The organism is Novosphingobium resinovorum, assembly GCF_036352595.1.
GTDB lineage: Bacteria > Pseudomonadota > Alphaproteobacteria > Sphingomonadales > Sphingomonadaceae > Novosphingobium > Novosphingobium resinovorum_B.
This window is the reverse complement of record NZ_JAZFAX010000003.1, coordinates 230,687-276,185: the sequence shown is the minus strand read 5'-3', so window position 1 is coordinate 276,185 and position 45,499 is coordinate 230,687. Positions and strand designations below refer to the sequence as shown.

The following is a 45,499-nucleotide window of genomic DNA, read 5'->3' as shown; positions in this document are numbered from 1 at the left end:
TGAGCAAGCAGCAGCTCGTTCTTCTCGGCCTCGGTCAGAACATGAAGCGGCGGTGGCGGCATCCGTAGGGTGAATCAGCCAATCGACCTCCGCGCAACACTTTTCTGCCAACCCCGTGAGCAATTACGGCTGCTCTGCCTCATGCCGCATGTCACCCCATATCTTATCACTTCAGCCCAACGATGTTAGTTAAAATCTGTGGTTGCAACCCTATCTGAACCACAGTATATTAATATTAATCAATAATTTATTTATATGACTTGCACCATGTCTCCCCGACCAAAAATTCCGCCATTTCCAGTTCCCTCGGTGATTGCCGTTTACAGGCGGTTTACAGATGCCAGTTTGTTCTCAGACGCTGCGGCCGGCGTTGAGATGCTTGGCGATGGCCCCGGCGACGCGTGCCTGATCGACGGATCGGATACGAATCGATGCCACGTCCTTCGTGTTCCAACCCACAATGTCGGCGATCTCCTGATCGGTCAGACCGGCGATCATGCAGCGGGTCGCGAAGGTCCCAGTCAGGTCGTGCAGGTTCGACCTCGCTGGGCAAGCTGCACAAGGCAGGGCGGTTCGCCGATGCTGCCGGCCAGTTCGGGCGCTGAATCTACAATGGCGGCAAACCGATGACCGGGCTCAAGAACCGCCGGGCTGACGAGCGGCAGCTTTACGAGAACGGGGCTTTGGCCGTTGCCAAGCAGCCTGTACCGGCCGCGAAGTTGGGCTCGTTGGCGCGCGGCACCGCCGTCACCGTGATCGAGGATGCCGGCGGCTGGGTCCGCTTCAAGTGTCAGGGCAAAGATGCCTGGTTGAATGACCAGTTCCTGACCGCCGCATGAGCAGCATCCCTCATCTGCGCATCATCGTTGCCGCGTCCTTCGCCGCTATCCTCCCTACTGCCGTAACGAACAAACCGACATTAAACATTGTCTCACATTCCCTTCGATGGTGTCAGTCCTGACGGACAGTCACGAATTGTCTGTTGTTTCAACGCGCTGATACTGACCAGCTTCCACTTCAGCTGATTCTTGACCATCGACCGCGCCCTCTCGTTCCACCCGCAGGCCTTCATCACGGCACAGCGCATATGCATCTCGTGGCCCGGTTCGAGCACCTCAGCGCGCACCTCGGCCTCAGCGTTGATACAGCGATGAAGGCCCCACCTTCGGTCCGGTAGATCTCCATTCACATCTCATCGCCGCGCTGCATCGCGTACTCGGTCTTTGCGATCAGCGCGCCGGTGAACTTGATCGTCGGGCCGCGCCGCTGCCTGATGCTCTTCTGCTGCATTTCCACGTTGGAGGTCACTTCCTTCGTCTCGTGCCTAAGCGGCAGTGCAGTCCGGTGTGCGCAAGAACTTCTGACCGTGAGCGGCGGGGCCGGGCCACTGGTCCGCCCCCGACCTGGCAGGACGAAAAAATGCGGCTCCGGAGTCTCCCCCGGAGCCGTTCGTGTTTGGTCGGAAAAGTAGCGCGTCGAGGCTACTTCACCACGACGCGAACCCGGCCGAGGTTCATGATCCGCCCATACGGGCTTCCGGCTTCCACTTCCCGCTGGGCCGTCACGCGCAGCCCCACGAAATAGGTCCCCGGCACCGCGAAAGCGTGAGTGACGCTCACTGCGGCGCTCCCGTCCTTGCGAAACTCCAGAACCGCTGTATCGCTGAAACTGCCCTTCCCTTCGAAATCCCACTCGCCGCCGACGATGCGGCCAGTACCTTTTGGAAGGCGGGCATCGGCGGTCAGGGTGACCGGCTTTCCGGCGGCGACCTCGGCGCGCAGGCCGCCATTGGCCCGCAGCGCGACTACCGGCTGAATGCCCAGCCGCGCCGCCGCCGTCGGCGGCACGATGACCTGTCCGTCCTTGATGGAATAGGCAGTGCTCGGCGCCGGTGCGATGCCCTTTTCCACCCAGGCGCTGACGTCGAGCAGCGCCTGCTGGAGCACGCCGGTGAAAGTCACCAGTTCGGCGCTGCCCTGACCGCCATGTTCGGCATGCTCGGTGAACCAGACCCGGAAGGCGTCGCCGGCCTTCGCGCCGAGGTGCTCGCCTACCTTGGTACGATACCAGTCCGCACCCCACGGCCATGCCGCAGTGTCCGAGAGATTTTCGACGAGAATGACTTTCGCGCCGATCCTGCCGGTGGGCACGGAGCCTGCCGCCCCCATGGCGAACTGGGGACCGAGCAGCTTGGGCCGCTGAGGCCCCAACGGTTTGCCGTCCGGGCCGCGATACTGGTTCCAGGTGTAGAAGTCCGGGGTCGGGACCTGATGCCGGTGATAAGTCTGCGCGGCCAGCCAGTTCGAGTTGTCGATCTGCACTTGGTCCCCGGTGGCAAGCTTGGCAAGAACAGTCGGATCGTTGCTCTGCAGGACGACGATCTTCCCATCGACGCGCTGCAGCCGAAGCAGCGCTCCCGCCGCTGCGCCGCTGTTGACCTTCAGGTCGGCCGCGCTGCCGAAGTCACGTTGCGGAACGGCGTCGAGTTCGACGGCGACCGGCAGTTCGCTGCCTCCCGGACCAAGGAGCGCCTGCCATGCAAGCTCCGCCGTGCCCCGCGCCTGACCCATCTGCGGTTTGAGCGTGATCCCGAGCCGGTTCGCATCGGCAGCCATGATGAGCCGCACGACTTTCGCCTTTTGCTGGATACGGGCGTCGCGCAAGGACTTGGGCGGATCGAACCCTTCATAGCCGGGCTTGGTCCAGAAGTCGGTGAAGTACGTCGGGTCGGCCGCAAGCATGCCCGGATAAAGCACCGGAAAGGCGCCGACGTAGCCGCGTGCGAGAGCGCGCAACTCGGGCAAGGGATAACCAAACTGCAGAATCTCCCGAAGCGCCGAGCGCTGCTCGGCGTCCAGCCCCTTGTACGGGTCCCCCGTTCCGCCGACGTCGAAAGCGTCGATGATGCCGGGCAGTTTGTCTCCCAGGACCCGATAGGCGTAGAGCGGCGCGGTGAAATTGTACGGCGTCGCCATCGCCGAGCCCATCACGAAGGGAACCGCCCCGTCCCAGACACCGGCCGTGTTCTCGATGCTGCCTACGGTCCGATAGGCGCCGCCGCTGCCGCCCCAGATATAGCCGTAAGGGCGCTTGCCCCCGTACATCCTGGCGGCGACGACGCGGGAGAACTGCGCCGCAGCTGCGTTGGCCCGGTAGGCCCCGATGGTCGGGTCGGTCGCGTAAGCGGGGCCCGAGTTGGCGCTGGCTCCGCCGCCGTTGGTCTCGATGTAATAGCCGCCATGGTTGACCGCGAAACCGATGTTGCCTCCGCCATCGCGCGTGTCCTTCTGCGCGAGGTTCTCGCTGTCCGGCACCGGAGTGACGTATTCGAAGAAGCGTCCTTCGTACTTTTCCTTGGGCGGGAGGTAGAAGGAAAAACGCATGTCGGTGCTGGTGAAGCCGCCATGCACGTAACGGTGCCGCACCGGTGCATCGCGCCATTCGTCGATGTCGACATAGGGTTTGGTGAAAAGGGGATCGGCGGCGGCTCCCGGCGGAACGGCTTCAGGCCAGGCGATCGCCTCTGGCACCGGAGATGCAGCTTCGCCCGGAATGGCACCGGCAGTCAAAAGCAGTCCGGTGACGATGCACATCGCCGTACCCAGACCGCATCGCGAACGAACTCTGGCTGAACGTCCCATTTTCTCTCCCCTGCCGTGTTTTTGTTTCGACCCTCGGATAGTGTAGGCGCCAAGGCGGGGCGCAAAGCTGAACTGCATCGTCCACGCGAATAAGCGGGTGCCCCCGCCCCTTGCATTTCTACTTGGGGGCCGTTCAGGCGCGGACGGCGATCTGATACTGCTCGATGTAATCCCGAAAATGGCCGCGAACGCCTTCCTGGCTCAGGCCGTACTCGGCCAGATCATACTTGTGAGAACCGTGCTTGCCCTTCGGGTTACGGGCGAGGTACGCCTCCATGGCCATGCGCGCGGCCGGTGTCAGGGGCTCGTCGAAGCGGCGATAGATGGACTCGATCGACGCGAGGGGATCGCGCACGAGGTCGCGGTATTGCACATCGAAGACCGCGTCAGCGCCGTGCCGCTCTCGGTAGTCGTTCACCCGTGCGATCATGAGGTCGAATGTGTCCATCAGGTTCTCGCCGATGGCCCTGAGGTCGACCTGGTCGCTGTACATGCGCCGCACTTCCTTGAGCAGGCTGCATGCCGAGCCAACGACCTCCACAGGATCGCGATGGGTCATGACGAACTGCGCGTCAGGAAATTCCGCCGTGAGCGCATCGAGGAACAGGGGATGCCACGGGTTCTTGAGCGTCCAGCGCCCCGGAGATTCCGCCTGAAGAAGCTGCAACAGGCGCTTCTCGTAGCGGAACGCGGGGCCGTAGTCGGCCTCGTGGAGGAACCAGCGATGATAGCTGGGGATGTCGGCCTGGGAATCGAATATCTGGGCGCAGAACGAGGCGGCCATCGCGAACTGGCATTCGGTCGGACTATCGGCATCCTCGTAGTGGATCGCGGCGATCTGCGGGGCGAATTGAAGGCCCTGCTGGGTTTTCACGTGACAGGCATCGAAACGGGGTCCGGCGTGCAGTTCATCGGGGCGCGGCGGAGGCACCGAGTCGAATGCCTCCCACCGCAGGAACGAACGACGGGCGGGATCCGCTTCGAGAAGGTTGATCGCCAGAGTCGTGCCGGTTCGCGGCAGCCCGAATACGAAGAGAGGCTTTTCGACCGGACGATCCAGAAGTTCGGGGTGACGAGCCAGCCAGTCCTCGACCCGCATCCTGTTGGCCATGGCCGACACCAGCGCGTCCACGGACCGCTTCATGCCCGTTTCGGTGAACCTGGCTTCCTGCTCGTAGGCTTTCAGGAGCACCGTCAGGCCATCCAGAATCGCAGGATCTCCAAACTCGTTCAACCCGGTCAGCTTACCCGCTGCCGCGACGATATCCTCAGCCCGCATCTCTCACCATCTTCCTGGTATGGGTGCCCATAGCACCGGCATTCCCTGGAGCATGCGGCCATTGAGCGTACTTTAGAAGAAATGTTCGCATCATCGTGGCGATATCGTTCAGCCGCACTCCCGAAAAGTATCCTGTATTGTAGCCTTGTCGATGCGATGAGCCCAAATCCATCGGCGATGGCAACGAGGAATTAAGGGCATGAACCGGCTTGGAATCGATTCACAAACGGTGTTCGGAATGCCTCCCGGGGACCACATCGATCTGGCGGCGCGGCTTGGCTGCGGGCACATCTCCATTGGCCTCGCCCCGGTCCCGTGGCGGCTGCCGCAATTCGCACCATGGTCGCTGCGCGATGAGCGATCCGCGCGGCTCGAGGTGGTGCAACGGGCCAATGACAAAGGAATAAGCCTGTCACTCGGTGAGGGATTTGCGATCCGGCCCGGCTCCTCCGTCGCCAGGCTCGACAAGGATCTCGACTTCATGGCTGAAATGGGTGTGATCGCAGTCGGTACGGTGGCCATCGAAACGGACCCGGCACGCGCCATGGATGAATTGGCGATACTGGCATCGATGACACACGATCGCGGTCTCGGCCTTTATCTCGAATTTGCGCCTCCTCACGCCTTTCCCGGCCTTCAGCACGCTTTGGGCGCACTGGACGCGCTTGGATCGCCGCACGCCAAGCTGATCATCGACGCCATGCACCTGTTTCGCTGCGGCAATAGCGCGGAACAAGTCGCGCAGCTTGACCCGCAGCTTCTGGGACGCGTGCAGATGTCCGATGCGGCGATGGTAGGCCCCGGCAAGCCCTATATGGAGGAGGCGTGCTTCGAGCGATCCCTTCCCGGCGAAGGGGAGCTCCCCCTGAAGGCCCTCGCGGCTGCCCTTCCCCCGCATGTCCCGGTCTGTCTCGAAGCGCCAAACCGGATCGAGGCGCCGGATATCGCCAGCCTTGAAGACTACGCCGGGCGGGCGATGCGGCAGGTCCGTGCCCTGTTCTGAAACACGCGCACTGGACCGCCGCGCGCGTTCTGTGCTTGAGATGCATCCATGAGCATCGCCGCCAAAACCCGTACCCCCCTGGAAGTCGCCGCGGAACGCCTTCGCGAAATTTCGCTCGCCAGTCCTGAGGGCACGCTTCTCGGGAGCGAAGAGGCGCTCATCGTCCAGCTCGGTTGTGCGCGCGCCACGGTGCGTCAGGTCGCCCGCCTGCTGGAGCGAGAAGGCCTGCTGCGCGTGCGGCGCGGCATGAACGGCGGGTACTTCAGCGCACGCCCGGACGCCGACACGATCGAAGCCACTGTCAGCGCGTATCTCGAGACGCTCGACATGGAACCCAGCGACGTGACCGTGCTTGCCTCGGCGCTGTGGGTTGAGGCGGTACGCAAGGCCGCAAGCCGCGATCCTCAGGCGATCGAGCCGACATGCAGCCGCCTGAAGGAGAAGATCGCGACGCTCAAGGATGAGGCCACCTTCGATGCGGTCAGGGTGCTCGAACGCGAGACGCAGGATGCGATCTTCGCGCTGGCGCAGAGCGAATACATCAAGCTCATCTTCGATATCAATTCCGCCTTCTCCCGTCGGCGGTTCGCAGAGCCGATCGAGGACAACGACAGCGCCGAGCATCGCGTGTTCGTGCGCGAGTGGCGGAACGCGAAACTGCTCGAACTTACCGCGATTGGCCTCGGTGACGGCGAACTTGCGGTACTCGGCGCCCAGCTGAGCCGCAAGATTTGGCATTCGCGCCTGAAGCGCCGCTTCGTCGCGCTAGCCGCTGATACGTCAGCGTCTAGCCGGCAACGCGGATGAAGCGCGACGGCGGGATGCAAATTAAGAACCCTTTATTCCGCCGCCGATCGATGATGCATCCAATGGGCGTAGCGGCGAATAGTAGATGAAATCTCGCCGTTCAGCCGCGCATATCGCTTGAGCGTTGTACAGACCCACTAAAAGAGGGTACTTTTAGTGGACGGCCGCTGTCCTCGCCCCATACTGATCTCCCAAAGAAGAATCGCGCGCCGTGACAAGCCTGGGCGCAAGGGAGAGGTTGCATATGACTGGAGAGCTAGTTTCCGCATCGGCCGAGTGGCGTCGCTACTGGCCGGTCGTGCTCGCCTCTTCGATCGGCTTCTCGTTCATGTCGTTCATGACCCCCGCCGCCGGGGTGTTCATGGACCCGCTGGCGCGCGACTTCGGATGGGACCGCACGCAGCTTTCGAGCGGCCTTGCCGCAGCTGCCCTGATTTCCATCGTGCTCTCGCCGTTCATCGGGGCATTGATCGACCGCAGCGGAGTGCGCCGCATCGCCTTGCCGGGCCTTGTGCTCACGACCGCGTCCATCTGCGCCTTCGCGCTGGCGTCGGGTTCGTTCGTGCAGTGGATCGTCTTGTGGCTGGTGTGGGGGGTGTTCGTCCTGTTCGTCCAGTCGACGCTGTGGTCCACTGCCGTGGCGGCCACTTTCACCAAGGGCCGCGGGCTGGCCCTTGGCATAACCATGTCGGGCACCGCGCTGGCGCAGGTCATCGCGCCGCCCCTCAGCAACTGGCTGATCACGCATTTCGGCTGGCGGGAAGCATTCGTAATTCTGGGACTGGGCTGGGGCGGCGTTGCCTTCGTCCTGTCCGTGCTGTTCCTCAGGGGGAGAAGCGCGGCCGCCACGCCCGGTGACCGCCGAGCCCGGAAACCGGCACCGGCCTCGGACGTGCCCGGCCTGACGATCGCGCAGGCGTGGCGCAGTGTCGCGCTCTGGAAGGTCGCCATCGCCACCTTCCTTATCCTGACCGCGACCATCGCCGTCGTGGTGCATCAGTTCCCCATTCTGGTCGAGGCCGGGGTCTCGCGCGAAAGTGCCGCCTGGCTCGTGAGCTTGTCCGGGATCGCCGGGGTTGCGGGCAAACTGATCACCGGAACCCTGGTCGATCGCTTTCATGCCCGCTGGATCGGCGGCCTGACCCTGGCGTCGACCGCTATCGCCTGACCCCTGCTCATGGACGGGGTCGCCACTCCCGCGCTGGTTGTCGTGGGTATGATGATCAGCGGCTATGCGGCCGGCACGAAGATGCAGCTGTGCAGCTACCTGACCGCGCGCTATGCAGGCCTTCGCCATTACGGTGCGATCTTCGGCGTGATGACGAGCATGATCGCGCTGGCATCGGCCATCGGTCCGCTTTCGGCCGGCGTGGCGCACGACGCCTTCGGCAGTTATTCCCCCCTTCTCCTTACCGGTGTCAGCATTTCGATCGTCAGTGGCCTGATCGTGCTCAGCCTCGGCGCTTATCCGGACTGGACACCTGCCCTGCGCGGCAATGACGAAGGCGCCCCAGAATGAGCGGCGTTCCGGGCCGGATCCAGAGGCCCGACCTTCCGCTGGCGGTCGTCATCGGCGCCGGCGGGATGGGCTCGGCCGTAGCAAGGCGCATGGCGCAGACCCACCGCGTGCTGCTGGCCGACATCGATGGTGAGGCAGCCCGCGAACAGGCCGATGCACTCGCCCGTGACGGCGCGGATGTCCATCCGCTCGCATGCGATGTCACAGACACCGACGCGGTCGCGGCGCTATCCTGCATGGCGGAGGGCCTGGGCGGGTTTCGCTCCCTTGTGCACGTTGCGGGCCTGTCGATTGCGGCCGACGATTTTGCGAGAATACTGGCGGTGAACCTGCGTGGACCAGCGCTGGTTGCTGCAGCGTTGCGGCCGCTCGCCCGGCCGGGTGCAAGCGCCATCCTCATCGCGTCGCTGGCCGCCCACAGCGTCCGTCCGTCACCAGCCTTGATCGAGGTCCTCGGAATGCCCGCCGCACCGGACCTTGCCGACCGCGTCGCCGGGGTACTGGGTGCTGAGAATGCCACGCCTGCGGCCGCCTACGCGCTCTCGAAGGTCGGCCTGCTCCAGATGGCACGGCGCGAGGCGGCGAACTGGGGCCGGGTCGGCGCGCGTATCGTGTCGCTGTCACCCGGCCTCATCGCGACGCCCATGGGCGCGCTTGCCTATGAGAAGAGCGCAGGCAAGCGGGCAATGTTCGCACAGACCCCGTTGTCGCGCGAAGGCGCCATGTCGGAAATCGCCGACGCCGTCGAATTCCTGGCTTCCGACCGCGCATCGTTCATCAGTGGGACCGATCTGCTCGTGGACGGTGGGCTTGCCGCCGCGCTCGGATATCCGCAGGGATAGCCGCTCTAAGCCACTCGTTTGCCGCATTTTCCGAGTCATCAGGTGATTCCACCTGATTAGAAAATGCTCTAGGCGCGATGCACGGCCGCATCGAGAAAGTCCGCGGCGGCCTCGTCGAGGACGAGACCCGGTCCGTTCACGCCAAGGCTTGCCCTCAGGAGGGCGACATCCTTGCGCAGGAGCGCTGCGCCGTGCTCGAAGGCCTCGGGACGCGGAAGTCGCGCATAGACCTCGAAGCCGAAGCTGCGGCCGCTGCTGCCCTTGATCAGCTCTGCCGCCGCCTTGCGGTCTATGCCGAGCGCCTCGGCTGCCGCGAGGGCGGCATGAGCCAGTCCCATGTTGGCCGCCATCAGCGAATTGTTCACGATCTTCGCGCGTTGCCCGGCTCCGGCAGCCCCGAGGTGCACCAGCAGCCCGGCGAATGCCTCGAAAACCGGCTTCGCCTGTGCGAAGGCTTCCTCCGTGCCGCCGCACATCACCGTCAGGGAGCCTGCCGCTGCCGCCCTGCCGCCGCCGCTGACAGGGGCATCGACAAATGCGATCCCGGCCGCTTCGCAGCGGCGCGCCAGGCGCTCGCAGCTTTCGGGCAGGATCGTGGAGTGGATCGCCAGCAGGCTGCCCGGCCGCATCGCAGGCAGCAATTGCTCGCAAATAGCGGCAACGCCGGCATCGTCGACCACGCAGATACCCACGTGATCGGCCCAGGCCGCAAGTTCCGGCAAAGATGCCGCCGCCAGAGCGCCTTGCGCCACGAACGGGGCGAGCGCCTCCGGCCGCCGCGCCCACACCGTCAGCGGGAAGCCTGCGGCGAGCATACGCTCGGCCATAGGCGCGCCCTGGCTGCCCAGCCCGATGAAGGCGGTCCGGATGGGCTGCGTGTTCATCATGCGTCCCACGGCAGACCTTCCCGGTGGTTCCTGATCATCGCCAGCACCGCGCCCTGGATCACGGAAGCCTTCGGCCACCCTGCATGGACGGCGTACTGCAGGACGAACTCCTGCAACTCGTGCGCGGTACAGTTGCCGCTCGAAAGCGCCGCGTAGAAGTGCGTCTTGATCGGCGTCGCCGCGCAGCTTTCGGAGACACCGACCAGCGTGATCCATCGCCGCGAGCGTTGGTCCAGTGCGCCGCGCTTCCACATTTCCCCGAACACGAAATTGTCGATGCCCGCCTCGAAATACGGGGTCATCGGCGGCGGTCCCGGAAAGCCCATGACCGTGTTGAATTCGTCTATGCCGTCCCGCACGCGAAAATCCGGATCCCAGGGCTCGGCCCTGATCGCGTCGTATTCGCTGACCTGCTGCCCCAGCGCCATCGTCACGCGGGTGATCGCCCTATCCAGTTCCACGCCGCGCGACCACCCGGCATAGACGGCGAGGTGCAACGCCGCCTCTCGCAGCTCCGGCTGGGTCAGTTCACGGGTAACCAGAGCGCCGCGAATGTAATCCTCGACAAGATCGGCCGGACCGTTGCTGCTGGCCGCGCTGGCGATCGAGATCAGGTAACGGGCGCGCATCTCGAGGCCCGGTCGCGCCCAGATTTCCGCGAAGATGAAATCGCGCCAGCTCGCCTCGGTCGGCGTGGCCGGAACCTCGTGTTTGCGCGCGGTGACGCGCAGCGCGACCTGCGCACCGCGCGCCGAACGTTCGTGGGGATCGAGCAAGGTCATTCTCGTCCCTTCAGCCCCGGATCGAATCGATGACGGCCTGGGTGATGCCCGGCTTGCCGGGATCGCCCGCCATGAATTCGGCATGCTTCTTCTCGATGAAGGCATCGGGGTTCGCGGCCACCTCGGCCAGCGTCGCCCAGACCTCCTCGTGGGTGGGCACGACGATCTTCCCGCCCTCCATCGCATCGGACAGGATCCGTGCCGTCTCGGGCTGCGACTTGACGAACAGATGGCTTCCCGGCGCCCGCATCGTGTAGCCTTCGCTGAAATGCTTCATCGCATCGGGCGAGGTCGTCATGACCGGGCCGGGACACAGGCAGCTCACGCGAATTCCGAACTGCATGAGATAGAGCGCGAGGTTCTGCGACATCGACAGCACCGCCGCCTTTGACGCCGCATAGTGAATTCGGCTCGCGGCGAACGGATAGAGCCCGGCGAAGCTGGCCGTATTGACGATGTGCCCCTCGCCACGTCCCATCATGCGCGGAACCACGATGGCATTGGCGCGCACCATGCCGAAGAGATTGACGTCGAACATGCGCTGCCACTCGGCAAGCGGGATGTCCTCGGGATTGCCACCCGAGAGTATCCCGGCATTGTTCATGTGGATGTCGAGGGGGCCGAGCGCGGCTTCTGCGGCATCGATGGCTTCCAGCACCGACGCCTCGTCGAGCACGTTGCAATGCAGCCCGGTGCTCTCGGCGCCCAGCGCGCGCACAAGTTCGGCGGTCTCTTCGGCCCCGTCCCTCGATATGTCGGCAACCGCGACGCGGGCGCCGCGGCGGGCCCATTCGAGGGCGATCTGGCGACCGATGTTCTGCCCGGCGCCGATGATCAGCGCCGTCTTGCCTTCGAATGTGGACATCTTCCCGTTCCTCTCCCGTTATTGTTCGCGACCGGCGCTCAGATCCCGGCCGCGTAAAGCAGGTCCGAAGCCGCCTCGATGCCCGCCCGAAACTCGGCCTCTGCGGTATCTGCGGTGTAGTCCGCAAGCACGACCTCAAGGTCGAACACGCCCTCGTAACCGGCTTCCAGGACGTCGTTCATCATGCGGCCGAGCGGCAGGTCGCCCTGCCCGACATGCAAGCGCCCGTCCGGTCCGGAGATGGCGATGTCGCCGATCTGGACAAGCGCGATGTGCGGCATGGCGCGCTTCAGGGTCTGGACAAGGCCTCGCTCCATCCAGTTGTTGCTGAAGTCGGAGACGATCCCGAGCCCGGTTCGCTCGGCGATGTCCACTGCGTCGGCAAGGCGCGTGCAGAACGAAACACTGGTCCGCAAGCTGGGTTCGAAGGCAGCGATCACGCCGTTTGCGCGGGCATGCTCGACGGTCGGCGCGACGGCCTGCGCGAACAGCGCCACATCCTCGTCCCAGTCGCAGCGCACCGTCCGGCCGCTGGTGAAATAGATCGAATGGCCGCCATGCGCCGCGACCAGGTCGATCATCGCCTTGTGCGTTTCGCGCGTCGCATCCCACGTCTCGGGCGCGGCGAGCTGGAAACCTGCGGTGATGAGCGTGCTGATGCGGATACCGGCATCGTCGAGAGCACCAAGGTGGCGCTCCGGATCATCCGCGATCTTGTTCATCAGCAGGCCCGCGTGCGTGACGCCCACGTCCTTCCACAGTGCCAGTTCGCGCTCGAACGGCCACCGTAGTACCGCGACGTGAAGCCGCGCGAACCCGAAAGGCTGCGTGCCTCGTAATACCGCTTGTCGAAAGCGTTCGTCACGAAGACCTGGAGATCGACGGGGGCGTCGAACGGCTTCTCCCAGTTCACGTTGAAGTTGACCAGGTCATAGCTTGGCGCGACTTGCGTGTCGTAATTGGGATCCGAGGGGGCGAATACGCTGTAGACCCGGTTCGGCAAGGACGCATCGGCGCCGTAGAAAACCGAGCCAGTGTAGACATACGTAGCACCGAGGCTGACCTGGCCCACCGAGTCGGGCAACGGAAGCGTGTAGTTGGCCGTGACCGACAGCTTGTGGTTCGGCGTGAACTGCAGGCGCTTGCCCTCGATCGGAGTGCTTGCCACGAGGTTGTAGCCACCGACCGGCTGCGTCGAGAGATCCGGCGCAATGAACTCGAGCAGCTTCGTGTTGAGATAGGCGTAGCTGGCCTGAAGCGTGAGGCCCTCGAACGGAGAGATCGACGCTTCCGCTTCGAGCCCCCAGATCCGCGCCTTGCCGGCGTTGACCACGGCCGGGCCAGAGGGCAGGTTCGGCGCGATACCGTTGGTATCGACGAACGAGACCTGCAGCTGCATGTCCTGGAAGTCGTTGTAGAACCCGGAAAGATTGAAACTGCCCGGCATCGCCCCGTGCCAACTGGTCTTGATTCCGCCTTCATAGACATCGACGCGTTCGGGCTCGTAAGTCTTGAAACCTACTGCCGCCAGCGGGCTGACCGATCCCTGCCGGTATCCTCTGGCATACTTCGCGTAGACCATGATGTCCGGCATGATCTTGTAGTTCAGCCCGATCATCCATGTCGGCGCCTTCGAGTTCTGGCTATAGCGCTCGAGGCACGTCGCGGGTGAGCCGCCGTACGTGAGGGCGGGATTGGTGCACGTGAACGTCGGGGTGTTCCAGCCCGTCGCCGCGGCATAGGACGCCACCATGTTGGTGGAACTGCCCGTCGTCTTGTCCCATGTGTAGCGGATGCCGGCATCGAGCGTCAGCGCGGAGGTCAACTTGTAGCTGCCCTGCGCATAAGCGGCCATGTTGCGGAACGCCACGCGGCCGACATTGAAGTTTCTGCTGCCCGTGGCGGTCGCCGCGCCGGTGACGGCCGAGGCATCGGTGCAGGCAAATTCCGCCCACTCCGCTTCACTGTCGCACAAGGCCCCGTTCATGCTCTGGGAGCCTGCCCAGCCGAGCGGCAGGCTGCGCTCATAGTAGAGGCCGGCTTGCCAGGTCAGGTTGCTGCCGAAGTTGGTGCCCTGGAACTGCAGTTCCTGCGTGAACGTCTCCTGCTGTCCGCTGTGAAGGCCCGGCGGGCTGATCGATGTATCGCTGCCCCAGCCCTTCCCGACATACTGGCTGGGCACGTTGACGGTCCTGAAATAGGGCGCGGTGCTGCTCGGAACCCGCAGCGTGTTGCCGAGCGGAACCCATACGCCGAACAGGTCGATCGCCTGGTCCTGGATGATCTGGCCGTAGCTGTTGATGTTCTTGATCGTGAGGTTGTCGCTGACCTGCCACTTCAGCGAATTCACGATCTGCCAGGTCTCCAGCTTCTGGTATACCCATGGCAGGGCGTTCGTCACCGTGAGGTCGCCGGCATCACGCTCGCGCTGGATTTGCTGGCAACTGTACCCGTTGGGACCGTTGGTGGCGACGCCGGCGGCACTGCTGGCATAACAGTCGGTCGTCTTCGAGGCAGCGCCGTTGGTCTTCGAGCGTGTATAGGAAATGACCGTGTAGTTCTCCACGTTGTCCGAAAGATCGGCAACCGCGCTCACCCGCGTGGCGACATAGCCCACGTCCGCGAAATCGCGAGGGCCGACACCCGAGATGTTGCGCAGATAGCCATCGCGCTCCTGGGTATCGACGCCGAAACGCATTCGGAAGCTCTCGCCGACGGGCAGGTTGAGCACTGCCTGCACGCGCTTCATATCGTAGTTGCCGGCGGATGCCTCGACATATCCCTCGAAGTCGTAGGTCGGGCGATTGGGGACGAGGACAACCGCGCCGCCGGTCGTATTGCGACCGAATAGGGTTCCCTGCGGCCCCTTGAGAACCTGGACGCTTTGCAGGTCGAACAGATGGCCCGGGCCCGCACCGTCGCCCGAGGCGCTCAAAGGCGAGGAACGCGGCACGACCGCATCCGCGAAATAGACGCCAACCGAGGTCGTGGTGCGCGCCTCCTGGGTGAAACCGCGGATGGCAAAGGAGGCAAAGTCGGCCCCATACCGCGAGTTTGCCGTCAGCGACGGCGTGTAGGTCGCGAGATCCTTGGCGGAGAACACGTTCTGGCGATCAAGCGCCTTCTGGTTGAACACCGTCATCGAGATCGGCACGTCCTGGAGGCGTTCCTCGACGCGGCGCGCGGTGACGATGATGTCGCCCGCAGAAGGAGACCTCCACGTACGAGTTCCTGGTCACGCATTCGGGCACGTTCTGGTATCATTCGCATTCGGGGATGCAGGAAGCCGAGGGGCTGTTCGGTCCCATCGCCATCGACCCGGCCGCACCGGACCCGATCGGCCATGAGCGCGAGCATGTTCTGGTCCTGAGCGACTGGAGCCCGATCCACCCACACGAACAGATGCGCCGCCTCAAGATGGATGCAAGCAGGGGAGTAATAGGCGGACGGCCCTGAACGGACCGGACGGACGAAACCGGGGCCGGTCGTTCAGGCCGGATCCGCGTCGGGTTGCCGGGCGGGATGCGCTCTTGCGAATTCGGGCAGTTCGCGGGCGACCGCTCCTGCCGCGACGAGTGCGGGATATGGCGAAAGATCGACGCCGAAACGCTCGGCGGAGTACAGTTGAGGCACGAGATAGCAATCGGCAAGGCCGGGCGTATCGCCATAGGCAAACCCCTCGCCATGCGCGGCGACGAGCGTTTCGAGCGCTGCGAAACCATCGCAGATCCAGCGCCCGATCCATGCGTTCACTTGCGACTGTCCGGCGTCAAATTCCTGCCGCAGAACCTGCAGCACGCGCAGGTTATTGAGCGGATGAATATCGCAGGCGATGAGTGCCGCCATGGATCGCACGAGCGCACGCTGCGTCGGAGCCGCAGGCAACAGTGCGGGTGTCGGCCGGATTTCGTCCAGCAATTCGATGATCGCAAGGCTTTGGGTCAGGACGGTTCCGTCCGCCTCAAGCGCCGGAACCAGTCCCTGCGGTGCCAGATCGCGATAACCGGCTTCGCACTGTGCACCTATGCGCAGATCATGTGTGACCTGCGCATAGGGCAGTCCCTTGAGTTCCAGCGCGATCCGGACGCGGTAGGCCGCGCTGGAACGCCAGTACCCATGCAGCAGCAATTCGGTCACCGCGCCGGCTCGATGATCGCACGGCATTGCCCAAAGCCGATCGGAACGTATCCCTCGGCCCGGGCGGTAGCCTTCAGAACAACTTCGTCGCCATCTTCCAGGAAGGTCCGTTCCTCTCCTGTCGGCAGCGAGATCTTCGTCCTGCCGCCTTCGGTCATTTCCATCAGGCTGCCGTAGCCATCGCTGCCTGACGAAGAAAGCGTCCCGGTACCCAGGAGATCGCCCGCCGACAGGTTGCAGCCGTTCGACGCATGATGGGCGACGATCTGCTGCGCCGTCCAGTACATGCTGGTGGCAGGGCCGACGGACAGTCTTTGCGCGGCCATGCCTGCCGCACGCATCACTGCGCTGGACAAGAAGACTTCAAGATCGAGACCGAGCGCGCCGTGAGACTGATCCGCCTCGTCCCACAGATGGGGAAGCGGCTGCGGGTCGCCCTCTGGACGGGGCGGCTGGGCGAGCCGGAAAGGCGCCATCGCTTCTGCGGTTATGACCCATGGCGAAATCGTCGAATGGAAGCTCTTCGACAGGAATGGTCCCAGCGGCACATATTCCCACGCCTGGAAGTCGCGGGCGGACCAGTCGTTCAAAAGGCAGAAGCCGGCTATCCGCGACGCGGCATCGCCAATCGGAACGGGCTCGCCGAGTTCGTTGCCCCCGCCGATCCAGATGCCAAGCTCAAGTTCGTAGTCCAGCCGCATGCTCGGGCCGAACAGGGGGAAATCGCCATCGGGAGCCTTGCGCTGTCCCGATGGACGTCGCACCGCGACACCCGAGGCGCGGACCGAAGAGGCACGTCCGTGATACCCGATGGGCACGTACTTGTAGTTCGGCAGAAGGGGGTTGTCGGGGCGGAACAGCTTGCCGATGTTGGTGGCGTGATGAATGCCGACGTAGAAATCGGTGTAATCGCCAATCTGCGCGGGCAAATGCATTTCGCAACCCTGCGCGGAGTGCAGATGCGGCTCGATGGCGACCTGGCGCCCACGGTCGCAAAGCAGCGCGCTTACGGCGCGGCGCAGCAGGACACTCTCGGCCGGTGAACCCGCCAGCAGCGCATTGAGGGTCGTGCTTCGCACCGCTTCGTGATTGACCGGCAGAAGATCGGAGATAGCAGCCAGATCGAGGATGAGATCGCCGATTGCGACACCGATGCGGCGCCCTCTCCCAGCGTTGGAAAACACGCCGTACGGAAGGTTCTGGACGGGAAAGTCGACATGACCTTCCGCGCTCGCGACCCAGCTCACAAGGGCGGGATCGTGAGTCTCGTCAATTGCAGCAAAAGTCACGGCCGCCGATCTCCTGTCTCATCTTCCGCGGGAATTTGGGCCTTCTGGAAGCCGGCCCAGCAATCGTCGTAGTCGAGTTGGCAGGCGGGGGTCTCGATCGCGAAACGGGTCGTACGAAGCACGAACCGGCTCTCGAACATGAAGGCCATCGTGTTGTCGATCTTGTGGGGCGCGAGCGGGGCACGCACGGCGCCTTCATAGCTGGCCTTGTCGGGACCGTGCCCGGACATGCAGTTGTGCAAGGATGCCCCGCCGGGCGCGAAGCCGCCCGCCTTGGCATCGTAGGAACCATCGACCAGCCCCATGAACTCGCTCATGACGTTCCGGTGGAACCACGGCGGGCGGAACGTATCTTCGGCCACCATCCAGCGCGGCGGGAAGATCACGAAATCACAGTTCGCCGTACCTGCCGTGTCGGTGGAGGAAGTCAGGACCGTGAAGATCGAAGGGTCGGGATGATCGAAACTCACCGTGTTGATCGTATTGAAGCGCCGCAGGTCGTAGCGGCATGGAGCGAGGTTGCCGTGCCAGGCGACGACATCGAAGGGAGAATGCGATTGCGTGGTCGACCAAAGGCCCCCGCAGAACTTCTGCACGATCTCGTACGGCTCATCGTCGTCCTCGAAGGCCGCCACCGGCGTCTCGAAATCGCGTGGGTTAGCCAAGCCGTTGGAGCCGATCGGGCCGAGATCCGGAATACGGAACAAGGCGCCGTAGTTCTCGCATACGTAACCGCGCGCCGCATCGTCCATAAGCTCGACGCGAAAGCGCAGTCCGCGTGGAATGACCGCGATCTGCTGCGGCGCGACGGTCATCCACCCCATCTCTGTGGTGATCTTCAGCGCTCCATGCTGCGGTACGATCAGCATTTCGCCGTCGGCGCTGTAGAAGGCGCGGCGCCCCATGGAGATGTTGGCGGTGTAAAGGTGGATCCCGAGCCCCGTCGCGGCCGACGGATCGCCCGCCCCGCAGATCGTCACAAGGCCATCGATGAAGTCGGTGGGCTCCACCGGGACCGGCAGCGGGTTCCATCGCAGCCTGTTGGGAGACGGCGGCACTTCGTCGAATGGCCCGGTCCTGAGCAGCGGCGCGCTGCTGCAAGGCCGATAAGGTGGATGATTGGCGGCAGGACGCAACCGGTAAAGCCAACTGCGCCTGTTCTCCGCACGCGGAACGGTAAACGCCGTGCCCGAAAGTTGCTCCGCATATAAGCCGAAAGGGACGCGCTGCGGCGAATTGCGCCCCACGGGAAGGGCCCCTGCCACGGCCTCGCAGGCGAAATGATTGCCGAATCCGGCCATCATCTGCCCTCCAAGGCAATTCCCGCTCGCAGCACGATCGCTTTCGACCGGACCGTGTATTGTCATTTTTTCTCTCCCGTTTGACGTAGGCCATCAGGCCTTCGCAGTGTTTGCACCGCAACGGATCTGGTCTCGTTCTATCGAATCGTAGAGCACTTGGAAGTTCCCGTCTCGGAATCCTTGCGCTGGATGATCTTGCATAAAATCGGCTCGAACGTGTTTTCACCGACGATCCGGCGCCTGGACGCAGACTCTTCCTGTGCCTGGACCGCCAGCGGAGTAGCGAGAATGCGAGGTCCGGTTTCAGGAATCTGCGCCCTTCGTGCCGGCATGCTTCGATGCCCTCACCGTCCGCCCGTCCAGCAGAACGTCGAATTGGCGCGGTTCGATCAGGGCTGCGCTCCAGCGGCCGGGAATAGGCACCTGCCTCCACAATCCCGGCCCGACGAACAGCAGCGCGTTGCCGGCCACGAGCAGTACGACCAGCACCGCGCACAATGCCCATTCGCCCATGCTCGCCTGGCTCGGCGGATGAGCATGAACAATCGCGTAGAGTTTGGCTCCGACCAGCCAGGCCCCTGACAGGATGCCCGCGCCGAGCGCCCGCAGGCCGATCTGCGCTGCGAACATTTCATGCCATCTGACCATCGACGTCCTCCTTCGGGAGGCACACCAGTTACGCAGGGTCGCGTAGCAATTCGAGAGCGAGGAGCGCCCGGCTGCATTGAGATTTCCTAATTCGGGCGCCCGCGAACGCGACCAGTCGAGCAAATCATATGCAATTCCTATGCGATCGCGCCGAACCCCATATGGAGATCAAATGCGCTTCCATGGCATTGATCCGCATCAACGCCGCGCGGCCACGACAGGACGATTCTTGAGCACGCCAGACACAGCTTCCGAGGGCCATGGCCACCATGGCGGACATGGAAAACTGCACACTCTCGCCCTCGGTGCCCTTGGCGTCGTGTTCGGTGACATCGGTACCTCACCGCTTTATGCGTTGAAGGAAAGCTTCGTCGGCCATCACCCGTTGCTGGTCGACGCGCCGCGCATCTTCGGCGTGCTTTCGCTCATCTTCTGGACGATGACGCTGATCGTCACCGCCAAGTACGTCTTCATCATCATGCGCGCGGACAACGAAGGCGAAGGCGGCAGCATGGCGCTTCTCGCGCTCATCGGCCGCACCCTCGGCGAGAACCGCTGGACGCCGGCCATCGCCATGCTGGGTGTGATGGCCGCCGCGCTGTTCTACGGCGATGCCATCATCACACCTGCCATGTCCGTGCTTTCGGCGGTGGAAGGCCTGACTATCGTGGAAAGCTCGCTGGGCGAATTCGTCGTGCCGATCGCGGTGGTCATCCTCTTCGGCCTGTTCCTGATCCAGAAGCACGGAACGGAGAAAGTCGGCGCGTTCTTCGGCCCGGTCATGGTGGTCTACTTCCTGGTGCTGGCGGTGCTTGGCCTCGTCAACCTCGTGGAGCATCCCGAGATCGTCGGCATCGTCAATCCCATGTGGGCCTATCGCTTCTTCGCGATCGATCCGACCCTTGCCTTCCTCGCGCTCGGCTCGATCGTCCTGGCCGTCACCGGCGCCGAGGCGCTTTATGCCGACATGGGGCATTTCGGCCGCAAGGCGATCAGCGTGGCATGGCTCTATGCGGCCTTCCCATGCCTCATGCTCAACTACATGGGCCAGGGCGCGCTGCTGCTGGAGAACCCTGCGGCAGCAACGAACCCGTTCTTCCTGCTGGCGCCGGAATGGGCGCGCCTGCCGCTGGTGATCCTGGCGACCCTCGCCACCATCATCGCCAGCCAGGCGGTGATCTCCGGCGCCTTCTCGGTCACCCGCCAGGCCGTCCAGCTCGGCTTCCTTCCCCGGCTGCGCATCCTGCACACGAGCGCGTCGGCAGAGGGCCAGATCTACGTGCCGATCGTGAACTGGACGCTGCTGATCTTCGTCATCCTGCTGGTCGTGACGTTCCATAGCTCCAGCAACCTCGCCGCCGCCTATGGCATCGCCGTGACCGGGACCATGGTGATCACCGCCTGCATGATGGGCGTCCTCACCTTCTCGGTCTGGCGCTGGAACCCGATTGCCGCAGGTCTCGTGACCGGGCTGTTCTTCGTCATCGACGGAGCCTACTTCCTTTCGAACGCGACGAAGATACCCGACGGAGGCTGGTTCCCGCTGCTCGTCGCCGCCGCCGTGTTCCTGCTGCTCACCACCTGGTCGAAGGGCCGCCGCATCATGCGCCACTACCTTGCCGTGGGCGCGATGGAACTCGGGCTCTTCATCCGCTCCACCGCAGGATCGGTGAAGCGGATTCCTGGCACGGCCATCTTCCTCTCGTCGACCATCGACGGCGTGCCCCCCGCCCTGCTCCACAACGTGAAGCACAACAAGGTGCTGCACGAACGGGTCATCATCCTCACCGTCGTCACCGAGGACGTGCCCCAGCTCCTCGCCCACGATCGCATCGAGGTCACCGATGAGGGCGCCGGGTTCTACCGGATGCGCCTGCGCCACGGGTTCATGGAGGAAGTGGACATCCCGCAGACGCTGAAGACCGTGACGACCTGCGGCGCGCCCATCGGCACGATGGACACGAGCTACTTCCTGAGCCGCCAGACCCTGATCGCCTCGGAGAAACCGGGCATGGCTATCTGGCGCGAAAGGCTGTTCGCGTGGATGATCCGCAACGCCGCGACGCCGATGGAATTCTTCAACCTGCCGACGAACCGCGTCGTCGAACTGGGATCACAAGTCGAGATCTGATCCAGTCACCGGAGCATTCCGGAAGACCGCTCACGCCGCATCGTCATCGGGAATGCGCAGGCGATAGCCGATACCCACGTCGTTGCTGATGACCTGCGGCCGCTGCGGATCGGTTTCGAGCTTCTGTCGCAGTGTCCTGACCAGAACCCGCAGATACTCGACGTGGCGCTCCGCATCGCGGGGCCAGACGTTGACCATGATCTGCGCGTGCGTGATGACCCGGCCGGGGTACTTGGCCAGCTGCGCGAGGACGGCATATTCCTTGGGGGTGAGATGCACTTCCCTGCCCGCCTTCATGACCTTGCGGTCGAGGAGGTTGATCGAAAGGTCGCCGACCGTGACGGCGGGAACGCCCCCGCCCCGCGTCATCCGGTTGCGCAAGGCGACGCGGACCCGGGCGAGCAGTTCGTCGGTGTCGAACGGCTTGGTCAGGTAGTCGTCCGCGCCCAGGTCCAACGCCGCGACCTTCTCGTCCGTCGCATCGCGCGCCGACACGACGATGAGGGTGGTATCGCCATCGCGCTTGATGAGCGGCACGAGTTCGAGGCCGTCGCGATCGGGAAGCCCAAGGTCCAGCAGCACGATCTCGGGCCGTTCGGACTGCAGGCGGTCCATCGCCTCGCGCGCGTTCTCCGCCTCCACCGTCGCATAATCGGCGCGGACCAGCGCAGCCTGGATGAGCCGGCGGATATGGGGCTCGTCATCGACGATGAGCACCTTGTGGCGGATGGTCATAACATGTCCTTGCTGTCGATAGCCGCGATTATCAGGGTTTCGGGAATTCGGATGGTGAAACATGCACCGCCGCGTCCATCGCCGGGCGGCGCGTTGTTCGAAGCCTCCACGCTCAGCCCCATCGCCTCGGCGAAGCCCTTGACGATGGCGAGGCCGAGCCCGGTGCCGTGGCGTACCCGGTCGGAGCCCTCGAGCCGGGTGAAAGTCTCGAACACGCGCTTCTCCTGCCCCACCGGGATGCCCGGCCCCTGATCGATCACCGACAGCAGCAGCGCATCGCTAGTGCGCCTGCAGCGCACAATAATCGGCGTCCCCGGATCGGCATAGCGCCCGGCATTGTCGAGCAGGTTGATGAGGCAATGGTGCAGCAGCACGGGATCCAGCCGCACCAGCGGAATATCGGGAACGATGTCCACCTCGACCGTGTGATCGAGCAGGGACTTGCGCGTATCGTGCACCGCGCCCGCCACCGCATCCAGCAGGTCGGTCGCCTCCACCTTCATCGGCAGCGCGCCCGCCTCCACCCGCGCCATGTCGAGCAGGTTGGCGACGAAGCGGTTGAGCCGCTGCGCTTCGGCATCGATCGTCTCCACCAGTTGCGGCGACGGATGCTTCTTCAGTTCCTGCGCGGCGGAGAGAATCGTCGTCAGCGGCGTGCGCAGATCGTGGCTGACCGACGAGAGTAGCGCCGCGCGCAGGCGGTCGCGCTCGCCCACGGCCTGTGCCTTGAGGTTCTCCTCCTCCAGCGCCATGCGGTCGAAGGCGATCGAGGCCTGGTCGAGCAAGCTCATCAGCAGCGGCAACTGGTCGGAACGGACCGGATCGCCGGCATCCTCGCGCGCGATGCCCAGCACGCCGAGCACGCCCCGGCCCGAGACCGCCGAGGCACGCAAGGGATGGAACAGCCAGTCCGAGGCGGTCAGCGTCGCAGAGCCCCGTCCCGCCGGCTGCTCGTTGTCGATCGCCCACTGGGCTGCGGCGATCTCGATCTGGTCCAGTCGGTCCTCGGGCGGGTAGGCGGCGGACAAGTCCGGTCCGTTCGGCGAAGGCAGCAACAGCACCGCGCGCACGTCGAGCAGGCGGGCGACTTCGGCGCAGATCGCCTGCATCAGTTCCTCGCGCGTCGCCGCGGCGGTCAGTTGGCGCGAGAAGCTGGCCAGCGCCGCATTTTGCCGCGCGCTCGACCCGGCAAGGTCGGCCTGCGCCCGCACCCGCGCGGCGAACTGGCTCGTCACCACCGCCACGCCCAGCAGGACGAGGATCGAAATGACGTTTTCCGGATTGCTGACGGTCAGCGTCCCGGTGGGCGGCAGGAAGAAGAAGTTGTAGGCCAGACTGGCCGCCAACCCCGCGAACAGGCCCGCGCGCAAGCCGAAGGTAGCCGCCGCGAACATCACCGGGACAAGATAGAGCAGCGCGATATTACCGAGGTCGATCGCCTCGACCAGCAGCCGGCCGAGCAGTGTCAGCGCCGCCACCATCAGCGCCGACCAGAGGTAATGCGCCGGCGGTCCCCAGCGCCCGCCGCGCGGCGGGCGCGCTCGCGGCGGCGGCGCTTCACCGCCTTCCGAGGGCAGCACATGGATCGCCACGTCGCCGATGTCGCGAACCAGCCGGTCCACCACCGAGCCGTGCCGCGCCTCGAACCACCAGGACCGGGCGGACTTGCCGATGACGATCTGCGTCGCCCGCGCCTCGCGCGCGAAGCCGCGCATGCCATCGACGACGCCCGCGGCCGGGATGCTCGCGGTGGACGCGCCCAGCCGCGACGCCAGCGCCAGCGTATCCGCCAGCTGGCGGCGTTCGGCGTCGGTGAAGTGCTGGTCGCGCTGCGTCTCGATATGCACCGCGGTCCAAGGGGCCCTGAGCGCATCGGCCATGCGCTTGCCCGCGCGCACGAGGCCCGAGGCATGGGCATGTTCGCTGACGGCAACGAGGATGCGCTCTCCCACCGCGAAGCTGCCTGCCAGCGCGTTGGCGCGCAAATGCTCCAGCATCTGTGCATCGACCGCCTGCGCCGCGCGGCGCAGCGCCAATTCGCGCAGGGCCGTCAGGTTTGTCTTGGAGAAGAAATGCCCGAGCGCGCGCGTCGCCTCGTGGGGCACGTAGACCTTGCCGTCCTTCAGCCGCTCGATCAGTTCGTCGGGAGGGATGTCGACGACCTCCACTTCCGCCTGTTCGAGGATCGAATCGGGCACCGTCTCGCGCACCCGGACGCGGGTGAACGAGGCGACAACGTCGTTGAGGCTCTCGACATGCTGGATGTTGAGGGTCGAATAGACGTCGATCCCGGCATCGAGCAGTTCCTCGACATCCTGATAACGCTTGGGATGGCGGCTTCCGGGCGCGTTGGTGTGCGCCAGTTCGTCCACCAGCGCCAGACCCGGCGCGCGGGCCAGGATGGCGTCGATGTCCATCTCGCCCAGGCTGTGGCCGACGTGATCGACCTCGCGCCGGGGGATGATCTCGTGCCCGTGGACGAGCGCCTCGGTCTCCCGGCGGCCATGCGTCTCCACCACGCCGACCACCACGTCGATGCCGCCGTCGCGGCGCTGGCGCCCTTCGGTCAGCATCTCCCAGGTCTTGCCGACGCCGGGCGCGGCGCCGAGGAAGATCTTCAGGCGGCCGCGACCCTCCTGCGCGGCGACACGCAGAAGGGCTTCGGGAGAAGGACGATCGGATTCGGTCACTGCGAGGGCTTAGCCCCTAGAGCGTCGAGACGTCGATTGAGTTCGAACACGTTGACGCGCTTCTCGCCGATGAAGCCGAGCAGCGGCGTCTCGATGCTGGCGGCGACGAGGCGGCGCAGCGCGTCGGGCTCCAGCCCGCGCACCCGGGCCACGCGGTCCACCTGATACAAGGCCGCCTCGGGGCTGATATGGGGATCGAGCCCCGAGGCGGAGGTGGTCACCAGGTCGGACGGAACGGGACGGCCTGGTGCCGCAGCCTGCATGCGCTGCATGTCGGTCTTCACCCGGTCGGCCAGCGCCTGCGAGGTGGGACCGAGGTTGGAGCCGGAGGAGGCGAGCCCGTCGTAGCCCTTGCCGGCGGCCGAGGGGCGGGTGTCGAAGTAGCGCTCGGACGTGAACGCCTGGCCCACCACCGTCGAGCCGACGACCCGGCCGTCCCGGGTGACGAGGCTGCCGTTCGCCTGATGCGGGAAGACCGCCTGCCCGATCCCGGTCATCGCCAGCGGATAGGCGATGCCGAGCAGCATGGCGAAGAGCGCCGTCATGACGAGCGCGGGGCGGAAGGATGTAAGGATGTCCGTGTTCATTGTCTGTCTCCTGTGAGCCTGCGCCCCGCCTCGAGGGCTTCGACAGGCTCAGCCTGAGCGGAATCGGGGGAAATTTCTTGTTTCCGGGACTTCGCACCGACGCCGCTCAGGCGCGCCTGTCGAAGCCCCGGAACTCGGCTCACGCCAGTCCCAGCCCGCCGACCGCGAGATCGATGAGCTTGATGCCGACGAACGGCGCGATCAGGCCGCCGAGGCCGTAGACCGCAAGGTTGCGTGCCAGCAGCGGCCCGGCCCCCATCGGCCTGTACGTGACGCCCTTCAGCGCCAGCGGCACCAGCAGCGGGATAATCAGCGCGTTGAACACGATCGCCGAGAGGATCGCGCTCTGCGGGCTCGACAGCCCCATCACGTTAAGCACGCCCAGCCCGGGATAGAGCGCCACGAACATCGCCGGAATGATCGCGAAATACTTCGCCACGTCGTTCGCCACCGAGAACGTGGTGAGAGCGCCGCGCGTCATCAGCAGCTGCTTGCCGAGGCCGACGATCTCGATCAGCTTGGTCGGGTCGCTGTCGAGATCGACCATGTTGCCCGCCTCGCGCGCGGCCTGGGTGCCGGTGTTCATGGCGACGCCGACGTCCGCCTGCGCCAGCGCGGGAGCGTCATTGGTGCCGTCGCCGCACATCGCGACAAGGCGGCCGTCTTCCTGTTCCTTGCGGATCAGCGCCAGCTTGTCCTCGGGCGTGGCTTCGGCGAGGAAGTCGTCCACGCCCGATTCCGCCGCGATCGAGGCTGCGGTGAGCGGGTTGTCGCCGGTGATCATCACCGTGCGGATGCCCATGGCGCGCAGTTCGCCGAAGCGTTCGCGGATGCCCGCCTTGACGATGTCCTTGAGGAAGATCGCGCCCAGCAGCCGACCGTCCACCGCGACCGCCAGCGGCGTGCCGCCCGCGCGGCCGATTTCGTCGGTCACGCGGCGCAGTTCGGTGGCGGCGGTAGTAGCCCCGGCGCCGGGGTTGGCCTTCAGGATCGCCTGCACCGCGCCCTTCTGGATCACCCGGCCGCCGGTATTGACGCCGGAAATGCGGGTCTGCGCGGTGAAGGGGACGATCTCGGCCCCCTCGGGCAGCGCGATGGCGGTCCGGCCGAACGTCTCGCGCGCCAGCACCACGATCGAGCGGCCTTCGGGCGTCTCGTCGGCAAGGCTGGCGATCAGCGCGGCTTCGGCCAGTTCGCCGACGTCCACGCCCGATACCGGGCGGAATTCGGTGGCCTGACGGTCGCCCACGGTGATCGTGCCGGTCTTGTCGAGCAGCAGCACGTCGATGTCGCCCGCCGCCTCCACCGCGCGGCCCGACTTCGCCAGCACGTTGAAGCGCACCAGCCGGTCCATCCCGGCGATGCCAATGGCCGATAGCAGCGCCGCAATCGTCGTCGGGATCAGGGTGATGAGCAGCGCTGCCAGGATCGAGACCGGAACCGAGCCGCCCGCATAGCTGGCAAAGCCCGGAATGGTGGCGACGGCGATCAGGAAGATGATCGTCAGGCCCACCAGCAGCAGGGTCAGCGCGATCTCGTTGGGGGTCTTCTGGCGTTCGGCGCCTTCGACCAGCGCGATCATGCGGTCGAGGAAACCCTGCCCCGGATTGACGGTGACGCGCACGCGGATCTCGTCGGAGATGACGCGGGTGCCCGCCGTCACCGCGGAGCGGTCGCCGCCCGCCTCGCGGATCACGGGGGCGCTCTCGCCGGTGATTGCGGCCTCGTTGACCGAAGCGACGCCGACGACGACTTCGCCGTCCGAAGGGATCAGGTCGCCGGTCTGGACGAGGACGATATCGTCCTTCTTGAGCTGGCTGGCGGGCACGCTGTCGTAGCGGGTTCCGTCACCTTTGAGGCGCTTGGCGGTGAGTTCCGCCTTGGTGGCGCGCAAGCTGGCCGCCTGCGCCTTGCCGCGCCCTTCGGCGAGCGCCTCTGCGAAGGTGCCGAACAGTACCGTCAGCCACAACCACAGCACGAGCTGGATCTTGAAGCCCGCAGCAAGGCCGTCATTGCCGACGATCAGCAGGATGGTGAGGAGCACCGCGACGACGGCGGTAGTGAACATCACCGGGTTGCGGATCAGCTCGCGCGGATCGAGCTTGCGGAAGGCATCCCCGATCGCCGGAACGATCAGGTCTGCGGTGAACAGGGATTTGGTTTCGGAAGTCTTTGAGGACCGGGCCATGGGGTGATCCTTAGAAAAGCTGGCCGCGGATCATCGCGAGATGATCGGCGATGGGACCGAGCGCGAGGCTGGGCAGGAACGTCAGGCCGCCAACGATCAGCACGATGCCGACCAGCAGGCCCGTCCACAGCGGCCCGGTGGTGGGAAAGCTGCCCGCAGTCGCCGGGGTGTACGTCTTGGCGGCAAGGCTGCCTGCAACGGCCAGCATCGGGATGATGATGAAGAACCGCCCCAGCCACATGGCGACGCCCAGCATGCCGTTGTAGAACGGCGTGTTGGCCGAAAGCCCTGCGAAAGCGGAGCCATTGTTGGCGACAGCACTGGTGAAGGCGTAGAGGATTTCCGAGAAGCCGTGCGGCCCCTTGTTGAGCGGCCCCGCGAGACCGAGCTGCACCACCGAGGCGATGGCGGACATGCCCAGGATGATGAGCGGCAGCACCGCGATCGCCAGCACCGCCAGCTTCACTTCGCGGCTCTCGATCTTCTTCCCGACGTATTCGGGCGTGCGACCCACCATCAGCCCCGCCACGAACACGGCAAGGATGGCGAACAGCAGGAACCCGTAGATGCCTGCGCCGACGCCGCCGATGACGACTTCCCCGAGCTGCATGTTGAACAGCGGGATCATGCCGCCCAGCGCTGTGAAGCTGTCATGCATCGCGTTGACCGCGCCGCACGAGGCGGCCGTGGTGACGACCGAGAACAGCGAAGACGCGGCGATGCCGAAGCGAACTTCCTTGCCCTCCATGTTGCCGCCCGGAACCTGCAGCGCATGCAGCACGGGGTTGCCGGCAGCTTCCTGCCAGTACGTGATCGTGGTCCCTGCAAGGAACAGGATCATCATGGCCGCAAGGATCGCCCAGCCCTGCCGCGTGTTGCCCACGGCCTTGCCGAACGTGTAGGTCAGGCCGACGCCGATCGCGAAGATCGACAGCATCTGCACGAGGTTGGTCAGCGCCGTCGGGTTCTCGAAGGGGTGCGCGGAGTTGGCGTTGAAGAAGCCGCCGCCGTTGGTGCCCAGCATCTTGATCGCCTCCTGGGAGGCGACCGGGCCCAGCGCGAGGGTCTGCTTCACGCCCTCGATGGTGCTCACGTCCACGGAACCCGCAAGGGTCTGGGGAACGCCGCTGGCGATCAGGAACAGCGCGTAGACGATCGAGACCGGCAGCAGCAGGTACAGCGTCACGCGCGTCATGTCGGCCCAGAAGTTGCCGATACCAGTGGCGCTGCGCCGCGCAAAACCACGGAACAGGGCGAAGGCCAGCGCGATGCCGGTCGCCGCCGAAAGGAAGTTGTGGATCGTCAACGCCAGCATCTGCGACAGGTTCGACATCGTCGATTCGCCGCCGTAGCTCTGCCAGTTAGTATTGGCGGTGAAGCTGACCGCGGTGTTGAACGCCAGATGCTCACTGATCGCGCCGTAGCCCAGCGGATTCAGCGGCAGCAGCGCCTGCGCCCGCAGCAGGACGTAGGTGAGCAGCAGCAGCGTGCCGTTGAACACCAGCATATGCACCGCATAGCGCCGCCACGACTGGTCCTCGTCCGGATCGATGCCCGACAGCTTGTAGAACCCGCGCTCGACCGGGCCGAGCGCCCGGTGAAGCGGCGTGCGACGCCCTTCGTAGAGCGCGAAGAGCCACAGCCCCATCGGCTTGGCGAGCGCCAGCAGCACGCCGGTGAAGGCCGCGATCAGCAGCCACCCTTGCAAGGTCATGGTGCCGCTCCCCTAGAAGCGTTCGGGCCGTGCGAGCACGGCGACGAGATAGACGAGAAGGCCCAGCGCGGTGATCGCCGCCAGCCAGAGGTCGATGGTCATGGTCGCCGCCCCCTCACGCCCGGTCGCACAGCGCGGCATAGCCGAGGCTGGCGATCATCAGGACGAGGAAGAGGCCCACCCAGAGGATGTCCTGCATGGATTGTGCTCCTGCAACCTCACACCGCGAAGCTGCGGCAGTGAGTCGAATGCAGTCGATCCATTAGGATGATACGCCGTTGAAATTCGAGATGAGGGATCGGGCGAACGCATAGTATTTTCATATGATCGATGCGAATTGCGGCAGTCACCCCGCCCGGCCGGCATGGAACTGCCGGTCCCACGGAAATCTTGCGGACTCCATCCTCTCCCGGTGGAGGGCGCGATCAACGGCACGCAGATCACCAAGCTCGACGTCTACCATGACCGCACGGACCGGCGCAGACATGACGGTTCACCGCCGATCCGCGCGGATACGGATTCATGCCCCGATCTTCTCTTCGCATGCCCTCGATGAAGGCGCCGCGCTACCGTTCGCGGCCACCTGCCGCACCCGGGCCTTCGGGCGGCGCCTTCATGCAAGGCTCCCTCAGGGTTTGCGCAAAGTCACCTCGTCCAGCGGCTTGCCGGTCGCGGTATAGGCCCGATAAGTCAGGTGATCGCCCGAGACGTCGATCACCTGGTAGGCCTGCGTGCGCGAGGCCGACTTGCGCGCCCACGGCAGGCTGGCGACTTCGTACATCTTCGGACCCGCCACCGAGACCGCGTAAGTCGCCCCGGCATCGTCGGCACTCGGGCCGTCCGGGCCGATCGCGCCGCGTGCATAGCCGTGGTCGTGCCCCTGCAGCACCAGATCGACCTTGTACTTGTCGATCAGCGGCTTGAGCGCCGCGCGCACCTTGGGGTTGTCGCGGCCGGGATCGCTGGAGAACAGCGGGAAGTGCAGGAACAGAACCGTCCAGCGGTTCGGGTTGCGGGCGAGCAGGGCGCCGAGCCACTTCACGATCGCCGCCCTCGCCTTCTCGTCGCGATCGACCTGCATGGAATCGATCGAGATCAGGCGCAGGCACTGGTAGTCGGTGTACCAGCTGGTCTCGCGGCTGGCGGGAAGATCGGCCGGGCCATCGTCGGGCAAGGTGAACTGGCGGCGCCACTGCCCGTTGATCGAGGAACCGGCCCGCGCGGCTTCGTCCTTCACGTATTCGTGGTTGCCCGGCGTCGGCATCTGCGGGGTCTGCGCATAGAGGAAGCCGCCGGCCGCGAACCATTCGCCCCATTCGGCGTCGCTGTCGTGCCGGTTGACAAGGTCGCCCGCGTGGATCGTGAACGCCGCGTCGCCCGCCTGCCGGAACGCCATGCGCAAGGTGCGCGAGGCTTCGGAAAGGATCTGGTTCTGCATGTCGCCCATGTAGATGAAGCGGAAGGGCTTCATGCCCTTCGCGGCGGTGCGGAACTGGAACCATTCGGACCAGTGCGCCCCGTCGCCGACGCGGTAGGCATAGACGGTGTCCGGCTGCAGCCCCTTGAGCACCGCCGAGTGATAGGCGGCGCGAAAGGCCGGATCCTCGCGCACCGGCAGAGTGGCGTCGTCGGTGACGGCGGCAAGCGTCCGGGGCGATTGCACGTAGTCCGGGCTGTCGGTCGCCGCCGCATACTGCACCTGCCCGGCCGAGCCGGGGGCCGAGCGCCAGGTCACCGCCATCTCGCTCGCCGGGTCGGCCGTAAGGTTCAGCACGATGCGCTCCGGGGTCACGCTGGCCGGGGCCAGCATGACTTCGGTGGATGCGGCGGGGGCGTCAGCCGCCCCCGCCGCGCTGAAGGGAAGCACGCCGCCAAGCAGCAGCGCGCCCACAAGGATTCGGGTCGCAGTCATCCTTCTTCCCTTCAGAATATGAGATTGAAGCCGAGCGACATGCTGCGCCCGTTCTTGATATAGGCGCGGCTGGCGCCGGTGCCGGAGGAAACCGTCTCCCAATACGTATGGGAATCGAAGAGGTTCTGGACCTGGAACTGGATCGAGGACTTCTTCATGAACGTCTTGCGGAAGGTCAGGTCGACGAAGCTGTAGGCCTGCTCGTACGGGTCGTTGCCGAAGTCCTGGATGCCGCCCATGAACTTGCTCTGGTAGTTCCACGCACCGTAGATTTCCCAGCCCTTGCGCTCCCAGAAGATCTGCAGGTTGGCGATCGTCTCGGGCGTTTCCATCAGCGGCAGGGTATAGCCCTCCGGGTGCCAGGACAGCCCGGTGACCGCCTTGGAGCGCTGCAGCGTCAGGTTGCCGCCGATGCCCAGCGAACCCAGGATGCCCGGCAGCCAGTGCAGCTGCTGCTGCGCGCTGAACTCGATGCCGTAGACTTCGGCCCACTTGCCGTTGTTGGGCATCGCAATCGCAACGCCCGCCGGATCGACGTTCTCGCCCAGCGTTCCATCGCGGATGTTCGAGGACGAGGAGCGGAACAGGAAGTTGGTGATGTGCTTGTAGTAGATCGCCACCGAGTAGGCGCCGGTGTTGCCCGCATAGTGCTCCAGCGACATGTCGAGGTTGGTCGAACGCATCGGCTTGAGGTTCGGGTTGCCCTGCTCGATGCCTACCAGCACCCAGTCGGCGGTCGGGTTCTGCTCGCCGTCGCCATCGGGGTCGGTGTCGTAGCTGTATTCGCGCGCGGAACTCATGCGGGCGATGTCGGGGCGCGCGAAGCTGGTCCACACCGCGCCGCGCAGCTTGGTCCTGCGGTCGAAGTCGTAGTTGATGTGGATCGAGGGCAGGACGTTGGTGAAGCTGGTCCTGTCGGTGGTGAACCGCTCGCCCTGCACTTCGTCCATCAGCCAGGCTTCGATCTTGTTGCGGGTGGTTTCCACGCGCACGCCGCCGATGATCGTGGCCTTGCCGATGCGCGCCGTGGCCATCGCATAGCCGGAGACCACGCGCTCGTTGAAGCGGAAGCTGTCCTCGTTCGACAGTTCGGCGTCGTTCGGATCGACCGCGTAGCCCTCGAACATCGTGCTCTCGCCGTTCTCGGCGCGCTGCAGTTCGGCGAGCATCGCCTCGTTGTCGAGCGTCTGGCCAAGGCGATAGTCGCCGCTGTAGACGCCCCCGAACAGGCTCTTGATGTCCTTGCCGTAGAACGCCGAGAAGTCCGCCATGGTGCCGTCGGTCTCGAGGTTCAGGAACGAGCCCGAGTAGGTACGGCGGCGGGAATCGTAGAACTTGCCGCCCGCCTTGATCGATTCCAGCCAGCCGCTGTCGGGCTTCCACTGCACGTTCATCTGCGCCTGCCACAGCTTCTCACGGCTGCCGCCGACTTCGCCTTCGAGGCTGCTGAAGGCATATTCGGACGGATCCTGCACGGCGGCCAGGCCCGCGTCGTTCAGCAGCCACTTGGGAAAGCGCGAATCCCCGGTGGAGGAGAACAGCACGCCGGTATTGCCCAGCCAGCCGTACTTGTCGCTGCGGAACTCCAGCGTGTAGCCGTCGTCGAGATTGTCCTGTGCCTGCGAGTACGAGACGTCGTAATCGACCGTCAGCTGCCCCAGCCGCGATACGCCGCCGAAGTTCGCGGAGGCCAGGTTGCCGCTCTCGTTGGTCGCCTCCCAGAAGCGGCGCAGGCGGAAGCCCTGCGGATCCCAGGTGCCCGAGCCGCCGTTGAGGCTGTAGAACGAACGGGTCGAGCGGTCGGCATCGGTGATGATCCCGTCACCGTCGCGATCGACGATCTGGTCGGCCGTGTAGCCGTAGATCCGGCCGAGTTCGTCGTCGTAGCCGGTCACCACGTCGTCGGGCTGGGCCAGGCTGGTATCGCCGGTATCCACTTGCGACAGCCGCGCCGAATTCTGCGCGGTGTCGTTGCGGAAGTTCAGCCGGTTGGTGAACTGCTTCTTCTGGTACTTGTTGTACTGCCCGCGCAGGTGGATGTCGTGGTTGTCCGAGCGATAGTCGATGCTGGTATTGCCGCCCGAGCGCTTCACGTCGGTCTCGCCGAAGGCCAGGTCCATGCCGCGCATGACGAAGCGGTTGGGATCCCAGCCCAGCGTCTCGCTATTGTCGTACCAGGTGTCGGGCTGGTTGTCGCCGTCGACGCCGTTCTGCTCGTACTGCGACTTGCGGCGGCTCCAGCTGGCCGAGACGAAGACGCCGAAGTTGTCGCTGAACTGGCGCGAGAACGCGCCCGAGACCTGCCCGGACTTCTTGTGATCGTACTTGTCGAGCATGCCGCCCTCGGCCGAGAGGCGGAAGTAGGTCGGCGCCTGGTCGAACGCGGTCGGCGTGGAGATGTCCACCGAGCCGCCCAGCGCATCACCGTCGCGGTCGGGCGTCAGCGTCTTGAACACGGTGATCTGCTTGATCCCATCGGGCGGCAGGACCGAGAGGCGCACGCCGCGATAGAAATTGTTGTCGCGCGAGCCCGCACCGCCCACGCGCACCCCGTTGATCGAGTAGTTGTTCAGTTCGGTGGACATGCCGCGAACGGTGATCCGGTCACCCTCGCCGGTCGCGGAATCGCGCACCGCGTTGACGCCGGGCAGGCGGGCGAGCGCCTCGGAGACGTTGTTGGCGGGCAGCTTGCCCATGTCGTCCGCCGTGATCGTGTCGGAGACGGTATCGGCATTGCGCTTGGTCTCCAGCGAGCGCTGGACGGCCTCGACGTAGCCGGTGACGACGATTTCCCCGTTGGCGGGTTCGTCGGCCGCCATCTTCGCTTCTGCCGGCTTGGCGGCAGCCATGCCCGGCCCGCGCTTCGCCAGTGCGGAAGGCTGGCTACGGGGTGCGAGCGGCTTGACGATGACCGTGCCGCCGCGACGCTGCATCTCGACGCTGGCGCCGCCGATCAGCCGCGCCAGGGCGCTGTCGGCGGACATGGTGCCGGAAACCGCCCGGCTGCGACGTCCGCGCAGTGCCTCGGGCGATGCAGCCACGGGCGTGCCGGTCACGCGTGAGAATTCCTGCAGCGCGTGGGCCAGATCCTGTGCCGGAATGGCGAAAGTGTAGCGCTGCTCGGCAGCCCCGGCGACAGGCGCGGCAAGCGCGCTCGCGGCAGCAATGGCCAACGCCGAGGCGGCGGGCCGGTTCAGAAGAAACATCGAAGAAAACCCCCAGTCGAACAAACTGTTCAGGCGGCAGACGCGCCACGGGGGCAAAACCCGACAATTATTTTTTCTTACATTTTCAAGTCTTTAAAGTGAAACTTCGATGACTCTCGGAGATCGTTCGAGAAATCGCGGAAGAGCGATTTCAAACGCTACGCCGGCCCGCTCCCTCAGAGACCGTTTGAGAATGCGCCTTTCGGCGCATTGCGGCACCGGCCCGCTCCCCCACCCGGCCACCCATAGAATACTGCCGTTGGGTGGCCGGGTGGGGGAGCGGGCCGGTGCCGCCTTGGAAATCGCTCTTCCGCGATTTCTCAAACGCTCCCTCAGCGCTCCAGCACGTAGCGGTCCGCCGTACGGCGCCAGTGCAGATCGTGGATCGCTGCCACGGCATCGAGCACGCCTTGGGCATCCCCGGTCTGGAACCGCCCCGTCACCAGCAGTTCGCCGAGCGCCGGGTCGGCCAGCACGACCTTGCGCGGCGAAGCCCGATTGAGCCGCTGGACGAGCTGCGCGACGGGCGTGTCGTTCGCTTCGAACCAGCCCTGGGTCCAGCCGGGACGATCGCCCTCCACGCCCCGCAGGCTGCGCACCCGTTCCCCGGACAGTTCAAGGCCGCTGCCCGCCGGCAGGCGCCATTGCCGGCCCGCTCCGGCATCGACGCTGACGAGCCCGCGATAGACCTGGATCACGCGCGTGCGGGCATCCATCCGGTCGATGTCGAACGCGGTGCCCAGCACCGACACGCTCGCCCCGCCGGCATCGACGGTGAAGCCGCGCAGGCGCTCGTGCGCGACGTCGAAGAACGCCTCGCCGCGCTTCAGCGCGACATGGCGCGACCATGGGGTGATGCGCGCGGCGATCCGGGTTTCGCCGTCCATGCGGATCGTCGACCCGTCGCCCAGCGTCACTGTCCGGATCTGGCCGTGCCCGGTCGCGAACTCGGCCTCCTCGACCAGCAGCCGCGGGCCGAGCACGCAGGCGAACAGCAAGAGGCACAGCGCCGCCCCGGCCTGCAGGACGCGCGGCCGCCATGTCCGGGGCGCGGCGGGCTCATCGCCGTCCCCGTCGAAATCGTCGTTCGAGGGGCGCGGCGCGCCGCCCGGTTCGGCCAGTGCCAAGCCGAGGCCTTCCGACTGCCACATCGCCGCCATCCGTGCATAGCTTTCGACGTGGCGCGGGTTTTCCAGTATCCACCGGTCGAAGGCGGCGGCGGCATCGCTGTCGAGCACGGGCCGGCTCATCCGACCGAGCCATTGCGCGGCCTGCCAGTCTATCGAGTGCGGTTCGTGGCCCATCAATCCTCTCCCGCCAGATCGATGCCCGCCTGATCGAGCGCGCGGCGCAAGTCGGTCATGCCCCGGGTGATATGCTTCTCGACCGCCTTGGTGCTCATATCGAGCGCCTCGCCGATGGCACGGCAGCTTTCCTGCTCCACCCGGCGCCGGACCAGCACCTCGCGCCGCAGCGCGGGCATGCGCCGCAGGCAGCGGTCGAACACTTCCATCGCCCGCCGGGAATCGAGGATGCGGTTCAGCGAGGGCTCCTCGCTGCGCACGTCGTCCTCCATCTCGGCGGCGAGACGACCGTTGCGCCGGCTCATGTCGACAAGGGCGTTGTCGGCGATGCGGAACGCCAGTGCGAAGACGCTGCCGATCTGCTGGCTGCGTGAAAGTTCCAGCAAGCGCGCAAGCGTTTCCTGCGCGACGTCCTCGGCCACGTCGTGCCGGGCGCCGCGACCGCGCAGATAGCGCTTCAGCGCCGTCCGGATCGCATCCCAGTCATGGCGTTGCGGCCCGCCATCGTGAAGCAGGCCATGATTCGACGCGAGCAAGAACAACTCCCACGTTGGGTGAGAGCGGTGCCGATAGGTCCGATCGATGACAGTTCGAAGTCGGCGGGAACCGTCAGCGTCCGTCTGGAAAATGCCCACCGGTGAATTTTCGTGGCGGCACCGACCCGCTTCCCCGGCCGGTGCCGCGATGCGCCGAAAGGCGCATTCTCAGACGATCGCTCAGAAATTCACCCCCAGCGCAACCGATGCGGCGTGATCGTTGCTGTCGTCGGCACCGGGGCGGAAGCCATGCTGATGCATGTAGCCGACTTCGAGGTTCACGTTCTTCGCCAGGGGCGTGGTGATCGCGATCAGGTTGCGCATCCGCTCCTCGCCCTGGACCCGCTGGAAGTTGGTCTTGTTGAGATCGATGAAGCTTTCGTGGCTGAGCACCAGCGCCGTCTTGCCGCCCGGCCGGAAGGGCAGGACGTACTTGACGTAAGGGCGCAGGCGGTAGGCGGTGCCGTCCACCCCTTCACGCCAGCGCTCCTCGAACCGCAGCCGGGCGCTGAGCTGGCCCGGCCCGATCTTCACGATGTTGTCCATCGTCACCTGCTGCCGACCGCGGTGCTCCATCACCGAGAAGTGGCCGGCATCGTAGTTGGGATCGTGGGTATAGCCGACCCAGACCGTCACCTTGTCCGCGACCTTGTAGCCGATCATGGAATTCATCTCGACTTCGTAGAGGCCGTCGCGATCGTCGCTGAACCGGGAGATCACTTCCTGCGAGAAGCGCCACTTGTCGCTCAGCTTCACCGTCGCGGTGCCTCCCACCCAGAGCTGCTGGTCGTCGGAAGCACAGGCAGGAGACGCGGCAGCGACCGCGACGACAAGAAGCGGGAGACTCGTGAAAAGCGACCGCATCGGCATCCATCCTCAAGGAATTATGCCGGGCCGAATATGACCTTTGCATGACACTTTCATGTCACTGGTACAACAAGCACTCCAGACGACGCACAGCCGGTTCCCCGGAGACATCCTCGCCTGACGCTCGGGCCGGGCTATCCTTCGACCAGATGGGACAATTTTCGCCGCGCGCGGTAGATGCGCGTCTCCACGGCCTTGCGGCCGATACCCAGGATCGCCGCGGCCTCGTCCTGCGGCAATCCCTCCACCGCGCACAGCAGCAGCGGCTCCTTGAGCGCATCGGGCAGCGCGGCGATCGCCGCGTTGATGCGCGCCACCTCCTGCCGCGATGCCAGCAACGCCTCGGGACCGGGCGCTTCGTCGGCGACCCCGGCCGCCTCCTCCATCGGCAGGGCGAAGGCCAGCAGCCGCCGCACCGCCCGCCGCCGCGCCCAGTCGCGGCACTTGTTGAGCGCGATGCGCAGCAGCCATGCCCGGAACGAGCGGGCCGAATCGTAGCGACCCAGCGCCAGGAACGCGGCGACGAAGCTGTCCTGCGTCACGTCCAGCGCGTCGGCCTCGTTGCCCAGGTGCCCACGCACCATGCGGAACACCGCCTCGCGGTGCGCATGCATCAGGGCATCGAAGCCGGCTTGCGCCCCCGCCAGCGCGGCCGCGACGGCGCGCGCGTCCTCGCCCGCCCGCCCGTCCGGACTGCCGCCCGGCCCTCCGGCCAGCCCGCTTGCGGCCACCCGGGTCAGTCCTGCGCGGGAGAGGTCAGCGCTTCGGCGACCGCCTTGTCGAAGCGGGCGGTCTGGTCGGCGCGCAACACGCCGCGCATCGCGAAGACGTGCTGCAGCGTCGCCTTCTGAAGTTCTCCCATGGCCATGTGCGAGTGATCGACCGCCTTCTCGACGGCGGGGCCATAGGCATGCTCGCGCGCGATGGCCGCCGCCAGATCGGCGTTGGCGGCGCGCAGTTCGGCTTCCAGCCGCGTGCGCCGCTGCGCGAAGGCGTTCTCCAGCGCATCGACCCTGGCCTCCTGCGCGGCATCGAGATCGAGTTCGCGGTGCATGATGGCATGGATGCGCGTCTCCTCGGGCGGGCCGCCGCGTACCCGCTGGCCGATCCACAGCGCCCCCAGCGCGACGAGGAACGCCACCAGCGCGACCAGCGCATAGCGATGCATACCGGAAATCCTCACGAGCCGAGCAGGTGCGAAGGGGCGGCGTCGGGCAGTGCCAGCAGCGTCCGGTCATGATCGTGGGCCTGCGCCGGCGACGGGCCGGCAAGCCCGCCCCACAGGCCGACCCCGGCGGCGACGATGCAGGCGAGCAGCAGGGTCCGGCGCCCCGCCAGCCGCTCGCGCCCGGCGGCCAGCCCGGCCATCACCTCGCCGTCCAGCCCGTCCAGCGCCGCCGGCACGGGTCCGTCGCGCAATCGCGCGAACATGCGGTCCAGATCGTCGTCCATGCCTTCGCTCCTTTCCGCGCGGTCTTGCGGCCTGCTTCTGATACGCAGCCCGACGCCGCATCCCTCGCCGAGGGACGATTCCGGTTACCGCGCCCTGCCGGCGGCCGATACGGATATCTTCATGGAGCGGGATTTTCGGCTTGCGCGCCGGAGGTCGGCAGCAAAGGATAGCCCTCGCCGTCCCAGGCACCGCCGAGCGCCTGGACAAGCGCGACCGCCGCCGTCTGGCGATCGACCGAGGCCTGCAGCAGCGAGCGCCGCGCCGAGAGCGCGGTGGCCTGGGTGGTGACGACGTCGGTGAACACGACCAGCCCTTCCTGGTACTGGTTGAGCATCGCCGCCTCGCTGCGGTCGGCGGCGGTGGACGCGGTGCGCAGCAGCGTCTCCTGCCGCGCCAGGATCTGCGCGGCAGTCAACTGGTCCTCGACATCCTGGAACGCCACCAGCGCGGTGTTGCGGTAGGAGGCGACCGCCGCGTCGTAGGCGGCCCGCGCCTGCCGGACCCGTGCGGTGCGCGCGCCGGCATCGAAGATCGTCTCGGCCAGCGAGGCGCCCAGCGACCACAGGCTTGAGGAGGAGCGCAGCAGGTCGCCCAGCGTGCTCGACTGCGCGCCGCCGTCCGCCGAGAGCGAGAGCGTCGGGAAGAACGCCGCCTTCTCGACGCCGATGGTGGCATTGGCAGAGGCCACCGCACGTTCGGCAGAGGCGATGTCCGGGCGGCGCTGAAGGATCTGCGATGGCACCCCCACCGGCACTTGCGGGACATAGGCGGACCACTGCGCGGCAGGCAGCGTGAAGCTGCTGGCGGGCGCGCCGACCAGCACGGCGATGGCGTTCTCGTACGTGCGCCGGTCGCGGCGCAGCCCTTCCAGTTCGGACTTCGTGCTCGCCAGCTGCGATTCCGCCTGGAACACGTCGGTGCGCGCGATGATGCCGGCGTCGTAGCGGTTCTGCGCGATCCTGAGCGCCCGCTCGTAGCCGCTGACGGTCTGCTCGACCAAGGCGATCCCGGCATCCGCGCCGCGCAAGTTGAGGTAGTTGGTCGCCAGCTCGCCGATCACCGAGAGCTGCGCGGAGGCAAGATCGGCGCGGCGTGCCTCGGCGGTGGCGGCGTTGCTGCTGATGGTCTGGCGGATGCGGCCGAACAGGTCCGGTTCCCAGCTCGCGCCGATCGAGAGCTGATAGGACGTGCTGCCGCTGCTGCTCACCACCGAGCCCGAGCCGGTGGTCACGCCCGAACTCTGCCCGCGCCCGCCGCCCGATCGCTGGGTGGTGCCGCTAAGGTCGACGGTGGGGAACAGGCTGGCGCGCTGCTCGCGGGTGACGTAGCGCGCCTGCCGCCAGGTCGCCTCGGCCTCGGCGATGGTCTGGTTGGCGGTGAGCGCGCGCTCGGCCAGCCGGTTCAGCGTCTCATCGCGGAACAGCTGCCACCACTTGCCGCGATCGATGTGGTCGGCGGGAGTGGCCTGCTGCCAGCCCGGCTCGGTCTTGTAGCCCTGCGGCGTCTCCACCGCAGGGCGCACGTAGGCCGGGCCGACGGTGCAACCGGCCAGGACCAGCGGCAGGGCCAGGGACATGCGCTGCAGGCCGATGAAGCGAACACGGATCACGAAAGAACTCCCGCAGGTTCGCCGGCCGGCCGCGACGCGTCGGGGCGTCGGCGGCGGGTCAGCCGGTCGAGATAGATGTAGACGACCGGCGTGGTCAGCAGCGTGAGCAACTGGCTGACGAGCAGGCCGCCGATGATGGTGATGCCCAGCGGCTGGCGCAGCTCCGAACCCTCGCCGATGCCCAGCGCCAGCGGCACCACGCCGAGCGCGGCGGCCAGCGTGGTCATCAGGATCGGGCGGAAGCGCAGCAGGCAGGCCTCGCGCACCGCCTCCTCCGCGGACAGGCCGCGTTCGCGCTGGGCGTGGATGGCGAAGTCGATCACGAGGATGGCGTTCTTCTTGACGATGCCCAGCAGCAGGAACACCCCGATCAGCGCGATGATCGAGAACTCCATGCCGAACACCAGCAGCGCCAGCACCGCGCCGACCCCCGCCGCCGGCAGTGTCGACAGCACGGTGATCGGATGGACGAGGCTTTCGTAGAGGATGCCGAGCACGAGGTAGATCACCACCAGCGCCGCCGCGATCAGGTAGGGCTGCTGGCCCAGCATCTCGGAATAGCTCTGCGCCGTACCCGCGAAGCTGCCGCGCACGTTCGCGGGCATGGAGAGCGAATCCTCGGCGGCGGCGATCGCCGTCCTGGCATCGCTGAGCGAATAGCCGGGCGCGAGGTTGAACGAGATCGTCGTCGCCAGCTCGCCGTTCTGGTGGTTCACCTCGGCGGGCGTGGCATGCTGCGAGAAGCTGGCGATCGTCGCCAGCGGCACCATCTGCGAGGCCGAAGTGCTGAGCGCCGAACCGGTCGAGGGATTGCGCAGTCCCGGATTGGTGACGCTCTGGTTCGCGGTCTCGGCGTCCGCCGTATTCGCCGAAGGATCGCTGGCGGAGCTGCTCGCCCCGGTATTGAGCGTCGAGGAATTGGCGCTCGTCGTCTCGCTGGTGGCGCTGTTCGCGGACGATCCCGCCGGGACGTAGACGTCGTTCAGCACGGCCGGATCGCCCGAATAGCGCGGATCCCATTCCAGGATCACGCCGTACTGGTTGATGTCCTCGTAGATCGTCGCGACCTGGCGCTGGCCGAAGGCGTTGTAGAGCGCGTTGTCGATATCGCGCGGACTGATCCCGAGCCGGCTGGCGGCGTCGCGGTCGATCTTCACGTAAGTCTCGCTGCCGTTCTCGGACAAGTCGCTGTCGAGGTCGGTCAGTTCGGGGCGCTTCTTGAGCGCTTCGGCCAGCTTGTTCGACCAGGTCTTGAGCGCGGCGGAATCGTCGGAGATCAGCGTGTACTGGTAGCTGGAATTGGACGAACGGCCGCCGACCCGCAAGTCCTGCATGGGGTTCAGGAACACCGAGATGCCGGTGATCGGGTCCAGCTTCTTCTTGAGCCGGGCGATGACCTGCTGGCCGCTTTCCCGGCGCTCTGACTTGGGCTTGAGCGTCACTGCGAGGAACGCCCCGCCCGCGCGCGAGCCGCCGGTGAAGCCGATCGCGGTGGCGACCGCCGGATCCTTGTGGATGACGCCTATGACCTCGCGCAGCTTGCCCTGCATCGTCTCGAACGAGACGCTCTGGTCGGCGCGCACGCCGGCCATCAGCGAAGGGCTGTCCTGCTGCGGAAAGTAGCCCTTCGGCACGGCGACATAGAGATAGACGGTCAGCGCGATCACCACCGCCAGCACCAGCATGACCAGCGGCTTCATCGCCAGCGCCCAGTCGAGCGCGGAGGCATAGGCGCGGTGGATGCGGTCGAACCCGCGCTCGAAGGCGCGGCCGAGGCGGCCCTGTTCCTTGTGGAAGTTGCGGTCGGACAGCAGCCAGGCGCACATCATCGGCGTGGTGGTCAGCGAGAGCACGAGGCTGATGAGCACCGCCACGGAAAGGGTGATCGCGAATTCCTGGAACAGGCGGCCCACCTGCCCGCCCATGAACAGCAGCGGGATGAACACCGCGACCAGCGAGACGCTGATCGAAAGTACCGTGAAGCCCACTTCCCTCGCGCCCAGCAACGCGGCGTCCATGCGGCCCATGCCCTGCTCCAGGTGGCGCGCGGTGTTCTCCAGCACGACGATGGCATCGTCCACCACGAAGCCCGTGGCGACGATGATCGCCATCAGCGACAGGTTGTTGAGCGAGTAGCCCAGCAGCCACATCACCGCGAACGTACCCAGCAGCGAGACGATCGTGGCGGCGGCCGGAATGAAGGTGGCGCGCGCATCGCGCAGGAACGCGGCGACCACCAGCACCACCAGCACGATCGAGAGCACCAGCGTGATCTCGATCTCCTCCAGCGAGGAGCGGATGGAATTGGTGCGGTCGTTGGCGATCGCGATCCTGATGTCGGAGGGCAGCTGCGCCTGCAGCGCGGGCAGTTCCGCCTTGATCCCGTCCACCAGCTTGATGAGGTTCGCCCCCGGCTGCTGGGTGATGAGCACGACGACCGACGGCTTGCCGTTGTAGAGACCCAGCGTGCGGGTGTCCTCGACGCTGTTAGAAACGCTGGCAACGTCGGACAGGCGCACCGGCGCGCCGTCGCGGAAACCGACGACGAGGCGGCCATAAGCCCCGGCATCGCGGCCGAGACGGTCCGTGTAGACCTGCCAGCGGCCCGGCCCCTTGCCCTCCATCGTGCCCTTGGGGCGATTGGCATTGCCCGCCTCGATCGCGGCGCGCACGTCCTCCAGCCCCAGGCCCATGGCGTTGAGCTGGTGCGGGTTCACCTCGATCCGCACGGCGGGCAGCGAGCTGCCGCCGATCTCGACTTCGCCCACGCCCTCGATCTGGGCGAGGCGCTGCGAGACGATGTTGGACACCGCCTCGTAGATCTGGCCCGGCGTCTTGGTGTCCGAACTGAGCGCCAGCATCATCACCGGCATGCTCGCCGGATTGACCTTTCGGTAGGTCGGGTTCGACTGGAGCGTCGCCGGCAGGTCGGCGCGGGCGGCGTTGATCGCGGCCTGCACCTCGCGCGCGGCGCCGTCGATGTCGCGGTCGAGCGCGAACTGGAGCGTGACGCGGGTGGAGCCGGTCGAGCTGTCCGAGGTCATCTCGGTCACGTCCGAGATCACGCCGAGGCGGCGCTCCAGCGGCGTCGCGATCGAGGAGGCCATCGTGTCCGGGCTGGCGCCCGAGAGGCTCGCCGAAACCGAGATGGTCGGATAGTCCACTTGCGGCAGCGGCGCGACCGGCAGCTTGAAGAACGCCAGCACGCCCACCAGCGCAAGACCGACGGTCAGCAGGACGGTCCCCGCCGGACGGCGGATGAAGGGCGCGGAAAGGTTCATTCGCCCGCCACCGGCTCCCGCGGATCGCCGTCACGGCGCCGGCGGCGTTCCTCGCGCCATTCCCGCACGCGGGTGCCGGCGCGATCGAAGTAGAGATAGACGACCGGCGTGGTGAAGATCGTCAGGAGCTGGCTCACCAGCAGGCCGCCGAAGATGGCGATGCCCAGCGGGCGGCGCAGCTCCGCGCCCGATCCGAAGCCGATCATCAGCGGCACCGCGGCGAACAGCGCCGCCAGCGTCGTCATCAGGATCGGGCGGAAGCGCAGCACCGCCGCGCGGCGGATCGCATCGCGCGGGGCCATGCCCTCCTCGCGCTCGGCGGCGATGGCGAAGTCGATCATCATGATCGCGTTCTTCTTGACGATGCCGATCAGCAGGATGATCCCGATGATGCCGATCACGTCGAGGTCGTGCCCGGTGACCCACAGGCAGAAGATCGCGCCGACGCTGGCGGCGGGCAGCGTCGAGATGATCGTCAGCGGGTGGATGAAGCTTTCATAGAGCACGCCCAGCACGATGTAGACGCAGACCAGCGCCGCCAGGATCAGCAGCAGCTGGTTGTTGAGCGAGGTCTCGTAGGCGCCCGCCGAACCGAGGTACGTCACCGAGATGCCGGAAGGCAGCTTCAGCCCCGCGATGACGCCCTGCGCGGCCTTGACGCCGCTGCCCAGCGACACGCCGGACGCGGTGTCGAAGCCGATCGTCGCCGCCGGGAACTGCGCGACGTGGGTGACCGTCAGCGGCGAAGTGCTCTCGCGGATGGTGGCGATGGCGCTGAGCGGGGTGGCGCCGCCGTCCTTCGTCTGCAGGTTGAGCAGGCCCAGCGAATCCGGCTTGTCGAGCAGGCCCGGCTTCGCCTCCAGGATCACCCGGTACTGGTTGGTCTCGGTGAAGATGGTCGAGACGATGCGCTGCCCGAACGCGGTGTAGAGCGCGTCGTCGATGTTGGAGGCGGTCACCCCCACCCGGCTTGCCGTATCGCGGTTGATGTCGACATAGGCGGCGGCGCCGGTGGCGTCGGCATCGGTGGTGACGTTGCGCAGCCTGGACGACTGCGCCAGCGCATCGGTGATCTGGCGCGCCGCCCGGGTGACGGTGGCGGTGTCCGGCCCTTCCACCGAGAGGCGGTACTGGGTGGGACCGCTTTCGGAATCGATGGTCAGATCCTGCACCGGCTGCACGAAGATGCGGATGCCCGCGATCTTCGCCACCCGGTCGCGCAGGCGGTCCATCACCGCGCTTTCGGACCCGGCATCGTCCTTGAGGTTGACCAGCATCTGCCCGCCGTTGAGCGCGGCATTGTTCGATCCGTCCACCCCGATGAACGAGCTGAGCGACTGCACCCCCGGATCGGCGAGGATCGCCTTGGCGGCCTGAAGCTGCAGCCCGGCCATGCGGTCGTAGGAGACGTTCGCCGCCGCCTCGGTCCGTACCTGGAGCTGGCCGGTCGCCTGCGTCGGGAACAGCCCCTTGGGGATGACGAGGTAGAGCAGCACCGTCACCGCGATCGTCGCCAAGGTGATCGCCAGCGTCAGCGGCTGCCGGTCCAGCACCACCGCCAGGCCGCGTTCGTAGTGATGCTCCACCCGCTCGAACAGCTTCTGCGCGCGGGTGCCGATGCGGGTCGGCCTTTCCTCGCCGCGGCTCTTGAGCCAGCGCGCGGAAAGCATCGGCGTCAGCGTCAGCGACACGACCGCCGAGATCAGGATGGTGATCGCCAGCGTCATCGCGAATTCGCGGAACAGGCGGCCGACGACGTCGCCCATGAACAGCAGCGGGATCAGCACCGCGATCAGCGAGATCGTCAGCGAGACGATGGTGAAGCCGATCTCGCTGGCGCCCTTAAGCGCCGCCTCGAAGGGCTTCATGCCGTCCTCGATGTGGCGCTGGATGTTCTCGATCATCACGATCGCGTCGTCGACCACGAAGCCGGTGGCGATCGTCAAGGCCATCAGGCTCAGGTTGTTGAGGCTGTAGCCCAGCAAGTACATCAGCGCGCAAGTGCCGATCAGCGAGACCGGCACCGCCAGCCCCGCGATCACCGTCGCGCGCAGCGAGTGCAGGAAGAAGAAGATCACCAGCACGACGAAGACCACCGCCAGCACCAGTTCCAGCTCGGTATGCTCGATCGAGGACTTGATGCTGGTGGTGCGGTCGGTCAGCACCTGCACGTCGAGCCCGGCGGGCAGGCCCTCCAGCAGTTCGGGCAGGCGTTCCTTGATCGAGGCGACCGTCTGGATGACGTTGGCGCCGGGCTGGCGCTGGACGTTGAGGATGATCGCCGGG

36 protein-coding genes and 1 pseudogene (1 of these 37 only partly in view) are annotated in these 45,499 nt (G+C 66.0%); 8 read left to right on the top strand and 29 right to left on the bottom strand.

Annotated features, from left to right (window positions below; genetic code table 11):
* Positions 1 to 351 precede the first annotated feature (351 nt).
* Positions 352 to 498 carry a hypothetical protein gene (locus tag V2S85_RS05440; protein WP_330701851.1) on the bottom strand — a complete coding sequence of 49 codons (147 nt, stop codon included), beginning with the start codon at positions 496 to 498 and terminating at the stop codon, positions 352 to 354.
* Positions 499 to 626: 128 nt separating this feature from the next.
* Between V2S85_RS05440 and V2S85_RS05435 the strand changes: the two genes are divergently transcribed.
* The gene (locus tag V2S85_RS05435; RefSeq protein ID WP_330701850.1) at positions 627 to 839 is read left to right on the top strand and encodes a hypothetical protein; all 213 of its coding nucleotides are present in this window, start codon (positions 627 to 629) and stop codon (positions 837 to 839) included.
* 642 nt (positions 840 to 1,481) lie between these two features.
* On the opposite strand, the gene V2S85_RS05430 is transcribed toward V2S85_RS05435, so the two are convergent.
* Positions 1,482 to 3,641 carry a PKD domain-containing protein gene (locus tag V2S85_RS05430; protein WP_330701849.1) on the bottom strand — a complete coding sequence of 720 codons (2,160 nt, stop codon included), beginning with the start codon at positions 3,639 to 3,641 and terminating at the stop codon, positions 1,482 to 1,484.
* A gap of 133 nt (positions 3,642 to 3,774) precedes the next feature.
* Entirely contained in the window at positions 3,775 to 4,920 is a 1,146-nt protein-coding gene (locus V2S85_RS05425) for a sulfotransferase (protein WP_330701848.1), read from the bottom strand.
* A gap of 199 nt (positions 4,921 to 5,119) precedes the next feature.
* On the opposite strand from V2S85_RS05425, the gene V2S85_RS05420 reads away from it, so the two are divergent.
* The 5 genes from V2S85_RS05420 (at position 5,120) to V2S85_RS05400 (ending at position 9,091) form a co-directional block, all read left to right on the top strand.
* The gene (locus V2S85_RS05420) at positions 5,120 to 5,923 is read left to right on the top strand and encodes a sugar phosphate isomerase/epimerase family protein (protein ID WP_330701847.1); all 804 of its coding nucleotides are present in this window, start codon (positions 5,120 to 5,122) and stop codon (positions 5,921 to 5,923) included.
* Positions 5,924 to 5,971: 48 nt separating this feature from the next.
* Positions 5,972 to 6,730 carry a hypothetical protein gene (locus V2S85_RS05415; RefSeq protein WP_330701846.1) on the top strand — a complete coding sequence of 253 codons (759 nt, stop codon included), beginning with the start codon at positions 5,972 to 5,974 and terminating at the stop codon, positions 6,728 to 6,730.
* A gap of 244 nt (positions 6,731 to 6,974) precedes the next feature.
* On the top strand, positions 6,975 to 7,898 hold the full coding sequence (locus V2S85_RS05410) for an MFS transporter (RefSeq protein WP_330701845.1): 924 nt from the start codon (positions 6,975 to 6,977) through the stop codon (positions 7,896 to 7,898).
* Positions 7,899 to 7,907: 9 nt separating this feature from the next.
* Positions 7,908 to 8,249, top strand: a complete 342-nt coding sequence (locus V2S85_RS05405; RefSeq protein ID WP_330701844.1) for a hypothetical protein — start codon at positions 7,908 to 7,910, stop codon at positions 8,247 to 8,249.
* On the top strand, positions 8,246 to 9,091 hold the full coding sequence (locus tag V2S85_RS05400; protein WP_330701843.1) for an SDR family oxidoreductase: 846 nt from the start codon (positions 8,246 to 8,248) through the stop codon (positions 9,089 to 9,091). The genes V2S85_RS05405 and V2S85_RS05400 overlap by 4 nt, the downstream gene beginning before the upstream one ends.
* Positions 9,092 to 9,159: 68 nt before the next feature.
* Here V2S85_RS05400 and V2S85_RS05395 read toward each other — a convergent pair whose 3' ends face one another.
* Genes V2S85_RS05395 through V2S85_RS05375 form a run of 5 tightly spaced genes read right to left on the bottom strand, consistent with a single transcriptional unit; the run spans position 9,160 to position 14,779 of the window.
* On the bottom strand, positions 9,160 to 9,975 hold the full coding sequence (locus tag V2S85_RS05395) for an NAD(P)-dependent oxidoreductase (RefSeq protein ID WP_330701842.1): 816 nt from the start codon (positions 9,973 to 9,975) through the stop codon (positions 9,160 to 9,162).
* Positions 9,975 to 10,760 carry a carboxymuconolactone decarboxylase family protein gene (locus V2S85_RS05390; protein WP_330701841.1) on the bottom strand — a complete coding sequence of 262 codons (786 nt, stop codon included), beginning with the start codon at positions 10,758 to 10,760 and terminating at the stop codon, positions 9,975 to 9,977. Before V2S85_RS05390 ends, V2S85_RS05395 begins: the two co-directional genes overlap by 1 nt.
* 10 nt (positions 10,761 to 10,770) lie before the next feature.
* Positions 10,771 to 11,625, bottom strand: coding sequence for an SDR family oxidoreductase (locus V2S85_RS05385; RefSeq protein ID WP_330701840.1), 855 nt, complete (start codon positions 11,623 to 11,625; stop codon positions 10,771 to 10,773).
* 38 nt (positions 11,626 to 11,663) lie between these two features.
* Positions 11,664 to 12,374, bottom strand: a complete 711-nt coding sequence (locus V2S85_RS05380) for a sugar phosphate isomerase/epimerase family protein (protein ID WP_330701839.1) — start codon at positions 12,372 to 12,374, stop codon at positions 11,664 to 11,666.
* Complete coding sequence (locus V2S85_RS05375; RefSeq protein ID WP_330701838.1) at positions 12,347 to 14,779, bottom strand: TonB-dependent receptor; 2,433 nt, start codon at positions 14,777 to 14,779, stop codon at positions 12,347 to 12,349. Before V2S85_RS05375 ends, V2S85_RS05380 begins: the two co-directional genes overlap by 28 nt.
* 56 nt (positions 14,780 to 14,835) lie before the next feature.
* Here V2S85_RS05375 and V2S85_RS05370 point away from each other — a divergent pair.
* Positions 14,836 to 15,042, top strand: a pseudogene (locus tag V2S85_RS05370) (multicopper oxidase domain-containing protein); the annotation flags it as partial.
* 72 nt (positions 15,043 to 15,114) lie between these two features.
* Here V2S85_RS05370 and maiA read toward each other — a convergent pair.
* The 4 genes from maiA to V2S85_RS05350 form a co-directional block, all read right to left on the bottom strand.
* The gene (gene maiA, locus V2S85_RS05365) at positions 15,115 to 15,762 is read right to left on the bottom strand and encodes a maleylacetoacetate isomerase (protein ID WP_330701837.1); all 648 of its coding nucleotides are present in this window, start codon (positions 15,760 to 15,762) and stop codon (positions 15,115 to 15,117) included.
* On the bottom strand, positions 15,759 to 17,051 hold the full coding sequence (fahA, locus tag V2S85_RS05360) for a fumarylacetoacetase (RefSeq protein WP_330701836.1): 1,293 nt from the start codon (positions 17,049 to 17,051) through the stop codon (positions 15,759 to 15,761). Before fahA ends, maiA begins: the two co-directional genes overlap by 4 nt.
* On the bottom strand, positions 17,048 to 18,352 hold the full coding sequence (gene hmgA / locus V2S85_RS05355) for a homogentisate 1,2-dioxygenase (RefSeq protein ID WP_330701856.1): 1,305 nt from the start codon (positions 18,350 to 18,352) through the stop codon (positions 17,048 to 17,050). Before hmgA ends, fahA begins: the two co-directional genes overlap by 4 nt.
* Before the next feature lie 303 nt (positions 18,353 to 18,655).
* Entirely contained in the window at positions 18,656 to 18,982 is a 327-nt protein-coding gene (locus V2S85_RS05350; RefSeq protein WP_330701835.1) for a hypothetical protein, read from the bottom strand.
* Positions 18,983 to 19,172: 190 nt separating this feature from the next.
* Between V2S85_RS05350 and V2S85_RS05345 the strand changes: the two genes are divergently transcribed.
* The gene (locus V2S85_RS05345) at positions 19,173 to 21,131 is read left to right on the top strand and encodes a potassium transporter Kup (protein WP_419198163.1); all 1,959 of its coding nucleotides are present in this window, start codon (positions 19,173 to 19,175) and stop codon (positions 21,129 to 21,131) included.
* A gap of 30 nt (positions 21,132 to 21,161) precedes the next feature.
* Here V2S85_RS05345 and V2S85_RS05340 read toward each other — a convergent pair whose 3' ends face one another.
* The 17 genes from V2S85_RS05340 to V2S85_RS05260 form a co-directional block, all read right to left on the bottom strand.
* Complete coding sequence (locus V2S85_RS05340) at positions 21,162 to 21,866, bottom strand: response regulator transcription factor (RefSeq protein WP_330701833.1); 705 nt, start codon at positions 21,864 to 21,866, stop codon at positions 21,162 to 21,164.
* The gene (locus V2S85_RS05335) at positions 21,863 to 24,556 is read right to left on the bottom strand and encodes a sensor histidine kinase KdpD (RefSeq protein ID WP_330701832.1); all 2,694 of its coding nucleotides are present in this window, start codon (positions 24,554 to 24,556) and stop codon (positions 21,863 to 21,865) included. The genes V2S85_RS05340 and V2S85_RS05335 overlap by 4 nt, the downstream gene beginning before the upstream one ends.
* Positions 24,553 to 25,143, bottom strand: coding sequence for a potassium-transporting ATPase subunit KdpC (kdpC, locus tag V2S85_RS05330; protein WP_330701831.1), 591 nt, complete (start codon positions 25,141 to 25,143; stop codon positions 24,553 to 24,555). The genes V2S85_RS05335 and kdpC overlap by 4 nt, the downstream gene beginning before the upstream one ends.
* Before the next feature lie 139 nt (positions 25,144 to 25,282).
* Positions 25,283 to 27,331 carry a potassium-transporting ATPase subunit KdpB gene (gene kdpB, locus V2S85_RS05325; protein WP_330701830.1) on the bottom strand — a complete coding sequence of 683 codons (2,049 nt, stop codon included), beginning with the start codon at positions 27,329 to 27,331 and terminating at the stop codon, positions 25,283 to 25,285.
* Between the two features lie 10 nt (positions 27,332 to 27,341).
* A complete protein-coding gene (kdpA, locus tag V2S85_RS05320) occupies positions 27,342 to 29,045 on the bottom strand; it encodes a potassium-transporting ATPase subunit KdpA (RefSeq protein WP_330701829.1) in 1,704 nt (567 codons plus the stop codon).
* 12 nt (positions 29,046 to 29,057) lie between these two features.
* The gene (gene kdpF, locus V2S85_RS05315; RefSeq protein WP_232493295.1) at positions 29,058 to 29,147 is read right to left on the bottom strand and encodes a K(+)-transporting ATPase subunit F; all 90 of its coding nucleotides are present in this window, start codon (positions 29,145 to 29,147) and stop codon (positions 29,058 to 29,060) included.
* Between the two features lie 526 nt (positions 29,148 to 29,673).
* The gene (locus V2S85_RS05310; protein WP_330701828.1) at positions 29,674 to 30,957 is read right to left on the bottom strand and encodes a metallophosphoesterase family protein; all 1,284 of its coding nucleotides are present in this window, start codon (positions 30,955 to 30,957) and stop codon (positions 29,674 to 29,676) included.
* Between the two features lie 11 nt (positions 30,958 to 30,968).
* Complete coding sequence (locus tag V2S85_RS05305; protein ID WP_330701827.1) at positions 30,969 to 34,163, bottom strand: TonB-dependent receptor; 3,195 nt, start codon at positions 34,161 to 34,163, stop codon at positions 30,969 to 30,971.
* Between the two features lie 332 nt (positions 34,164 to 34,495).
* Positions 34,496 to 35,467: a FecR family protein gene (locus V2S85_RS05300; RefSeq protein WP_330701826.1), complete on the bottom strand. Its 972-nt coding sequence runs from the start codon at positions 35,465 to 35,467 to the stop codon at positions 34,496 to 34,498.
* Positions 35,467 to 36,003 carry an RNA polymerase sigma factor gene (locus tag V2S85_RS05295; RefSeq protein WP_330701825.1) on the bottom strand — a complete coding sequence of 179 codons (537 nt, stop codon included), beginning with the start codon at positions 36,001 to 36,003 and terminating at the stop codon, positions 35,467 to 35,469. Before V2S85_RS05295 ends, V2S85_RS05300 begins: the two co-directional genes overlap by 1 nt.
* A gap of 180 nt (positions 36,004 to 36,183) precedes the next feature.
* Entirely contained in the window at positions 36,184 to 36,867 is a 684-nt protein-coding gene (locus tag V2S85_RS05290; protein WP_330701824.1) for a DUF2490 domain-containing protein, read from the bottom strand.
* Between the two features lie 137 nt (positions 36,868 to 37,004).
* The gene (locus V2S85_RS05285; RefSeq protein WP_330701823.1) at positions 37,005 to 37,601 is read right to left on the bottom strand and encodes an RNA polymerase sigma factor; all 597 of its coding nucleotides are present in this window, start codon (positions 37,599 to 37,601) and stop codon (positions 37,005 to 37,007) included.
* A gap of 5 nt (positions 37,602 to 37,606) precedes the next feature.
* Positions 37,607 to 38,038 carry a periplasmic heavy metal sensor gene (locus V2S85_RS05280; RefSeq protein ID WP_330701822.1) on the bottom strand — a complete coding sequence of 144 codons (432 nt, stop codon included), beginning with the start codon at positions 38,036 to 38,038 and terminating at the stop codon, positions 37,607 to 37,609.
* Positions 38,039 to 38,049: 11 nt separating this feature from the next.
* Positions 38,050 to 38,322, bottom strand: coding sequence for a hypothetical protein (locus V2S85_RS05275; protein ID WP_330701821.1), 273 nt, complete (start codon positions 38,320 to 38,322; stop codon positions 38,050 to 38,052).
* A gap of 119 nt (positions 38,323 to 38,441) precedes the next feature.
* Positions 38,442 to 39,932 carry an efflux transporter outer membrane subunit gene (locus tag V2S85_RS05270; RefSeq protein ID WP_330701820.1) on the bottom strand — a complete coding sequence of 497 codons (1,491 nt, stop codon included), beginning with the start codon at positions 39,930 to 39,932 and terminating at the stop codon, positions 38,442 to 38,444.
* Positions 39,929 to 43,213 (bottom strand): efflux RND transporter permease subunit, encoded by a 3,285-nt coding sequence (locus V2S85_RS05265; RefSeq protein ID WP_330701819.1) that lies wholly within the window; start codon positions 43,211 to 43,213, stop codon positions 39,929 to 39,931. The genes V2S85_RS05270 and V2S85_RS05265 overlap by 4 nt, the downstream gene beginning before the upstream one ends.
* Positions 43,210 to 45,499, bottom strand: the 3' portion of a protein-coding gene (locus tag V2S85_RS05260; protein WP_330701818.1) for an efflux RND transporter permease subunit. The gene runs 833 nt beyond the window's last position; 2,290 of the gene's 3,123 nt are visible here — the last part of the coding sequence; its start codon lies beyond the right edge, outside the window; the stop codon is at positions 43,210 to 43,212. The genes V2S85_RS05265 and V2S85_RS05260 overlap by 4 nt, the downstream gene beginning before the upstream one ends.

Excerpts from the sequence above, each read along its gene's own strand:
- V2S85_RS05440 (WP_330701851.1), bottom strand. The coding sequence starts at position 498 with ATGATCGCCGGTCTGACCGATCAGGAGATCGCCGACATTGTGGGTTGG.
- V2S85_RS05435 (WP_330701850.1), top strand. The coding sequence starts at position 627 with ATGACCGGGCTCAAGAACCGCCGGGCTGACGAGCGGCAGCTTTACGAG.
- V2S85_RS05430 (WP_330701849.1), bottom strand. The coding sequence starts at position 3,641 with ATGGGACGTTCAGCCAGAGTTCGTTCGCGATGCGGTCTGGGTACGGCG.
- V2S85_RS05425 (WP_330701848.1), bottom strand. The coding sequence starts at position 4,920 with ATGCGGGCTGAGGATATCGTCGCGGCAGCGGGTAAGCTGACCGGGTTG.
- V2S85_RS05420 (WP_330701847.1), top strand. The coding sequence starts at position 5,120 with ATGAACCGGCTTGGAATCGATTCACAAACGGTGTTCGGAATGCCTCCC.
- V2S85_RS05415 (WP_330701846.1), top strand. The coding sequence starts at position 5,972 with ATGAGCATCGCCGCCAAAACCCGTACCCCCCTGGAAGTCGCCGCGGAA.
- V2S85_RS05410 (WP_330701845.1), top strand. The coding sequence starts at position 6,975 with ATGACTGGAGAGCTAGTTTCCGCATCGGCCGAGTGGCGTCGCTACTGG.
- V2S85_RS05405 (WP_330701844.1), top strand. The coding sequence starts at position 7,908 with ATGGACGGGGTCGCCACTCCCGCGCTGGTTGTCGTGGGTATGATGATC.
- V2S85_RS05400 (WP_330701843.1), top strand. The coding sequence starts at position 8,246 with ATGAGCGGCGTTCCGGGCCGGATCCAGAGGCCCGACCTTCCGCTGGCG.
- V2S85_RS05395 (WP_330701842.1), bottom strand. The coding sequence starts at position 9,975 with ATGAACACGCAGCCCATCCGGACCGCCTTCATCGGGCTGGGCAGCCAG.
- V2S85_RS05390 (WP_330701841.1), bottom strand. The coding sequence starts at position 10,760 with ATGACCTTGCTCGATCCCCACGAACGTTCGGCGCGCGGTGCGCAGGTC.
- V2S85_RS05385 (WP_330701840.1), bottom strand. The coding sequence starts at position 11,625 with ATGTCCACATTCGAAGGCAAGACGGCGCTGATCATCGGCGCCGGGCAG.
- hmgA (WP_330701856.1), bottom strand. The coding sequence starts at position 18,352 with ATGGCCGGATTCGGCAATCATTTCGCCTGCGAGGCCGTGGCAGGGGCC.
- V2S85_RS05350 (WP_330701835.1), bottom strand. The coding sequence starts at position 18,982 with ATGTTCGCAGCGCAGATCGGCCTGCGGGCGCTCGGCGCGGGCATCCTG.
- V2S85_RS05345 (WP_419198163.1), top strand. The coding sequence starts at position 19,173 with ATGCGCTTCCATGGCATTGATCCGCATCAACGCCGCGCGGCCACGACA.
- V2S85_RS05340 (WP_330701833.1), bottom strand. The coding sequence starts at position 21,866 with ATGACCATCCGCCACAAGGTGCTCATCGTCGATGACGAGCCCCATATC.
- kdpC (WP_330701831.1), bottom strand. The coding sequence starts at position 25,143 with ATGAACACGGACATCCTTACATCCTTCCGCCCCGCGCTCGTCATGACG.
- kdpB (WP_330701830.1), bottom strand. The coding sequence starts at position 27,331 with ATGGCCCGGTCCTCAAAGACTTCCGAAACCAAATCCCTGTTCACCGCA.
- kdpA (WP_330701829.1), bottom strand. The coding sequence starts at position 29,045 with ATGACCTTGCAAGGGTGGCTGCTGATCGCGGCCTTCACCGGCGTGCTG.
- kdpF (WP_232493295.1), bottom strand. The coding sequence starts at position 29,147 with ATGACCATCGACCTCTGGCTGGCGGCGATCACCGCGCTGGGCCTTCTC.
- V2S85_RS05310 (WP_330701828.1), bottom strand. The coding sequence starts at position 30,957 with ATGACTGCGACCCGAATCCTTGTGGGCGCGCTGCTGCTTGGCGGCGTG.
- V2S85_RS05305 (WP_330701827.1), bottom strand. The coding sequence starts at position 34,163 with ATGTTTCTTCTGAACCGGCCCGCCGCCTCGGCGTTGGCCATTGCTGCC.
- V2S85_RS05300 (WP_330701826.1), bottom strand. The coding sequence starts at position 35,467 with ATGGGCCACGAACCGCACTCGATAGACTGGCAGGCCGCGCAATGGCTC.
- V2S85_RS05290 (WP_330701824.1), bottom strand. The coding sequence starts at position 36,867 with ATGCGGTCGCTTTTCACGAGTCTCCCGCTTCTTGTCGTCGCGGTCGCT.
- V2S85_RS05280 (WP_330701822.1), bottom strand. The coding sequence starts at position 38,038 with ATGCATCGCTATGCGCTGGTCGCGCTGGTGGCGTTCCTCGTCGCGCTG.
- V2S85_RS05275 (WP_330701821.1), bottom strand. The coding sequence starts at position 38,322 with ATGGACGACGATCTGGACCGCATGTTCGCGCGATTGCGCGACGGACCC.
- V2S85_RS05265 (WP_330701819.1), bottom strand. The coding sequence starts at position 43,213 with ATGAACCTTTCCGCGCCCTTCATCCGCCGTCCGGCGGGGACCGTCCTG.